The following is a 55488-nucleotide window of genomic DNA, read 5'->3' as shown; positions in this document are numbered from 1 at the left end:
GTCCGGAAAGACAACAGCTTCTAAAATGGCGATGGCTAAAACAAAGGTGCCAGTGATGACGCACCAGCCGGTCCGAGGCGTCCGTTCCCGAACGGCAGGTGCCGGCTCGCCCTGCGCGACGTCCCGCACTGGAACTCGGCCCCGCCCGTGCGCGCGGCGCGGCTCTGCGCGCCCCATGGGGGTGGTCGCCGGAACCAAACCTGAATCGGGCCGCTGCCACCTCTCGTGTCGAGCGAATGCTCGTGGGTCACTTCCCGCCGGACGAGGGGGGCGAGCGTGCCGGGCGCCGGCGTCAGCCCGCTGGTCCGGCTCGGACGGAGGACCAGGTAGATGACGACGAAAGAGTACAGGCCGGGAACTGCCTTCCCGGGTGTGATCGGGCGTACCGCCGACGAGTCGACCCCGGCCTGGCCGGAGCCGGTTCGGGCCGCTACGGGGACGCCGAACGTGTTGTTCGTCGCGCTCGACGACACCGGTTTTGGACAACTCGGCTGCTACGGCGGCCCGATGGCGACACCCAACATGGACTCACTGGCCGCGAACGGGCTGCTGTACAACAACATGCACACGACGGCTCTGTGCTCCCCGTCGCGCTCCTGCATCGTCACCGGACGCAACCACCACGCCAACGCCATGGCCCTGGTCACCGAATTCTCCACCGGATACCCGGGGTACAACGGCCGTATCCCGTTCGAGAACGGCTTCATCTCCGAGATCCTCGTGGCACAGGGCTTCAACACGTACATGATCGGCAAGTGGCACCTGGTGCCCTCGGAGTACGAGTCCGCCGCCGGACCCTACGACCGCTGGCCGCTGGGCCGGGGCTTCGACCGGTTCTACGGCTTCCTCGGCGGCGACACCAGCCAGTGGCACCCGGACCTGGTCTACGACAACCACCAGATCGAGCCGCCCGCGACGCCGGAAGAGGGCTACCATCTGACCCCCGATCTCGTGGACAAGGCCATCTCGTTCATCGCCGACGCCAAGCAGGTGGCCCCGGACAAGCCGTTCTTCCTGTACTTCTGCCCCGGTGCCACGCACGCCCCGCATCACGTGCCCAGGGAGTGGGCCGACCACTACCGCGGCCAGTTCGACGAGGGCTGGGACGCCTACCGCGAGGCGGCCTTCGCCCGGCAGAAGGAACGGGGAGTCGCACCACCCCACGCGCGGCTCTCCCGGCACGACCCCGACGTACCCGAGTGGGACTCGCTGTCGCCCGACGCCCGTCGTCTCGCGGCGCGCATGATGGAGGTGTACGCGGGTTTCCTGAGCCACACCGACCACCACATCGGGCGGCTGCTGGACTTCCTCAAGGAGTCCGGCGAGTTCGACAACACCCTGATCATGCTGGTGTCGGACAACGGCGCCAGTCCCGAGGGCGGGGTCACCGGCACGACGAACGAGTCGCAGTTCTTCAACAACGCCCCCGAGCCCATCGAGGACAGCCTCCGCTCCATCGACGAGATCGGTGGACCGACGACGTTCAACCACTACCCGTGGGGCTGGACCTGGGCGGGCAACACTCCCTTCCGCCGGTGGAAGCGGGAGACCTACCGGGGCGGCGCCAGTGATCCCTTCCTCGTCCACTGGCCCAGCGGGATCAAGGCCCGCGGTGAGATCCGCACCCAGTACGCCCACATCATCGACATGGTGCCCACTGTGCTCGATGTGATCGGCGTCGAACCCCCGGCCACGATCAAAGGCGTGGCGCAGTCGCCCATGCACGGCCTGAGTTTCGCCCACACCTTCGACGACGCCTCCGCACCGACGCGCCACCGCACCCAGTACTTCGAGATGATGGGGCACCGCGCCATCGACCACGACGGCTGGCGCGCGGTGTGCCCCTGGCCCGGCCCGTCCTTCAAGGAGGCGGGCAAGCCCTTCGGCTCCCCCATCACCTCTCGGACGCTGAGCGATCTGGACGCCGAGGGCTGGGAGTTGTACCACATCGACGAGGACTTCGCGGAGACCGAGGACCTCGCGGACGGGGAACGGGCGAAGCTGACCGAGATGGTGTCGCTCTGGTACACGGAGGCGGGGAAGTACGGCGTCCTCCCCATCGACGGCAGCGGTGTGCAGCGGCTGATGCAGGAGCGACCGCAGATCTTCGCCGCGCGCAGCAGCTACACCTTCCGCCCCGGCACCGAGACCATGCCGGCCGCGGTCGCGCCCCGCGTACTCAACCGGCCCTTCACCATCACGGCCGACGCCGAGATCCCGGCCGGCGGCGCGGAAGGTGTCTTCCTGTGCCAGGGCACGAACGTCGGCGGCTTCACCTTCTACATGAAGGACCACAAGCTGCACTACGCGCACAACTACCTGCGGCGTGCTCTGTACACCGTCTCCTCCGCCGAGAAGGTACCCACAGGCCGGCACGAACTGCGTGTGGAGTTCGAGCCCGCCGGAGAGCCCGATGTCGCCGAGGGCAAGGGCGTGCCGGGCCGCGCGCAGCTGTACATCGACCGGCGCCTCGTGGGTGAGGCCGGCATCCCGGTCACCACGGCGGTCATGTTCAACCCCGGCGGCATGACCTGTGGCGCGAATCCGGGATCCGCGGTGACTCCGGACTACGCGCCGCCCTTCCGGTTCACCGGCCTGCTGCACACCGTGATCGTCGACCTCTCCGGCAATCTGATCACCGATGCGGACAGTGAGCTGCGGATGCATCTCTCGCGCCAGTAGCGGCGCCTGGGCGTCCGGGCCTGGCCCCGGCGACCGCTCCCGGCCGTGCCGGCGGCCCTCAGAAAAGTCAGGGCCGCGGAGAGGTCAGTCGGCCATCGCGTCCAGCGGCGTCACGTCCCTGCCGAGCCGGACCTCCGGCACCAGAACGCCGCTGACCGGCCAGTCCGAGGAGCCGCCGTCCGGCAGGAAGCCGGCTCGCTCGTAGAAGCGCCGGGCCCTGGTGTTGGCGGCGAGCACCCAGAGGACGAGCCGGCGGAAGGAGCGTTCCCGGGCGGCGGCCGGCGCCTGCCGCATCAGGGCCTTGCCGATGCCGGTGCCCAGGCGGTCGGGGGAGGCGTAGAGGGCGAGGAGCTCGCCGTCCTGAGGTTCGCGGTCGTCCTCACGGGAGGGGCCCAGGGCGGCCCAGCCGACGACGGTGCCGCCCACTTCGGCGACGAGGTTCAGCACCGTGTCCGGGGCGCGCTCGAACATCTCACGCCGTTGGCGGGCGTCCTCGGCGACCGTGAGCGCGTCCAGGTGGTCCTGCGGCACCATCCCCGTGCAGGCGGCCTGCCAGCCCTTCACCCGCACCGTCGTGCTGAAGTTCCACGGGGATCATCGACGGCGGCGACAGCGCCCGCGCGTGCCGGCCGAACACGCGACGCGCACCACCTGACACCACCACGTCAGGGACGTGTCAGCCGCACATCAGGCGTCCCTGTCAGTCTTGTTCATGTGAACGGCACTCGGGACCGACGGGGAGCCGGGAGCGAGGAGAGGTGCCCGGAGTGGTTGATCGGGGACCGGCGAGCACGCCTCGAGGTCGGACCCCCAGGGGTCCACGCAGGTTCGAATCCTGCCCTCTCCGCCGTTCGGGTCGGCCCTTCTTCGTCCACCGGCCGCGTGAGACCGCCCGACCTTGACGCGAAGTCGGCGGGGAAGGGCGTGTGGGCCGATCGGCCCCCTCAGGTCCGCGGTGTCGTGTCCCGCTCGGCGTCCCGGGCCGCGCGCTCCAGGCGGCCGCGGTAGTCCTCCCACCACGCCGGGTCGTCCGAGGCCATGTTGTCGTTGCCGCGGCGCAGTCCGGCGGCGCCGTCGACGAGTTCACGGACGATGTCGGCGTGTCCGGCGTGCCGTTCCGTCTCGGCGATCACATGGACGACGGCGCGGTGCAACGTCAGCTCGTTCCTGCCGTCCGGCCACCACGGCACCCTGCCGGTCGCGTCGAGCGCCAGCGCCTCGATCGTGGCGTCCGCGTGCGCCCACGCCCGGTGGTAGAGCTCCACGACGAACGCCCGCGACTCGTCGGCGGTGGCCCACATGTCCGCGTTCGGCTCGGCTCCCTCGGCCAGCCAGGGCAGCGGCTCACCGGACGGACGTCCGAAAACATCGCCCAGATAGCCGAGTTCCATACTGGCGACATGCTTCACCAGGCCGAGGAGGTTGGTGCCGGTGGGGGTGAGCGGGCGGCGGGCGTCGTACTCCGAGAGCCCTTCGAGCTTCCACAGCAGCGCGTCCCGGGCGGACTGGAGGTAGAGACGGAGGTCGGCCTTGGCGTCTGGTCTCGTCATGGGGCCACTGTGCCGGTCCGCCCGTCGGCAGCGGTGCCATTCGGCCATCCGCCGCCCGCCGGCCTTCGCTGGACACCGACTCCGCGGAGCGCGGGGGGAGATCAGGTGCTCAGCGACCGGGGCTCGCGCCCGGGACGGTGATTCCCGCTGCGCGGGCCAGTACGTCGGCGGTCCGCGATCCCGCCTCGACGGCGTGGTCGGCGGTGCTCGGCAGGCAGCGCTGACGCCCGGGGACGAACTCGGTCATGATGACGCCGGCGTGATCGGTCGCGAGCTCGTCGAGGGATACCGGCCGGCCGTGCTCCTCCAGCGCCGTGCGCAACTCGCGTGAACGCTCGATGTCCACGACCGGGTCCGCGGTGCCGTGCACCAGCCACACCGGTACCGGCGGCAGCGCGCAGCCGTTCCGGCGGAGGTCCTCGATCGGGACGGTTCCGGTGGACGGGGCGGCCGTGGCGTACGCGCTCGCGATCCCCGCGACGGCTCGTGGCCTCCAGCCGTCGAACGCCTCCGGGTTCAGCGCGACACCCACCGCCGCCTTGCCGCCCCGGGACCAGCCGGCGAGCACGATCCGCTCGGGGTCCCCGCCGAACTCGGCCACGTTCCGCCGTACGAAGGAGGCCGACTCGATCAGGTGCGCGCGCCCCGCGTCCGGAGCGTCGGGACGCCAGTCCGGGACCAGTACGACGGCGCCCCGCTCGGCGACGGCGCGGGCGACCGGTGCGAGAACGTCCCGTTCGTCGGGGCCGCTGCCGTGCCAGAGCAGCACGGCGGGTACCGGCTCCGACGCCTGCGCGGGCTGGTACACGTCCAGGAGCTTGCCACCGGGCCCGTATCCGAGCCCCGCCCTGACGACGACCTCAGTGGCCACCGCGCCCTCCGATCGATCACATCGCGAACCACGCACGTTACCAACGGCCGGTGCGGCCGGGGCGAGGGCGGGTCCCACCCGCCGGCACGTACGTCGCCGGCTTCGCGATGTCCTGGGACCTGCCCCGCGATCCGTCGGGGCGGGGCCGGCACCCCCCGGTGCCGGCCCCGGCTCCGCTCCGGGGTCAGCCCGGCAGCAGGCTGCTGCAGGTGGAGGTCCAGTTGCCGAGTTCCACCTGGGAGGGATCGTTGGCGCGGTGGGCGGCGTAGTAGGCCTGGCTGACGGCGTTCTTGACGGCGGCGCCGGTGTTCGGGCCGACGACACCGTCCGCGCTCAGGCCGTGCTCGCTCTGGAAGTGCACGACGGCGTTGCGGGTGAGGGTGCCGAACTGACCGTCCTGGCCGAGGCCGGCGCCGTCCACGTCGTCGAGGGCGCGCTGGAGGCAGACGACGGCGGGGCCGGTGCTGCCCGTCGCGAGGTTGCCGGCGGCGCTGGCGGAACCCACGGTCAGGGCGAGGCCGGCGGCCGCGCCCAGGGTGAGGGCGGCGGTGCGGCGGGTCCAGGTGTGCGTACGCATGGTGGTTGTCTCTCCTTGGGATCGCGCGGTTGTCGGCGCCGCGGCGGAACTTCCCTCGTCCGCCGCTCGGCCGTTCTGGTTCAGCTGTCGATGACGATGCGTCGGCGAGGGCGTCCGGAGCCAGGGTTTCGTCCCTGGTCGAATCCCTTGTGGCGGGCCGGCCGCGGGCGCAGGATCGGACGGTGCTGAAGATCCGCTTCACCGGTCAGGACCTGGCGCGCACCCGGATCGCGCCGGCCGCGGACATGTCCTCGGAACTGGTGCTGAGCCTCCACATGCTGGCGACCCGCCGGTCCGACGGCGGGCTCGGGCAGTGGCGCGAGCAACTCGGCAGGCGTTGGCGGCCGCGCTCGGCGATGCTGTTCGACCTGTTCTCGGCGACGGACCTGCCGGAGTTCCTGACCGTACGGCAGGACGGCCGGGACACGGCCGAGGCCACGGCGGGCGGTCTGGACCGGACCGGCCGCGAGTATCTGAGCGGGCTGGGCCGCCTGCGCGGGCTGACTCCGTTCGCCCGGGATCTGGCAGCCGGGGACCGCAGGGCGCGGGTGCTGCTCGGCGACCTGACGGCGGAGTACCAGGCGGCGGCGATCACTCCCTACCGGGAGCGGATCGACCTGCTGGTGAGGGCTGAACTCCGCTGTCGGGCACGGCAGCTGGCCACCGGTGGCTTGGACGAGGTGCTGGCCACGCTGCACCCGGACGTCCGGTGGCGGCGGCGCGTGCTGTCCCTGCCGATGTCGCCCTGCCTCACCGAGGTCGACCTGGGCGGGCGCGGTCTGCTGCTCCAGCCGGCCGTCTTCGCGTCCGGGCGGCTGGTGATCGCCGGCTTCGAAGCCCCGAGGGAGCAGCCCGTGCTCATCTACCCGATACCCGGCGACCGGCGGCTGCTCATGGACGACAAGGTCAGCCCGCCGTCCGCGCTGACGAACCTGCTGGGCCGGACCCGGGCCGCCGCGCTCTGCACCCTGGCGGCGGACGGCCCCCTGAGCACCACCGGACTGGCGGCCGCTCTCGGTGTCTCTGCGGCCACCGCCAGCCAGCACGCCGGCATCCTGGCCGGGGCCGGGCTCACCACCAAGGAGCGGCAGGGCGGGACGGTGGTGCACCGCATCACGCTGTTGACGGGTCGCGGGAGTCGGGACCCGCGGTTCACCGTGTGTGGGGGGGACGAGCCCTCCCCCACGGCTGCCGCTGCCGCTGCTCAGCGGTAGTCCTCGGGATGGCCCTGCATCCAGGCGTTGATCTTGTCCCGTGTTCCGGTGAGCTGGTCCTGGTGCTTCTTGAGGTTGTCGAAGGAGGTGTCGTCGCCCACTTCGTGAAGCAGTTTCGCGAGCCAGGCGAGGGGTTCCTTGAAGTGCCCCGGTCCCTGGGGGTCCGCTCTCATCGCCTTGTCGAGGCGGGCTAGTTCGTCGTGGAGCCGTCCCAGGAAGTACTCGCAGTTCCCGGGGGTCGTGCAGCCGTCGTTGTACGTGGCCTGAAGTCCGGCGAAGGCGTCGCGGACCTTCTCCGGAGCCTGTGCCGGGGCCGTCGTGGTCGCGGCGGACGGCTCCCCGGCCGTGGTGGCCGGGGCCGTCGTGCGGATGCCCCGGGAGGGCGAGGACGTATCGCTCGATGCCGTGTCCGAGCCGCCGGAGCAGGAAATCAAGAGTGCCGTCAAGGACACGACGAGTGTGGAGGCTGCCAGGGTGCGCCGCGCGCGTACGTTGATCATGCCGTCTAGGACAAGCGAGTGGTCCGACTGGTTGCCCCGCCGGGCCTCCCGACCGCCGCCCGGCCCTGGAGACGAAGGGCCGGGCGGCGGTCCGGGTAGAGCCGTGCCGCGCCGAGCACCGTGCGGTGGTGCGGTCGGGGGCGGGGCCTGCGGGGCGGCGCACGGGTCGCCGTCCGCGCTGCCGGCTGCGGGGCCGACCGGGGTCAGACGCGGTCGGCGGCGATCAGGACGTACTGGAAGGAGCCGTCGCGGTAGGACTCGATGAAGGCCTCCTCGATGCCGGTGACCAGGGACGAGGTGGCCCGCAGCTCCCAGTAGGGCAGGGTGTCGGGGGTCAGGTCGGTGATCGTCTGCGGAACGAGCCGGTTGTCGGCCATGGCGCGCAGGTACTCGCGACGGGAGTGGATGTTGCACTCGAAGTGGGCGTTGATCTGCGAGACCCACTTGGACGGCTGGCCGTAACGCGGGTTCCAGCATCCGGTGATCGTCACGTAGCGGCCGCCCACCCTGAGGAAGCGGGAGTGCTCGGCGAACAGGTCGTGCAGGTCGACGTACATCGTGGACTCGTTGTTCCACGAGGCGGCGACGCTGCCCTTCTCGAAGGGGGTGTCCAGCATGTTGCAGACGTGGGAGCGGACATGGTCCTGGATACGGAGGTCCCGCGCACGACCGTTGCCGAACTCGGCCTGCGTCTCGGAGAGGGTGACGCCCTGGACCCGGCAGCCGAAGCGGCGGTGGGCCATCACCATGGAGCCGCCGCGTCCGCAGCCGGCGTCGACGAGGGTGTCCTCGCCGGTGACGGCACCGAGGTGGTCGAGGAGCAGTTCCGCCTGGGCGGACTCCAGCCGGTGCAGTTCGGCGACGAGCTTCTTCTCGTACTCGCGGTGCTCCGGGTCGCCGAGCGCGGCGTGGTCGACGGCGCCGATCCCGTAGTGGTGGTGGTAGAGGCCGTCCACGTCGCCGAGACGCAGGTTCACCGGCCTCGCCTCGTTGTTCCAGTACCGGGCGATGTCCTCCTGGTAGGGGGTCGCCGGGGCCGGGATCGTCGCGGAGAGGGCGGGGGTGGTTTCCGTGGTCACAGGAGTATCCGTTCTTTACCAGAAGTCGGGCAGGCTGTAGCGGTAGGTGTTGGTGCGGTGCCAGTCGTGGTTGCCGTCGACCCAGGTGGCCACGCCCTTGAGGAAGCGCAGCACGCTGGGCACGGGGCAGTCCGCGGCGGCGTCGGCCGCGGCGGACTCGAAGGCGTGCATGAGCTGGTTGTGGACCTCGACGGCCTTCAGGTACGCGTCGCGCTCGGAGAGCTGCTCGCGCTTCGCGAGCACGACGGGCAGGTTCAGGTGCAGGCCGGGGCTGTCGAGTTCCTTGGTGTAGGAGTAGAGGTCGTTGACGATGGTGGCCGCGTTGCCGGCGAGGGCGATGGCCCGCTGCGTCTTCGGCAGGGCGTGCAGGTCGGCCGGCAGTTCGTAGCCGCCGACGGTGTCGGTGATGGTCGGGCAGGGGCGGAAGTTGTTGAACTGGCGCATCGCCAGGTACTCCCACACCTCCGGGACGTAATCGGTCTCGGCCCAGGCGGCCTCGGCCAGGTAGCCCATGTGCAGCCGGGCCATGTCGTGCCGGTAGCGGTCGGTCTGGGAGGGTGTCGCGGCCCGGACGAAGTAGTCCATCGCGCTGCGGTAGGCGCGCCGTGGGGCGTCCGAGACGAGCGACTCCTCCCACGCCGGCGTGTACTCCGGTGTGGTGTGGAGGGGGTCGAGCGTGGTGTGCGCGAGGAGGATGCGTCCGCCGAGACCGACGGGCGAGCCGCCGTGGTCCTCGCAGTAGCAGTCGTCGACGGCGTTCTCCGCGACCATCAGCCGGGCGGCGAGCATCAGGTGGTCGACGCCGGGAGCGTCGGGGTGGCAGGCGACCATGTAGCGCCCGACGGAGAAGCCGTCGAACTGGCCCTCCCACTCCTCGGGGTAGAGCTGGACCTCCTCCTCGGCCCAGCGCTTGATCCGCCGGCTCACCTCCTCGACGCGGCCGGGATCGGGCTCCGGAACGGGGTGGTGGTAGAGACCGGGTACGACGTGGCCTTCGGCGGGCGCGAGGGGCGCCGGGTCCGCTTCCGGCACCCGGTCCGGGAACGGCGGCGTCAGCGCGCGGGCCAGGGAGAGCGAGGACGTGCCCAGGCCGGTCGGTCCGCCGAGGATCCGCCGGAGGTCCGGGCCGGCGGCGGGCGCGGCCGGTTCGGCGGCGGGAGCGGGGGCCGGGGCGGAGGCGGCCTCCGGGACGGGTGGTGTGAGCGGCTGCGGTGCGGGGACGGTTGGTCCGAGGGGCCCGGGAGCGGGCATCTGCGACTCCTTGCTGCGGCGGAGGAGGAAGAACTGGTGCTGTGTAAAGCGGGGTTGTCGGCCTCTTGCGTGAAACGGTTCTTCCAGGTCCTTCTTCGGATCAGGCCGGATCCGGCCGACGGCGCCGTGTCGCTGCCCCGCGACCCCGGCGAACTCCGGAGGGGAGGTGCTAGTGCCGCGGCAGGCAACGTTCGCCCGTCCAGGAGCGGCGTCCGGTGCGTGCTCTCGGCGTGCCGGACGGAAGCCCTCGTACTGGGCGTGCTCGGGCTTTCGGCCGGTGCGGCGAGAGTGCGTGCAGGGCGTCGCGACGGGGCGGACGTCGCCTGTTGCGGCACTAGTCCCGCCTGCGGGCGATGTGCACGTTCTCCAGTACGCCGAGCGCGTCGGGGACGAGAACCGCGGCGGAGTAGTACGTGCTGACGAGGTAGGAGGTGACCGCCTGTTCGTTGATGCCCATGAAGCGCACCGAGAGCCCCGGCTCGTGCTCCTCCGCCAGGCCCGTCCGCCACAGGCCGACGACCCCCTGGTTCTCCTCGCCCGTGCGCATCGCGATGACGGAGCTGGTCTGTTCCTCGCTGATCGGGATCTTGTCGCAGGGCAGGATAGGGACCCCGCGCCAGGCCGGGACGGTCCGGCCGCCGACGTCGACGTGGTCCGGGTAGAGACCGTGGGCGGTGAAGCCGCGGCCGATCGCGGCGATCGTCCTCGGGTGGGCGAGGAAGAACTTGGTGCCGCGGCGGCGGGTGAGCAGCTCGTCCATGTCGTCCGGGGTGGGCGGCCCGGAGTGGGGCTGGATGCGCTGCTTGAAGTCGGCGTTGTGCAGCAGCCCGAACTCACGGTTGTTGATGAGCTCGTGCTCCTGGCGCTCGCGCAACGCCTCCACGGTGAGCCGGAGTTGCTCCCCGGTCTGGTTCATCGGCCCGTTGTAGAGGTCGGCGACCCGGGTGTGGACCCGCAGGACGGTCTGCGCGACGGAGAGCTCGTACTCGCGCGGGTTCAGCTCGTAGTCGACGAAGGTGTGCGGCAGTTCGGCCTCGCCGACGTGGCCGGCCGACATCGCGATCTCGGCCTCGCCGTACTTGTTCTGCCTCTTACGGGTGGCGGAGCTGAACCGTTCGATGTGGGCGCGCAGGCTCGGGGCGGAGTCGTGTACGGCGGCGAAGTCGGCGCGGGAGAGCGTGAGGAGGGTGCCGGAGGTCTCGGCGGTGACGGTGCAGGCGTGGCGGGAGTCGCCGTCCAGGAGGGCTTCCTCACCGAAGTGCTCGCCGTCCGCGAGTACCGCGAGGGCGACCTCCGCGCCGTACTGGCCTTGGCCGGTCCGGCTGACGCGGCCGTGGGCGATCATGTGGATGCGGTCGGCGGGTGCGCCGAGCTCGACGAGCACCTCGCCGGCGGCGAAGTCGCGCTGGGCGCAGCGGTCGGCGAGGGCGGTCAGGGCGTCGAGGTCCTCGAAGCCGCGCAGCAGGGCCAGTTCACCGAGTTCCCGGGGGATCACGCGGACCGTGGCGCCCTCCTGGACGAACTCGATGCGTCCGTCGCCGAGGGTGTGACGCAGTCGTCGGTTGACCCGGTAGGCACCGCCCTCGGTCTCGACCCAGGGGAGCATCCGCAGCAGCCAGCGGGAGGTGATCTCCTGCATCTGCGGGGCGGACTTGGTGGTGGTGGCGAGATTGCGGGCGGCGGCGGTGCTCAGGGACTGCTGCGGTGTCGCCGGTACGGTCCGGGGCTCCGGGCTGCTGTCGACGGTCATCGGGTCGGGCCTCTCCTTGCGTGACAGGGCGGTCGGCGCGCACGGGGCGCCGACCGCGAAAGGGAGGAAGGATGCGGGGAGGATCTCGGGATCCGCCCACGCAGAGGACCGTAATGGCCGGTCAGGCCGTGTCCCCGGAATGCCGACGCGCTTACTTCGAAGCGGTGATAAAAAATTGAACGCGGTTTATCGGGCCGATGGTTGGCATTGCGCCACGTTCGCGGGGGCCGGGGCGGGACGGGGTGTGCCGCACAAGACGATCACCGCGTCGCACCCGTACATGATCAGGCCAAGGCGCACGAGCAGCTCGTGTTCGATTTCGTGCGGGGCCGGACCGGGGCCCTCGGAGGAGGGCTCCGGTTCCCCGCGGCGTCTGCCGGGGCGGGGCGGCCGTCCCTCCGTCACCGACGCTGTGCGGGCCGCGGATCGCGGCCCGGGGTGTTCCGCCCCGGGAGCGTGGCCCGGCTTTCGGATCTTGGCGGTGGTCCGTCATACTCCCCGGTGCCCACACCTGCCGGGGGACGAGGAGTTCGTTCCTCCCGGGGTGGCGAAACGGAGGAGGAACGTGCAGCACCACATACGCCGGGCGGCGCTCGCCGCGGTGGCCCTGGTCGTCGTGGCCGCGCTCGGAGGCTGTTCCGACGAGCCGCGGAAGGTGTCGGGACTGCTGGACACCACCCGGCGGGTCCCGGCGGCGAGCAGGCTCGCGACCCGGCCGCACATGGTCAGGCAGTGCCATTCCGGGTCCAAGCGCGTGCGGCACACGTCCGGACACGGCAGCGGCAAACGCACCTGGTACACGACCAGGTCGACGACCGTGTGCACGAAGGTGCGGCGGGGCACGGAGACCTACCGCCGCGTGATCCGCCAGGAGCGCTGGTGCGTCATGCTGGACGACGTCGACGGCAAGCGCTCCCGGGACCGTGTCTGGTATCGGGTCGCCCGGAACACCTATGCGGATGTCCGGGTGCTCAGGGCGGGCAGCAAGGTGACGATCGAGACGGAACGGGACGGCTGCTGAGCGACGGGGGACGGCGCGCGCGGCCTGACGTCCCCGCGGGCGAGGGCGGCGCCTCCTGCCGTTCCCCCTGTCCGGCGGCGCACAGGAGTTTGGGACACTCTTTGCGCGGGACGCGCAACTGAGGACCGCCTTCTCCCTGTCTGGCAGGGAGTCGGGCTCGTCAGGGCCATAGGTACGAAAGAGCGGGGTAGGCAGTGGGACGGCGCAAGGGCAGCATAGGGATCGCACTGGTCACGGGTGCCGTGCTGATGGGTGCGAGTGCCTGCGGCGGCGGGGGCGGCGGCTCCGACACGGCCGGTGGTGACGCGAAAGCGCCGGCCGAGTCGACCGCGAGTGCCTCCGCTTCGCCGACGAAGCCCGCGGGTCCGCCGATGCTGCTGGACACGATCACCCCGCAGAGCGGAACCACGGTGGGCGTGGCCATGCCCATCTCGGTGGTGTTCACCAACCCCGTGGCGGCCAAGGCACGGGCCACGGTGGAGAAGCACATGAAGGTCAGCGCCTCCACGCCGGTGGCCGGCGCCTGGCACTGGTTCGGCGACAAGCGCGCCGACTGGCGGCCGAAGACCTTCTGGCCCTCCGGCACGAAGGTGAAGATCGACGCCGACCTGGAGGGCGTCAGCAACGGCGCCGGGCGCTACGGCGTGCACGACTACACGCACACCTTCACGATCGGCGACGACGTGCGCGCGGACGTCTCGGTCACCGGCCACACCATGAAGGTGACCCGCGACGGCAAGCTGGTGCGCACCCTGTCCATCAACGCGGGCAGCCCCCAGTACCCGACGTGGAACGGCACGATGGCGGTCATCGACAAGCAGAAGAAGGTCCACATGACCTCCTGCAGCGTCGGCATCAGCTGTACCAAGGGCAGCCCCAACTACTACGACCTCACGCTGCCCTGGGACGTGCACCTGACCCAGAGCGGTACGTACGTGCACTACTCGACCGGTGACCCCTCGCCGGGCAGCGGCAGCGCCCGCGGCTCGCACGGCTGTGTCCACCTGTCCCTGTCGGACGCCAAGTGGTTCTACGGCCAGGTCAAGCAGGGCGACCCCGTCACCATCACCGGCTCGACCCGGGCCAAGGCGGACCCCGACAACGGCTACGCGGACTTCAACCTGGACTGGGACCAGTGGGTCGCGGGCAGCGCCTCCGGGGAGGCGACGACCTCGGCGCTGTGATGCACCGCCGCCCGGCGGCTCCGCCGGGCCGTGCACGCCGTGGTGGCCGGGACCGCCATGCCACCGGTTCGGCATGGCGGTCGCCGGATTCCGGATCGCCGCCCGGGTCCTGACACCCGGAGGCACTCTCGCGGGGCCGCGTGACGTCATGGCCTGCCGGTTCGCCGAGGCCGGCGGGCGCGACAGGCGCGCTGCCGGCGGCTGCCTGCCGTGCCGGAGGAGGCACGGCAGGCCGTGCCGGACCGGGGATGCCCGCGGCCGGCTCGTCGGCGGGCCGGAGACCGCCCGTGGGGAGTTCACGCCGTCCGTGCTGACCGGTGTGCCGCGCGTGCGGGGGCTCCGCGGCGTCGGATCGGCGGCGGGCCCTGCGGGCTCCGGTGCCGCCGACGACTTCCGACGACGTCCCGAGTACCGCCCCTGCCCTCACTCCCCCGGCTGCCTGCCGCCGTGCGGCTGCCGGGCCGCCCACGCGGTCAGCGTCCGGTGGCAGATCTTGCCGGTGGCGCCGAGGGGCATCTCGTCCACCAGCAGCAGGAGTTCGGGGAGTTTCCGGCGTCCCAGGCCGCGGGCCAGCAGGTGCCCGGTGAGGTCGGCGTGCGTGGGTGCGGGGGTGCCGGGGGCCGTACGGACACAGGCGCACAGGCGTTCCCCGAGATCCGGGTCGGGCACCGGGACGCACACCGCCTCGGCGACGGACGGATGGCCGCCCAGTTCGTGCTCCACCTCGGCGAGGCTGATGTTGAGCCCGCCGCGTACGACGATGCGCTTGAGCCGGCCCAGGACGTGCAGTCTGCCGTGCTCGTCCAGGCGGCCCAGGTCACCCGTGCGCACCCAGCCGTCGGGGGTGCGGTAACGGGCGTTCAGCTCCGGCGAGTTCACGTAGCACAGGGGTGTCATCGGGCCCAATGCCTCGATCTGGCCGGGCCGGCCGGCGGGCAGCGGGGCGCCGTCGGGGCCGGTGATCCGGATGCGGGCGACCTCGGGATCGGGGGTGCCGGCGCTGTCGCCCGGGTGCCGGCTCTCCCCGGCCGTATGGCAGTTGACGCCGTCCGAGGAGCCGTAGACGGTCACCACCGGGCGGCCGAAGCGCCGGCGGCAGGCCGCCGCGGTCGCGGGCGGCAGGGCGGCACCGCTGGAGACGACGGCGCGCAACGACGAGGTGTCCTCGCCCGGCCGGGCCGGCAGGTCGGCGATGCGGCGCAGCATGGTGGGCACCGCGAACAGATGGGTGGGGCGGTGGTCGGCGATCAGCCGCAGCGTGCCCGCCGGGTCGAACCGCGACGACACGATCAGGGTGCCGCCGAGGACGGCGAGGGTGACCGGTGTGCCGAGGGAGCCGAACGAGGAGGCCAGCGGGACGAGGACGAGGTGGCGGGGCGGCACCGAGGGGTCCGGGTGCAGGGCGCGGACGTAGCGGGCCCGGCCGCCCGCGAGGGCGTGATGGCTGTAGGCGACCATCTTCGGCTCGGTCTCGGAGCCGGACGACACCAGGATACGGGCGGGCCCGTAGGGGTCGACCGGGCCCGGCTGCCAGGGCTCGGGGGTGCGGGGCCGCGGCGGGTGCAGGCCGTGCGCGCTCGCGTGGTCCGGTCCGGGGACGTACACGGAGACCAGGTGGGGAAGGTCCGTCACCGCCTGGGCGTGCCGGGCCGAGGCGAGGACGGCGGCGCGGGCCCGGGAGCGGGCGAGCAGGGCCCGGGTGTCACGGTCGTCGCCGCTCGGCGGCAGCGGAAGGGCGACCGCGCCGAGCGCGTACACGGCGAGTTCGGCGGCCACGGCGTCACGCCCGTCGGGCAGCCGCAGCGCCACCACGTCCCCGGCGGCGAGGCCCGTCCGGGCGAACAGGGCCGCTGCACGGCGGACTTCGGCGCCCAGCGCCGCGTAGGTCAGCGTCCCCGCGTCGTCCACCAGGGCGGCGCGGTCCGGGTGTTCCCGGACCCGGGCGGTGAACAGCGTGTACAGGCCGGCGTCCGGGCACAGGCCCTCGTGTACCCAGGCCCGGCGCCGGGCCCGGGGCACGAGGTCGGGGAAGGCCACACCGGCGCGTGAGGTCCACGCCAGGTGTCCGCCCCGGGCCGCGGGGAGGGTGGCGGGGGCGACGGTCATGCGAACTCCCAGGGCGCGTGCGGTCGGGCGTGGCCGACGGCCGTGTCCGGTGGTGCGACGGCCGCCTCGAAGGCGGGGTCGTCCGCCAGGGCGGCCAGGTCGGTGTGTACGGGGGTCGCGGTCAGGCCCGCTTCGGCCAGGCGGTGCGTCCACTCGCCGGTGGTGAGGCGGGACCGGTCGGCGCGGTCCAGCAGGCGGCGCGCCCTCCCGGGGTCCGCGCGGGCCTCGGGGCCGAGGTACAGGTGGCCGTCCGCGGTGCGCAGGGGACGGTCCAGTGGCGTCCAGCGGACCCGCCGCGCGGGACGCGGGATCAGCGCGGCGGCGGAGACCAGACTGGAGTCGACGCGGCCGCCCCGACCGGTCCGTTCCCGGTGCGCCAGCGCGGCCAGCACACCCTGGGCGCACACCAGCCCGCCGAGCACGTCGGTGAGGGTCATCAGGGAGGGGGCCGGGGGCTCGTCGGCGGGGCGTACGGCGGCGGCGAGTCCGCTGTGCACCTGGGCGAGGTAGTCGGTGCCCAGGGGCGGGCGGTCGCCGAGGGTGTCGCCGAAGCCGGAGGCCCAGGCGTACACCAGGGCGGGGCGGTCGGCCAGCAGATCAGGGGCGTCGAGCCCGAGCCGGCCGGCCCTGCCGGGGGCCCAGTTGTGCACGAAGGCGTCGGCACCGGCGGCCAGCGCGCGTACCGTCTCCCGGCCCCGCGCGGTCGTGAGATCGGCCTCGACGACCCGCTTGCCCGCGTTCAGGGCCGTGAACCGGGCCGAGGTGTCCGCGGCCAGCGGTGGCAGCCAGCGCATCGGGTCGCCGCCCGGGGGCTCGATCCGGATCACCTCGGCGCCCAGCATCCCCAGGACGTGTCCGGCGAGGGGGCCCTGCACCCGGCGTGTGGACTCGACCACCCGCAGGCCCGTGAGCGGCAGGGGCGGGACACCGCCGGTGCGCGGCGCGGGCACACCGGTGCGCGGGTGCGCCGGTGCGGGGGTCCGCCGCCGGGGAACCGGGGGGCCGGCCGGGGCGGGGGTGAGCCGCCAGGGTTCGGGGTGGACGGCCGGGGCGGGGTCGGCGCCGAGGGTGAGCAGGCTGACGCCGGTGTGGTACGCGGCGGCCCGCAGGTCCGGCAGGGTCCGGCGGCGGGCGGCCGCGCGCAGTTCGTCGGGCAACGGGCAGACGGCGGTGGCGAATCGCTGCTGGAAGGGCAGCCAGCCGCGGCCCGCGACGGCGGACGGTACGCCGAGCCGGGTCCAGAACTCCCGCCAGGCCGACGGGTCGAGGGTCTCCAGTTCCACCCGGGCGCCGTCGGCCGTCTCCAGGGTCGCGAGCCCGCGCGCGTTCGGTTCCGCCGCCGGCGCCGGCTCGGGCGGGCCGTCCCCCGCGCGGGCCGTGGCGGCGGCCAGGTACTGGCCGGCCGCCAGCAGTGCCGCCTGCGCGACCGAGGTCCGCACCTCGCGCAGGTCCAGTCCGCGGGCGCGGGCGATCCCGGCGGCGGTGACGCCCTGGGCGGCGAGGACCCCGGCCACCACCGAGGCGTAGTCGACGGCGAGCGGGGCCGGGCCGCCGGTGGCCCGGCCGTGGATGTGCATGAGCCCGCAGGCGGCCTGGACGGCACGCTCGTCCGGCAGGTCCAGGGCGACCGGGCCGGCCCAGTCGAGGGTGGGGCGCGCCTCGGGGGCACCCGGTGCACAGTGCCGCAGCAACCGGTCGGCGACGGCGGCGGCGACCACCGGCGGCACGGCGGTGCGCGGACTCACCTGTCCCCCTCGCCGGGCCTGCGGCCCCGCACCGAGTAGAAGACGCTGGAGGCGGCACGGAACGCGGGGTCCCGCATCAACCGCCGCACCCGGTCCAGCTCTTCGTCGGTCATACCCTGCTCGACCAGCCGGTCGCGGAGGTTGCGGGTGTGGTTCGACTGGAGCCCCAGGCCGGGGTCCTGGGCGTGGCGGACGCCGATGTGCGCGTGGACGTCGATGCCGGTCAGCCCCGCCGCGCGCAGCGCCGCGGGCACGCGGCGTCCCCAGTGCGGGTCGCCGCCCGCCGCGCGCATCGCGGCCGACTTGGCCCGCAGGAAGCGGACGTACAGTGCCTCGGCCGCCGCGTCCGGGGTCAGCAGCGGGGGCTCGTAGGAGGCGTCGATCTCGTCGATCTGGAGCAGTCCGCCGGGCCGCAGGGCTCGTACGAGGCGGGGCAGGACGGCGTCGCGGGCGGGCACGTGCTGGAGCACCAGGCGCGCCACGATCAGGTCGTAGGCCGCCTCGGGCAGCGGGTCGCGGGCCACGTCGAGCGCCGCGACCTCGAGCCCCGGGCCGGGGACGAGGTCGCGGGGGTCGCGGTCGGTGGCGAGCACCGAGCCGCCCGGTGCGACCCGCTCGGCCAGCCAGCGGGCGATGCTGCCGCCGCCCGCGCCGATCTCCAGGCAGTGCCAGCCCGGCCCGACGCCGGCGGCGGCCAGGCGGGGCAGGGTCACCGGGTCGTAGGCGGCCTCCAGGCAGCGGTGCTGGTCGCGGCTGTGCGCGGTGCCGTTGCCGAATACCGCGCTGGCGGGGGCCGGCGGTGCCATGCGGGTGGCTCCTTTCGTCGCGGGGGCGGCCGGTCGCAACGCGGCCTTCGGTGGACGGAGTCGATGGTTCGGGGAACCGGTCGGTCGGGGGCGGCGGCCGTCAGGTCCAGCGTCCGGTGCCCGCCGGCCCGGTGCCGGTGAGGCGTCGCGCCAGGGCGGCCCGGCGGACCTTGCCGGTGCCGGTGCGGGGCACATCGTCCCAGGTGAGGACGGCCGGTTCACGCAGCGTCGGTAGGCCGTTCGTGGCCTCTTTCCAGGCGCCCGGGTCCAGTCGGCCGTCGGCGGTGACCACGACGGGCAGCGGATCGCCGTCGGTGCCGCCGAGGACCACGCATTCCAGGGCCTCGGGCAGCCGTTCCTCCAGCAGGTCCTCGGTCCGCAGGCAGCTCAGGCCGGGCACGCTGTCGACCTCACGGTCCAGGACGCTGACGCTGCCGTCGCGGTGGAGCACGCCGATGTCGCCGGTGGACCACCACTCGCCGACGCGTTTGGCGTCCCAGCGTTCGTCCTCGGCGAGGTAGCCGAGGGCGAGGGCGGCGGTGCGCACCAGGAGCAGGCCGGGGCGGCCGCGCCGTACCGGGCGCAGGGTTTCCGGGTCCACGGCGCGCAGCCGGGTCCGGCCCGGCACCGGGCGGCCCAGCCGGCGTGCCGTGGCCCCCGCGACCGGCGCGAGCGTGGCGCGCCGGGTGTGGAAGCGGAAGGTCAGCGGTCCGGTCTCGGTCTGGCCCCAGCCCTGCATCCACACCGGGCGGGGGTGGCGGGTCGCCGTCAGATAGGCACGCAGGGCGGGCGGATGGACGGCGTCGTAGGTGCTGATGTAGAGGCGGACCCGCCGGAAGGGGTTGTCCAGGCGGGTGGTGAGCGGCCGCAGCCTGACGTAGGTGGCGGGCAGCGCCTCGGCGACGGTGGGCGGGTGGGCCCGCAGCAGCGGGTCGGCGGTGTCGGGGTCGTCGCCGCTGAGCACGACGACCTCGGCGGGCGGCGTCGAGAGGACCACCGCCGTCCAGCAGAAGGTCCGGCCGTGGGCGTAGGCGCTGGCGTTGAGCAGGACGTCGTCGCGGCGGATGCCGATGCCCGGGTAGCGCACCGCCTCGAAGCGGGCGAGTTTGTGCACGAGGGTGCGGGTGGAGTGGACGACCAGCTTGGGCACCCCGGTCGTGCCCGAGGTGTGGTGGATGACGAGGGGGTCGCCGTCGGAGCGTCGTACCGGTGGGCAGGGCCGGGTGGCGTCCAGCGCGGCCAGGTGGACGGCTCCGGGGACCTCGGCGTCGAGGGTGACGCGGACCGGTGCAGCCCCGGCCGGGCAGTGGGCGAGCAGCGCGGAGGTGGTGACGAGCGCGGCCGGGCGCAGCCGTTCCAGCAGGGTGCGCAGGGTCTGCGGCTCCAGCCGGGCGGACAGCAGCGCGGGGACGGCGCCGACGCGGACGGCGGCGCAGGCGAGCAGGTCGTAGTCCCAGTGGTTGTCCTTGACGATCGCCACCCGGTCCCCCGCCCGTACTCCGGCGGTCGCCAGCCGGTCGGCGGTCACCCGGACGAGGTCCGCGAGTTCCGGGACGCTCCAGCGGGTTCCGGCGTCCGGGGCGATGTCGAGGGGCCGGTCCAGGTGGAACACGGTACGGGCGCCGGCCGCCGCGGCCTCGTCGAAGAGGGTGCCCATGTCATGCGGTCGCAACGGTGTTCTCCAGTCGGTCGGGGCCGGCCGGTCGGGGCCGGCCGATCCTGCTCAGGACGCGGGACGCGGCGAGCGCCCCCGCGCGGACGGCGCCTTCGGAAGCGGGGCGCAGCATCACCCAGTCGCCCGCGTACTCGACGGCGCGTACCGGCCGCTCCAGGAAGGCGGTGCGTTCGGCGAGGGCCGCCGGGGTGGCTTCGGGCAGGCCGTCGCGGAAGCCGTGCGTGAAGTGGTGGCGGCGGGCGGCGCCGATGCCGGGGACGTAGCGTTCGGCCGCGTGGACCAGCAGGCCGGCGGCCTCGTCCGGGTCGGCGTCGAGGAGTCCGGGAACCTGGCGCGGGGCGGCCACGAGGGTGACGAGGCCGCGGCCGTCGGGGGCGCGGCCTGGGTCCTTGGCGTGGTCGACGACGACGCCGGCGAGCAGTTGTTCCTCGGCGGCCGGGGTGAGCAGGATGTGCACCGGACGCCGGGCGGCCGGGGCGAGCGGGCGGTCCAGCAGGCAGCTGACCTTCAGCGTCGGGGTGAAGGCGCAGGCGGTGAGGAACGGCCTTTCGTCGGCCGGGGCCTCGGGGCGCAGGGCCGCCGCGACGGGTGCGGGTACGGCGAGCACCGCGGCCCGCGCCCTGACCTCACCGTCGTCGCAGCGCAGGACGGCGTGCCCGCCCGCGTCGACCACCTCGTGCACGGTGCGCCCGGTGACGACCTCGGTCCCGGCGGCGAGCCGGCGGGCGAGGAAGTCCATGCCCTGCCGGTAGGTGCGCCAGGTGGTCGGGGGTCCGGCCTCCAGCAGCAGGCTGACCAGGGGGGCGGCCGCCGAGCGTGCGGTGTCCCAGCCGAAGAAGCAGCCTGCGAGGGGCTGGAAGAGATAGTCGTGCAGGTCTCGGTGGTAGCGCGCGGTCGCCTCGCGGACGGTGGTGGCGCCCAGCGGGGTGCGCTCGGGGTGGTCGCCGTCGAAGCAGGCGCGCCGACGGCCGCACCAGGCGGTGAGGGCGGCCAGGTCGCGGCGGGCGCGGAGGGAGAGTCCGGCGCCGGTGAGCACGGCCGAGCGTTCTCCCACGCCCGGACGGGCGCGGCCGCCGCGCCAGACGGCCACCCCGCCGCCGGCCCGGGGCACGTCGGCGGGGGTGACGCCGAGGCGGCGCAGCAGTTCCCAGGTGGCCCGGTAGCCGTGGGAGGCGACCTGTTCGGCGCCGGTGTCCACCGTCCAGCCCTCGTGGCGCAGGCTGCGCATGCGGCCGCCCACGTCGGGGAGTCGCTCGTAGACGCGGACGGAGAGTCCGGCGCGGCGCAGTTCGTGGGCGGCGGTCAGTCCGGCGATGCCCGCGCCGACGACGGCGACGTCCAGTTCGGGTGTCATCGGGTGGCCTCCCAGCCGACGAGGAGGTTGGCCGCGGTCATCAGCACCACGGCGAGGCGGTGCACGGTGAAGCCGGTCCGGCGGGCGGTCATGATGTCGCCGCGGACGAAACCGGTCAGATACTGGCGGGCGCGCAGCGCGGTCGCGGGGAGCATCAGCAGCACGAACCACGAGGGGGCCGCGCCGGTGAGCGAGGCGAGCGCGCCGATGAGGAACTCGGTGGCCGACAGCGCCCCGATGAAGACGGCGTTGCCCCGCTCCGAGACCAGCGCGGCCACGGTGGGACGGCCCACGGCGCGGTCGCCCTCGACGTCGTTGGTGTTGGAGTACACGCCGAACATCAGCGGGCCGAACCCGAACAGCACCGCCTGCACCATCACGAAGCCGGCGAACTCGCCCGTCAGCAGGCCGTACGGGACGATCACCAGCACGGCGCCGAGGGCGACGAGGAACGCCTCCTGGAAGCCGTGGTAACTGATCTTCAGACCGTACGAGTACTGGAGGGACACCGCGAGCAGGGCGCCCGCGGCGAGGAGCGCCCACAGCGGGCGGTGCGGGGCGAGCGCGCAGGCCGCCGTCCACAGCAGCGCGCCCGCCACGGCACAGGTCCAGGCGAAGCGCAGCGCCTGGGGCACCGTCAGCGCCCCGGCGACCAGGGGTTTGCGCGCCTTGCCGCGCAGCGGGTTGTCGGGACCGTAGTTGGCGAGGTCGCTGCCGTCGCGGAATCCGGTGACGTCGTCCAGGGCGACCATCGCCATCAGTACGGCGACCTCCCCGGCCAGGAACAGCGCCAGGACCAGCGCCTTGCGGGCGGTGAAGCCGTCGAGCGGGAACAGGGCGGCGGTCAGGGCGAGGAAGATGCCGAGGTAGTAGTCGTACACGTCCAGCTTGCCGAGCCGCGCGTAGACGCGCAGCCTGCCGGGAGCGTGGGTGGCGGCCGTGGGGCGGCCGGCCACGATGCTGTCGGTCATGGGGCCTTTTCGAATCGGGTCTTCGGGGGATGGTCGGTGTCGGGGGGAGCGTGCGGGCGCGCGGGGGGTGATCTGTGGCGGGCCGGGGGTGCGGTACGCGCCGTGCCGGGCGGGTGGCGCACTCCCGGGCAGCCGGTCGCCTCGGGCCGGCGGTGCCCGGTGGCGGTCGGCCGCCCGGTGTCACCGGTGCTCGGTTGCCCGGTGACGAGCGGCTGCCCGGTCTCACCGGTGCTCGCGGCCGACCGCGCGTCGGCGTGGCGTGCCGGCGGGCGGGCGGGGCCCCGCGTACGGGAGTCCGCCGTCCGTCAGCCGAGCGCCGTGGCGAAGGCGCACACCAGGTCGGCGACCTGCCGGACCTGGACGTCGGTCAGCAAGTGGTGCACCGGCAGCGACAGGTGGCGGCGGGCGGCCTCCTCCGCGACGGGCCAGCGGGCGCCGGAGGGCGCGTAGCTGGTGAAGGCGGGGTGCGCGGGCAGCGGGCTCGGGTAGTAGACGTGGCTGGCCACCCCGTGCGCGGCCAGGTGGACGGCGAGGGCTTCCCGGGCGTCGGCGAGGACGGTGTACACGTAGTGGCAGCGGCCGTCGCGGTCGGGCGGCGGCGGGGTCACCCCGCGTCCGGCGAGCGGGGTGAAGCGCTCGGTGTAGTACGCGGCGATCTCGGCCCGCCGTGCGAGACGCGCGGGGAATCCGGCGTAGCGGTGCGTCTGGAAGGCCGCCTGGATCTCGTCGAAACGGCTGTTGACGCCGAGAGTGTGGTGGACGAACCGCCGACCGGGCCGCTGGCCGTGGTTGCGCAGCATCCGCACCCGCTCGCCGAGCGCCGGGTCCCGGGTGATCACCGCACCGCCCTCGCCGGGCATGCCGCCCGTCTTGACCTGGACGAAGGAGTAGACGCCCGCCTCGCCCCACAGCCCGGCCGGCACCCCGCGCAGCACGCCGCCCTGGGCGACCGCCGAGTCCTCCAGGAGGCGCAGTCCGTGCCGCCGGGCCAGCTCGGTGAAGCGGGGCATGTCGGCCATCACGGAGAACATGTGGGCGGGCATCACCGCCCTGGTCCGCTCGGTGACGAGGCGTTCGGCGTCGTCCGGGTCCATGGTCATGGAGTCCGGCCGGATGTCGGCGAAGACCGGGACGGCCCCCACGGCGACGACCGAGGAGGCCAGCGGCGCGCAGCCGAAGGCGGGGACGATCACCTCGTCGCCGGGGCCGACGTCCATGGCCCGCAGCACCAGTGAGAGCGCGGAGGTGCCGCTGGAGCAGGCGACCACGTCGGCGGCGCCGAGGTCGGCGCGCAGCAGTTCCTCGAAGGCGGCGGTGCGCGCGCCCAGGATGAAACGTTGCTCCGGATCGAGACCCACCTCGCGCACCAGGGCGATCAGTTCGGCGCGGTCGGCCTCGAAGAGGGCGGGCGGGAAGAAGGGGACGGCGGTGGCGGGCGTCGTGCTCATGCGGTGGTCCTCGTCGTGGCGAGGAAGGAGCCGATGGCGTCGCGGACGCGGTCCAGGTCGCCGGGGCGCAGATCGGGGTGGAAGGGCAGGGCCAGGGCGCGGCGGGCGGCGGCCTCCGCGTGCGGGAACTCGCCGGGCCGGTGGCCCAGGTGACCGAAGACGGGCTGGTGGGGCAGCGGCAGCGGGTAGTAGACCTCGGTGCCGATGCTCTGCCCGGCGAGGTGGCCGGCCAGGGCGTCGCGGTGCTCGGTCTCGATCAGGTAGACGTAGTGCACGTCGCGGTCCTCCGGCGTCCGGGGGACGGCCCGCGGCAGGCGGAGGACGCCGGGCAGGTCCCGCAGCCGGGCGGTGTAGGCGGCGGCCAGTTCGGCGCGGCGGGCGATGTGCTCCTCCAGGAGGGGCAGTTTGGCGAGCAGGACGGCCGCCTGGATGTCGTCCATCTTGCTGTTGGCGCCCGGCAGCGCGCTCTCGGTGGAGATGGCCGTGAAGTCGTTCAGCGTGCGGCCGCCCCTGCCGTGGTGGCGCAGGGCCGCGACGGTGTGCGCGATCCGCGGGTCGTCGGTGAGGACGGCTCCGGCGTCGCCGATCGCGCCGAGCGTCTTCGAGGGGAAGAACGACAGGACGCCGCCCCTGCCGTGCAGGCCCGCGTGGACCCCTCGCCGGCGCATGCCGATCGCCTCGGCGCTGTCCTCGACGACGGTCAGGCCGTGCCGCCGGGCGACGGCGTCGACGGCCGCCATGTCGGCCATGGTGTGGAACAGGTGCACCGGCATCACGAACCGGCTCCGGGGGGTGACGGCGGCGTCGAGCGCCTCGGGGTCCATCGCGTAGCTGTGCGGGTCGATGTCCACGAACTGCGGCCGCCCGCCCGCGAGCACGACGGCGGAGGCGGTGGCGAAGAACGAGTACGCCGGCACCAGGACCCCGTCCCCGGGCCGCAGTCCGCAGGCGCGCAGCAGCAGCACCAGCGCGTCGGTACCGCTGTTGACCCCGATCACATGCCGGGCGCCGGTGTAGTGCGCGAGTTCCGTCTCGAGTTGCCCGACCTGTTTCCCATGGCTGAATTTGCCGCTGTCGAAAACATCGCCCAGCGCATTTTCGATGGACGGCCACAATTGTTCGAAAGTCGCGGCCTGGGAGAAGAAGGGAATCGATTCGGCCGTCCCCGAATGGGTCGGTGCCAAGCCCCCGGCCGGCGCCGGAAGCTGTCCACTGGAAGGCAAACTCTCACCCGTCCCGTCGTTTCTGCGGAACGGCCACGGTAGTCGGATCTTCCCTCGGACCGCGAAAGGAAAGGATCATCTTCACACTTTGTGGGTAACGGCGTTCCGGATCGCTTGACCCTTTCCGCGCCCGGCGGCAATAGTCGGGCGGCGCGCCGGAGTCGCGCGCGACACCCGGCGAACCGCACGTACCGCGGCACATGTTCGCGTCCCCTTCCCCTTTCTCCCAGGAGGTCTTGTGCTGCAGCCCCTCGTGATCGGGCTCGGCCGCTCCGGATCCGGACTGCACCTGAGGACCCTCGCCCGGCTGGCCCCGCGCATCGCGGCCACCGGCGATCCGCTCGTCGCGCTGCCCGTGATCGGCTGCGATCCGCGCGCCGGCGCACCGGGGAGCGCGGGCACACCCGGCGAGCTCACGGCCGTCGGCACACTGGAGGGGGCCCTGGCCCTGATCGACCCCGCCACGACGGTGGCCCATGTGTGCACACCGCCCCGGGTGCGGTACGACGTGATCGCGCGGCTCGCCGGACACGGCGTCCGCCGGCTGATCGTGGAGAAGCCCCTCGCCGCGTCCATGGACGAACTCGACGCCCTGGTACGGCTCCGCGAGCGTGCGGACCTGGACGTGGTGGTCGTCTCGCACTGGACCGGCTCCCGGCTCGCCGGCCGACTGCGCCGGCTGGTCCGCGACGAGACGCTCGGTCCCCTCCGCCGTATCACCGTGGACCAGCACAAGCCCCGTTTCCTGCGGTCGCTGACCACCGACGGGCACCCGAGCGCGCTGGACGTGGAGATCCCGCACTCCCTGGCGCTCGCCCTCGACCTGGCCGGTCCGGCCGAACTGCGCGCCGCGCGCTGCTGGGACCTGCGCTGCGAGGACCGCGTGCTGCCCCGCCTCGGCGGTGCCCACGTCGAGCTGGCACACCGGTCGGGGGTGACGACCCTGCTGCGCTCCGATCTCGGCGCGGCGGTCCGGCAGCGCGACGTGGTCTGCGAGTTCGAGGACGGGACGGCCACGGCGCACTTCCCGCTGGGCGAGGACGACGACCACGCCCAGCTCGTCGTCCAGGGTGCGGACGACGAGGCCGGGCACCATGTCTTCCGCGACGACGCCCTGACCGGATTCCTGGAGGGTGCCTACCGGGGCTTCGCCTCGGGGACGGCCGGGGCCATGAACTTCGCGCTCGCGTCCGCGACGGCACGGCTGCTGTGTGTGGCGCGCGAGCGCTGTGCCGTCGTGGCGCGCCCCGACGCGGTGCCGCCGGCCGTCCTGGCCCCGACTCCCGTCGCCACCTCCCCTGCCGGGAGCCGCTGACATGCCCCCGCACCACCTCACCGCCCCCGGCTTCGGGCCGCTGGCCGGCATCGGGGACGAGGCCGCACCCGGCGCGGACGGTCAGCTGGCCGCGCTGCGACGCCTGGGCTGGACCGCCATCGAGCTGCGCGATGTCGACGGCACCGCGCTCGCGGACCTCGCCCCCGCCGCGTTCGGGGCGCTCGCCCGGCGGCTCGCGGACGGCGGGGTCACCGTGGCCGCCGTGGCGTCCCGGATCGGGAACTGGTCGCGTCCGGTCACCGGCGGCATCGGCCCGGACCTCGCCGAACTCGATGTGCTGGCCGAGCGGTGCGCCGTCCTCGGCTGCCGGCTGGTGCGGATCATGTCGTACCCGAACGACGGCCTGCCGGAGCGGGAATGGGCCGACCGCGCGCTGGCCCGCACCGCGGTCCTCGCGGACCGCGCCGCCCGCGCGGGGCTGGTGCTGGTGCACGAGAACTGCGCGGGCTGGGCCGGGGACCGGGCCGACCGCGCGCTGCGTCTGCTGCGCGCGGTCGACAGCCCCGCCCTGCGCCTGCTGTTCGACATCGGCAACGGCGTCCCCCACGGGTACGACGCGCCGGTCATGCTCCGCGACCTCGCGCCGTACGTCGAGCACGTGCACGTCAAGGACGCGGTACGCCTGGCGGACGGCTCCACCGCCTACACGCTGCCCGGCGAGGGCGACGCCGGGGTGGCCGAGTGCCTGCGGATCCTGGCCGCCCACGGCTACAGCGGGGCGCTCTCCCTCGAACCGCACCTCGCCGTACGGCCCCACGAGGGGCTGACCCGGGCCGGTACGGACGCCGCCGACCTCTTCGTGCGGGCCGGGCAGGCGCTGGTCGCGCTGCTGAAGGACCTTTCGGGCGGCCCGGCGTGAGCGCCCTGTTCACCGGCCGGTTCCGGGAACTGCTCCTCGACCTGCTGCGCCTGCCGAGCGTCAGCCCGCTGGAGACCGGCCCGGACGATCCGCCGTCCCGGCTGCCTCGGCTCCTGGAGCGCTACGCGGCGGCCGCCGCCGGGACCGGGTTGCGTACGGTACGGCTCGGCGAGCCGCCCGCCGGCTGCCTGGACCGGGCCGGTGTGCCGGCCACGGTGCGCGCCGCCGCCCGGGATCCGCGCTTCCTCGCCGGTCAGCCGAGTCTGCTGCTGCGCCTGGGGCCCGAACGCGCCCGCGCCGACACGGTGATGTTCAACGTGCACCTGGACACCGTCGCCGGTCACACCCCGCCGGTCTTCGACGGCTCCCGGTTCACCGGCCGGGGCGCGGTCGACGCCAAGGGGCCCGCGGTCGCCCTGCTCGCCGGGCTGACGGCCGCCGCCGCGCATCCCGCCGTCGGGCGGGAGGTCGGCGTTCTGGTCCAGGCGGTCGCCGGGGAGGAGGGCGGCGCCCTGGGCACCTACGGCACCCGTCCGCTGCTGGAGGCCGGGTACCACGGGCGGCTCAACGTGTTCTGCGAGCCGACCGGGCTGCGCGCGCTGCCCCGGGCGACCGCCGCCATGACCGCGCGGATCACCGTGGCGGGCGAGGACGCGGTGGACGACCACCCGGACGCCGGGCACAACGCCACCGTGCTGCTCGGCTTCCTCGCCCAGCATCTCGCCGCGGCGCTCGACGGGGCCGTGCCCGGTACCCGGGTGTGCGTCGCCGGACTGCACACCGGCCGCACCCACAACCGCGTCCACGGCACCGGCACGCTGCTGCTGAACCTGTCGTACGGCACCACCGCGGCCGGCGAACGGCTGCGGACGGCGGTCGCCCGGCAGCTCGCCGACGGACTCGACCGCTTCGCCGAACTGTTCGGCTCGGGACGGGAGTTCGTCCGTACCGCACGGGACGCGCGACGCATCACCCGGCTCGGCTGGGACAAGCAGGGACTGCCCGCGCTGGACAACCGCGACCCGTGGGCCGAGTCGCTCCTGACCCGCGCGGGCGCCCGGCCCCCGGCCGACGACCCGGGGTTCACCTGCGACGCCGTCTGGGCCGCGGGTCTGGAGGACGCGTTCACCGTGGTGCTGGGTCCCGGCGACCTCGCCGCCAACCGCGCCCACGCGCCGGGCGAGTTCGTGGACCTCGCCGACCTGGAGGACTTCGCCCGGGTGGTCCACCGGCTCGTCACGTCCTTCGCGGACGGGGAGCGGCCGGCGGTGGAGCGGCCGGCGACGGAGCGGGCCGGGCGCCCGGCAGCCGGTCCGCGGTGAACCGCCGGGAAGAGCCCCGCCCCACAGCCCCACCCGCAGAGAACCGACCCCCATCCCGTAAGGAATCCGGATGACGGCACCCCCCGCCCACCGAGCGGCGGCCGAGCACACCCCTGTCCCGGCCGAACCTGTCCTGGTCGACCACGCGGAGCTGCATGCGGCGCTCACCGGTCTGTTCGCCGGGCACGGCATCCCGGCCGCGCGGGCCCGGCTCGCCGCGGACGCGCTCTGCCACGGCGATCTGACCGGGCTCGACTCCCACGGCGTGTTCAACCTCGGCCGCCTGTACCTGCCGTTGCTCGCCGGCGGCCGCTGCGATCCCCGCGCCGAACCGGAGACCGTCACGGACCTCGGTGCCTGCGCGGTCGTCGACGCCCACCGGGCGCTCGGCCTGTGGGCGGCGGCCGAGGCCATGGACGACGCCGTGGCACGGGCCGCCCGGCACGGGATCGGCCTGGTGTCGGTCCGTGGCGCGACCCATTTCGGGTGCGCCGGGTTCCACGCGGCGCGCGCCGCGCACGCCGGGATGATCGGCCTGGTCGCGAGCAACTGCGGCGGCCAGCGCATCGCCCGGCCCCCGGGCGGCGCGGTCGCGATGCTCGGCACCAATCCGCTCAGTGTCGCCGCGCCCGCCCTAGACGGGCATCCGTTCCTGCTGGACATGAGCACCACGGTCGCGCCCACCGGCAAGGTGCGGGTGGCCGCCCGGCGCGGCGAGCCGGTGCCCGCGGGCTGGCTGGAGGACGCGGCGGGCCGGCCGGTGACCGACCCGGCCGCCTTCGACCGCGGCGAGGCGTTCCTGCGCTGGCTCGGCGGGAGCGCGCGGACCGGCGTCCACAAGGGCTTCGGGCTCGGCATCGCCGTGGAGTTGCTGGCCGCCGTGGTCTCCGGCGCGGCCGTGGGGCCCGCGCCCGCGGCGCTGGAGGGGGACGGCCGGCCGCACGGCAGCGACGACGACATCGGCTTCTTCCTGCTCGCCGTCGCCCCGGCGGTGCTGCGCCCCGACGCGGACCTCGCGGCGGCGACCCGGTCGCTGTTCGGCGCGCTCACCGACTGCCCGCCGGTGCACGACGGCGAACCGGTGCGCTATCCGGGCTGGTGGGAGGCGGAACTCGCGGCCGAGCGGCGCCGGGACGGCATCCCGCTGCCGCCGCACCTGTACGCGGAACTGACCGGTCTCGGGCTGCTCGGGGGCCGCCGGTGAACCGGCCGCTGCGCCTCGGGGTCATCGGCCTCGGCGCCATCTCCCCCTACTATCTGGCCGCCGTGGAACGGCTCCCCGAGTGGGAGCTGACCGCGGTGTGCGACGCCCGCGCTGAACCCCTGGAGCGCTTCCCCGGCCCGGTGGCGCGTTTCTCCGGCCACCGCACGCTGCTGGCGCGGGCCAGGCCGGACGCCCTGGTGGTGGCCGTCCCCAACGATGTCCATCTGCCCGTGTGCCGGGACGCGTTGAGCGCCGGCGTCCCGGTGTGCGTGGAGAAGCCGCTGGCCCTGACCGCGGCCGAGGGGCGCGTGCTGGTGGATCTGGCACACCGTGGCGGGGTACCGCTGATGACGGCGTTCCACCGCCGCTACAACACCGCCGTCCGCGATCTGGCGCACCAGGTCGCGGGCCGGGAGGTGCGTTCGGTCCGGGTGCGGTACCTGGAGCGCATCGAGGAGCATCTCGGCGGCGAGGAGTGGTACTTGGACCCCGACCGCTGCGGCGGGGGCTGTCTGGCCGACAACGGTCCCAACGCCTTCGACGTGGTACGGCTGCTGCTCGGTGACCTCACCGTCACCGGTCGCGCGATCGAACGCGACGGCCACGGCGTCGACCGCAGGGCGGTGATCCGCCTGCGCGGCCGTACCGGGGCGGTGGCATCGGTGGAGCTGGACTGGTCGTACCCGGGTGAACTCAAGGACGTCGAGGTAAAGTTGGCCGACGGGGAGGTGCTGGGTGCCGACATGCTGGCCGGGCACACCACCTTCAAGGGGTCGCTGTGGCACGAGTACGAGGCGGTTCTCCGCGAGTTCGCGGAGCTCGCGGACGGGCGCCGGCCGGCCGGTCCGGGGGCGCACGGGGGTCTGCCCGCACTGGAGTTGGTGGAGGCGGCCTACGGCCGCGCCCTGCCCGCCGGGCAGGGGGTGGGCCGGTGAATCCCGCCGAGGACGGCTCGAAGCGTGTGGTGCGCGGCACCCTGGTGAAGGTGCTGGTGCACCGGCGCACCGACCGGGGCATGCGGGTGGAGGAGCACGCGGCGCGCTGTGTGCGACGCGGTGAGGTGCACGAGCTGGTCACCACCGACCAGTGGGAGCCGCGCCCCGGCACCCGGATCGACCGGGTGGGTTTCCTGGGCTTCGTGGAGCTGGAGTGCGGCGGGGTGATCGACCGGGGCGACCTGGTGCGTGTCGGGGACACGGTGGTCGGCACGGTGCTCGGGTTCGACGCCTGCCATCTGCCGAACCACTACAACGTCCTGATCCATGCCGGGCGTCCGGTCAGCGGCCGTGACCTGGAACTGCTGCCGGAGCAGACGGTCACCTTCACGCAGGGCGGTGCCGGGCCGCCCGGCACCGTCCTGCGGGGGCGGTCCGGGGAGGAGGGCGGCGCACCCCAGGGCTCCTGAGCGCAGGCGTGGGCCCCTGTGCCCCCGGATTCGGATCCGGGGGCACGGGTGTGGCCGGACCCGTGCGGGTCCGGCCTCGGCCCCTCACCGGTGTCGTCGCGCACGCGGTGGCGCCGGCCGCTGAGCCCGGCGGCGCCACCCCGTGTCACCGGAGGTGGTCCGACGGGTCAGCCGAGCAGCTCGACTTCCAGCCGGCCGAAGTGGAAGTCGCGTACGACCTCCAGGAGTTCGTCCTCGGACAGCCGCCCGTCGCCGTTCGTGTCGACCTTCTGGAAGGCCAGGTCGGCCTCGGACAGCGGCACGCCGACACCGGACAGCCACGCCTGGAACTCGCGGGCGTCGATCTGGCCGTCGTGGTCCTCGTCGCACAGGCGGATGAGCGCCTTCACGATGGGCGACAGGGCACGGTTGAAGCTGGCCTCGCCCTCCTTGAACAGCATGTCGCCGGTGGCGTCGAGGAACTGCTGGCGGTTGATGACGCCACCGGCCCCGACACCCGCCTTGTCGGCGAGGTACTCGTACAGCCCGATGAAGGCGCTGTGGAGTTCCCGTACCTCCGGCGAGTCGGCGTCCTTGCCCAGGTTCTGGGCGATACGCGCGGCCTCGCTCTGGAAGTCGGCGGCGTCGAGGACCCCGTTGCCGTCGGTGTCCCACTTGTCGAAACGCTTCACCAGACGCTCGTTGGCGGCAGCGGTGCTCATGGGTCTCTCCTTGTTTACGATGGTGTCACGTCGGTACTGAACTGCGGCGCCTGGGCAGGGCCGCAACCACGCACGGCGGTGCCGTGCGCGGGCTGTGGGTGCCGGTTACGGACCGGCCGGGGGCGCCGGACGTGGCCGGCGGGGGTGCGGGATCAGAGAAGGGTGACTCTGCTGCCCACGGCCTTGCCTCGGGTGTCCAGCAGGGCGCAGCGGGCCTGGCCCAGCGTCTCTCTCGCGTAGCAGGCGTGGTCCTGGAGCAGGATGGCCACGTCGGCCCTGTCCAGGGCGTCCCGCAGGTTCTCGGTCCGGGGCAACGGCGCCCCGCCGACGGTGAACTCCGGGACGTAGGGGTCGTGGTACGAAACCTCGACGCCGGCGGCGAGCAGCCCGGCGGCGACCTGGCGGGCCGGTGTCTCGCGGATGTCCGCCACGTCGGGTTTGTAGGTGACGCCGAGGAGCAGGGCCGTCGCCCCTTCGGGACGTCCCGCCGTCCCGGTGAGGATGGTCAGCGCGCGCTCCACGACATGGTCCGGCATGCGGCTCAGTACGTCCTGTGCCGCGGCGAGGGTGCGGAAGGCGAAGCCCTGGGACTCCGCGCGGGCGGCGAGGTAGCGGGGGTCGACGGGGATGCAGTGGCCGCCGACGCCGGGGCCGGGGCTGAACGGCGCGAAGCCGAACGGCTTCGACGCCGCGCAGTGCAGGACGTCCCAGATGTCGATGCCCGTCTCGTGGCAGAACAGCGCCACCTCGTCGACCAGGGCGATGTTGACGTAGCGGTAGGTGTTCTCCAGGAGTTTGGCCATCTCCGCCTCGCGGGTGCCGCGGGCGACGACGAGCTGGTCCACGAACCGGGAGTAGAACGCCACGGCGTGTTTGGCGCACAGCGCGGTGCGGCCGCTCACGATCTTGGGGGTGTTGCGGACGTCCCAGGTGGGATTGCCGGGATCGATGCGCTGCGGGGAGTACGCGAGGTGGAAGTCCTCGCCGGCCCGCAGTCCGCTGCCGCGCTCCAGCAGGGGGCGTACGACGTCCTCGGTGGTGCCCGGATAGCTGGTGGACTCCAGGACGACGAGCATGCCGGGGTGCAGGCGGGCGGCGACGGCCGTGGCCGCGTCCTCGACCGCGGAGAGGTCGGGCAGGCCTGCGCCCGTGAGCCCGGTGGGCACGCAGATCACCACGGTCTGCGCGCCTTCGAGGACCGCGGGGTCGTCCGTGGCGTGGAAGCCCGCGCGGAGCATGGCCGCGACGTCGGTGTCGCCGACGCCGCCGACGTGTGAGCGGCCGCCGGTGAGGCCGTCGACCACCGGGCGGGACACGTCGTATCCCGCGGTCGCCAGACCGGCCGAGACCGCGGCTCGGGAGAGCGGCAGCCCGACGTGCCCCAGCCCCATGACGACGAGTTCGGCGGCCATGTGCGCAGGTTCTCCAAAGTGTGGAAGCGGGTGTGGCGGAAGCGGAGGGCCGCGGCTCAGGCGGCGCCGGCACCGCTGCCGGGCGCCGGCTGCGCGCGGTGTCCGGGGTACGCGGTCAAGGGCGCCCGTTCCGTCCTCGACACCACGACGTCGCCCCTGCCCGCCGCGAGGGCGGTGCCGGTGGAGGCGCTCGCCGCGGGCGGCGCGCCCGCAGCGGCGAGCGGGGCGATACGGGTACGGCGCATGTATTGCTCCAGTTCGATGGCGTCGTTGAGTTGATTATTTTCTGCCGGAACACCGGATAAGCGCAGGAGCTCACGCAAGCACCTGAACCGGCGATGCGGTTCGACGGGGTTGACGCGGAATCCGGCCACCCACTTCTGGCGTTCGCCAACTCCCGTGGCATTGCCCGGCCTTCGGCATCCGCCCGCTTTCCCGGCGCGACGGCTTCGGAGCGGCAGCGGTATCGAGGGACTGCCGCGTGAGCCGCCGAGCCTTTCGGTGGCCGGAAACGACGATGACCGCCGTCCCCTGCCGGACGGCGGTCATCGTCGTGGCGCTCCCGATCGGTTCGGGAACCCCGGGAATTCAGTGCTGGACCGGCGGGCAGTAGCCGGTGTCCTCGCCGATGGAGTTGATCTCGGCGTTGGAGCGGGGGTCGCCCGCGTAGTCGATCTGGTCGGTGCAGCTGACGCCGGGCTTCCTCGGGGTACCGGCGGGCTTGCCGCCCTTCTCCGGGGCAGGGCAGTGACCCGTCTGCTCACCGATGCTGTTGATCTCCGCGTTCGACCGCGGGTCACCGGCGTAGTCGATCTGGTTCGTGCAGCTCACCCCGGACTTCTTCGGGGTCCCCGAGGACTTGCCGCCCTTCTCCGGGGCAGGGCAGTGACCCGTCTGCTCACCGATGCTGTTGATCTCCGCGTTCGACCGCGGGTCACCGGCGTAGTCGATCTGGTTCGTGCAGCTCACCCCGGACTTCTTCGCGGTGCCCGCGGGCGTGGTGCGGGTGGCGCCCTGACCGGAGGAGGAAGCGGAGGCGGAGGAACCGGGCTGTGCGGTGCTGGTGGCGGTGGACGACGCCGTCGAGGAGGGCGAGGCGCTGTCGGAGCCACTGCCGCCGCAGGCCGTGAGCGACAGGCCGAGAGCAACACCGGCGACAGCGAGCATCGAGATCTTCCGGACGCGCATCATTTCCCCCTGGGGACGGGCCCCGCTCCCGGTGAGCGGGCCTTGCGCCTATCGAGACAGAGCCTCCGCCGCCCCGGTTGCCCGGCACCTGCCCCTGAGACAGTCCTGTGACACTCGTGGCTTATACACATATCAACTGGTCGCAATACAGGCGAAGGAGAGGCCCCGTCAGACCGGGGTCAGCGCCGCGTCAGTGCCGCCTGCCAGTCTCTTCCATGTGAACGGCGAGGGGCACCGCCCCGGAGCCGGGAACGAGGAGAGGTGCCCGGAGCGGCTTATCGGGGACCACTGAGCTTGTCTCAAGGTCGGACCTCCAGGGGTCCACGCAGGTTCAAATCCTGCCCTCTCCGCCACTCCTACTCGTACCGGTACTTCAGCGAATCCGCCTCCGCCCGCTCGATGTCGGCGATCGTCAGCTCCGGCATCCGCAGCTGGGCCAGCGTCACCTCGGCCGAGGTCGGCTGGGCGTCCGCCGGCAGCCACTGCTCCGGCTTCCAGGCGCCGCTGCGCAGAAGCGACTTGGGGCAGTGCGGGTAGACCTCCTCGATCCCCAGCACCAGCGCGCTGGCCGGCGGCCTGCCCACGGCGGTCAGCTGGGACAGCAGATCCGGGCGGGTGGACACGCAGGCCCGGCCGTTGACCCGGAGCGTGGTGGCGCGCCCCGGGATGACGAACAGCAGCCCGGCCCGTCCGGTGGCGATGACGTTCTGAAGGGTGTCCAGACGCTTGTTTCCGGTCGCGTCCGGTATCGCCACCGTCCGCGCGTCCAGGACGGAGACGAACCCGGCGGGGCCACCACGCGGAGAGACGTCGCAGTTGCCCTCGGCGTCCGCGCTGGCGACCAGCACCAGCCCGGAGCACTCGATCAACTCCCTTGTCTGGTCAGTGAGTTCGGTCATCTGCTTGCGCACGGCGGCGGCATGGGGAAGCTCGTAGACCCGGCGCAGCGCCTCCTGGTCGGTCACGGCGTCGAGGCGGAGGGAGTCGAAGGCGCTGCCCCCGAGGCTTGGTGTCATGTCCCCGACCTTAATGGGCGGCCAGGGATCCATCCCCGCCGGTCCGTCCGCGATCCGGGAGGTCCGCGCGCGGCTGGCTCAAACCCGTCGGGACCGTCGGGGATTCGAGTCTCGGCGAGGTCAACTTGGTCTGCACACGGAGTGATCAACAAGGAGTGCCATGAACACCGCGTCGACCGATGACGCCGAACTCGCACGTCAACTCGATTCGCTCGCCAAGTACTTCCGGCCCCTGGAGGTACCCGAACCCGGAGAGCTGCCGCGGGTCCAGGAGTTGTGCGACGTCTCCGACCCCTTTCGCGCCGACGAGGCCGCCGACGAGCTGTTCGTCGCGGCCATGCGGGAGATCAACGCCTGGCACGCGCTGCGCAACCCGCTGTACGGGGCCCTGTGGAAGGAGGCGGGGGCACCGGATACGGACCGTGTCGGGCGGATCGCCGAACTGCCGTACATACATGTCAACTTGTTCAAGAGACACGCCCTGACCTCGATCGCCGACGATGCCGTGGCGCTGCGGCTGACGTCGTCGGGGACCGGTGGCGAGAAGACGGAGATCGGGTTCGACGCCTGGTCCATCGGAGCCGCGCAGCGGATGGACGCGTGGACGATGAAGGCGCTGGGGCTGATCGACGTCGAGCGTCCCGCCAACTATCTCGTCCTCGGGTACGAGCCGGATCCGCGGCTCACCATGGGCGCCGCCCACGGACTGAACGAGCTGTGCGACTTCGCGCCCGTCGCCGCCGTCCGGCATGCGCTGCGCAACACCGGTGACGGCCATGAGTTCGACCCCATGGGCTGTGTCGACGCCCTGCTGGAGTTCGCGGCGCGCGAGGAGCCGGTACGGATCGTCGGGTTCCCCGCACTGCTGCACACCGTGCTGGAGCGGATGGGGACGATGGGGGTCCCCCCGCTGCACCTCCCGGAGGGCTCAGTGGTGTTGACCGGCGGCGGCTGGAAGAGCCACGCCGACCGGGCCATCGGGCGCGTGGAGTTCCGGGAGGGGATCGAACGGCGGCTCGGCATCCCGGGTGAACGGATCCGGGACTGTTACGGCTCGGTCGAGCACTGCCTCCCGTACATCGAGTGCGCGGCGCATCACTTCCATGTGCCGGTGTGGGCGCGGTGCGTCGTGCGGGACGTGCGCGACCTGGAGCCGGTGGGGTACGGCGACGTGGGCTACCTCCAGTTCGTGTCGCCGTTCATCACGGCCCTGCCCGCCCACAGCGTGCTGATGGCCGACCTCGGCACGCTGCGTCCGCCGGGTGACTGCGGGATCGCCACACCGTGGTTCGAGGTCCACGGGCGCGCGGGTGTGCGCCGCAACCGTACGTGTGCCGTCGCCGCGGCGGAGCTTCTGGAGGTTCGATGACGACCGTCGCGCAGACCACGACCACGCCCTACTACTGGCAGGGGGAATGGGTCGACGAGGAGGAGGCCGGACGCCGCCTCGGTGGGCTCGGCACCATCCTTCCCGCGCTGTCCGGGCCGCTGGACGCCGAGCGGGTCCTGGGCGCGTGCGAGCGGTTCGCCGAGGTGCTCGGCGACCGGCAGGGCGCGGAGTACGAGCGGCTGTTCGCCGATCTGACGGATCCCGCCACGACGGCGCTTCCCGCCGGCGACGCGGAGTCCGCCCTCGCGGGGCTGGCCTCGGCCCTCGACCGTGGTCTGCTGGCCGCCCAGTTGACGGCCGAGCTCGGCGGCACGGCCGCGCACCGGCCCGTGCCGGCGGCGTTCGCGGACGACGCGGCGGAACTGTGGCAGCCGGTGGGCACGTTGGTGCACATCGCCCCGCGGAACGTGGCCGTCGCCGGCGTGCTCAGCGCCGTCGAGGGTCTGCTCGCGGGGAATGTCAACGTTGTCAAGACCAGCGGCGGGGAGAGCCTGTTCACCCAGCACGCGCTGGCGGCGCTCGCCGATGCCGATCCTTCGGGGCAGGTGCGCGAGAGGCTCGTGGTCCTGCGGTTCTCCTCCCGTGACACCGAGTGGCTGCGCCAGTTGTGCCGGCCGGCCGACGCGGTGGCGGTCTGGGGGACCGAGGAGGCGGTCGAAGGGGTCGCGCGGTTCCTGCCGTCGGGGTGCCGGCTGGTCGACTGGGGGCCGAAGATATCGCTCGCCTACCTCGACCGCACGGGCGAGCGCCGGGACGGGGCCGCGCTGCGGGCGCTGGCGCGGGACATCCTGCGCAACGGCCAGCGCACGTGCACCAGCCCCCAGGTCGTCTACGTCGACACCGACGACACGGAGGTGCTGTTCACGGAGGCCCGCGCCCTCGCGGACGCGTTGTCCGCCGAGGCGGAGGCGTTCCCCGAGCTCCCGAGGGAGACGGCCGAGCAGGCGGAGGTCACGAACGTCGTCACCGTCGCACGCCTCGAGGAACACCTGGGCCTCACGCGGACGTTCAGCGGTCTGGGCGGCCGCTGGCACGTCCTCGCGGACAAGCGTCCCGGCCTCACCGCCTCCCCCCTGTTCGGGACCGTCTGGGTCAAGCCCCTGCCGCGCGAGGACATCGTGCGGGTCCTGCACCCGATGCGCCGCTACCTCCAGACCGTCGGCCTGCACGCCTCGGCGGACCACACCGTGCCCCTCGCCACCGAGTTCTTCCGGGCCGGCGCCCTGCGGGTGACCCGACCGGGCTCCATGCTGGACAGCTACCCGGGCGAGCCCCATGACGGCCAGCTGGCGCTCCAGCGGTACAGCCGCAGGGTCAGCATCGCCATGGCGGGAATCCCGGGGGTCGCCGGGGGGCGGTGAGCGCTGACATGGGGAATCAACGATCGAATGACTAGCCGAAAACGATCGTTGACAGTGCGTGTCCGCCCATAGCACGATCATGCGGCAGGGGCGGCGGCTACGGGGGTGCCGTCGCCCCTGCCGTCACTCCCTGTCGCTCCCCCGGCGCGGCTCTCTCAGCCCGGGTACGGAGGGGTCCGTGCCGGCGGCCAGGACCGGCCGGCCGTACGAGGACCACTCTCCCGGACAGGCGCTGCCCGAACCGCGGCCGGCGGCGCGTCTCCTCCCACTCCCCTGTGCCGGTCATCCGGGCATTCTCCCGTCACCGGCGCTCACGGCGTCTCTTCCCGTCCCCGCGGATGCGCCCGGACGGCCGGGCGGCGGCGCGGGGAGAACACCGGCTGTGGCGCCGGTGCGGGCGAAGCGCAGTTCGGGATCGGTGACGCTGTCGGACCGCAGCAGCTTGACGTCGTCGCCGTAGCCGCTGGACGTCAGCCAGGGCATGCGGTCGCCCTGCCGGGGCAGTTGGCCGACGGCGCGCTGGATGTAGCCGGCCCCGAAGTCGAGGAACGGCCGGGTCGGCATGGCGGGGTCGGCCGGTTCGGGGCGGCAGATGTCGTAGCCGTGCGTGGTCATGTGGGCCAGTAGCCGGCAGAAGTGCTCGCAGAGCAGGCCGACCTTCAGGGTCCAGGAGGAGTTGGTGTAGCCGATGGCGTAGGCGAGGTTGGGGACGCCGGAGAGCATCATGCCCTTGTAGGCGATGGTGTCCGGGAGACGGACGGCGGTGCCGTCGACGGTGATCGGGATGCCGCCCAGCGCCCGCACGTTCAGTCCGGTGGCGGTGACGATGATGTCGGCCTCGATCTCGCGGCCCGACCGCAGCAGGACGCCCTTCTCGGTGAAGGTGCTGATCCGGTCGGTCACGATCGAGGCGCTGCCGTTCGCGATGGCCTCGAAGAGGTCTCCGTCCGGGACCGCGCACAGCCGCTGGTCCCAGGGGTCGTACGGCGGCTTGAAGTGTTCGTCGACAGGGTAGCCCGCGGGCAGCCGCCGGGTGTTGACCCAGCGGATGATCCGGCGCGCCGCCTTCGGGTGCCGCTTGCAGAAGGACCAGACGGCGCGCTGCCGGGCGATGTTCTTGCGCCGGGCGAGCGCGTACCCCCACCGGTCCCCGAGGAGCCGGCGCAGCGCGTTGGCGACGGGGTCCCTGCGGGGCACCGGCATGACGTACGACGGGGTGCGCTGGACCATCGTCACCCCGGCGGCGGCGCGGGCCATCGACGGTACGAGGGTGACCGCCGTGGCGCCGCTGCCGATCACCACGACCCGCTTGCCCGCGTAGTCGAGGTCCTCGGGCCACCGCTGGGGGTGCACGACCGTCCCGCGGAAACGTTCCCGCCCCTCGAAGTGCGGGGTGAAGCCGGCGTCGTAGCGGTAGTAGCCCATCGCGCAGAAGAACCAGCCGCAGGTCAGCGTCGTCCGCTCGCCGGTGTCGGTGCGCTCGATCTCGACCGTCCAGCGCGCCTGTTCGCTCGACCAGGAGGCGCCGAGCACCTTGTGGTGGTAGCGGATGCGGGACTCCAGCCGGTTCTCGCGCACGGTCTCCCGCAGATAGGCGAGGATCCGCGGCGCGTCGGCTATCGACTCCGCGTCCCGCCACGGCTTGAACTCGTAGCCGAAGGTGTGCAGATCGGAGTCCGACCGGATGCCGGGGTAGCGGAACAGGTCCCAGGTGCCGCCGAGGTCGGCGCGTGCCTCCAGGATCGCGAAGCTCTTGTCCGGCAGTCCGGTCGTCAGGTAGTGGCCGGCGCCGATGCCGGACATCCCGGCGCCGACGATCAGGACGTCCAGGTGCTCGGCGGCGGGTGCGTCGGCTTCGCGGGACATGGGCGGCTCCCTCACAGCGGCGGTGGATCGCTCCATGGTGGGAAACGGACACGGCCCACGCCTAGAGGCAGTTCGCACAAGATTTTCGCTCGATCGGTGCACTCTGCACTGCTAGGTTGCCCGTCATGTCGTGGAGTCCGCCGTCGCCCCGGATCCGGAAGCTGATCCGGCGGGGCGCCGAGATCGCCCTCACCCCCCGTCCCGAGTGGCTGGCCGAGCTCGACGCGGCCACCCTGGCCGGCGAGACGCGCAGGCCGATCGCCGACGACCCGGTGCTCTCGGCCGGTATCCGGCGGGCCAACCGGGCCAACCTGCTGCACTGGGCCGCCGCCAACATCAACGCCCCGGGCGCCTCCGTACCCGCCCACGAGAGCGAGGTCACCCGCGCCATCGCCCGGGACATCGTGCGCCGCGGGCTGGCCGAGCCCGCGCTCGACTCCTACCGCGCGGGCGAGAGCGTGGCCGTGCGGGTGTGGACGCGCATCGCCTGCTCGCTCACCGGCGACCACGATGAACTCGCCGAGCTGCTCGACGTGTCCCTGCGCTCCATCTCCGAGTACGTCGACCGGACCGTGGCGGCCATGTCCGCGCTGATGAGCGCCGAGCTGACCGAGCTCACCAGCGGCACCCACGCCGAGCGCCGCGAGACCGTCACGCTGCTCCTGGACGGCGCGCCCATGACCCGTCAGCGCGCCGAGGCCCGCCTCGGCTATCCGCTGGACGCCACCCATACCGCGGCCGTCGTCTGGACCGACACCCCCGAGGCGGAGCTGCGCCAACTCGACCGCGCAGCCGACCTGCTGGCCGCCGCCGCGGGCCCCGCGCAGCTGCTCAGCGTCATGGCGAGCGACGCCACCCGCTGGGTGTGGCTCACCGGGCGGCCCGACACCGAACGGGTACGGGCCGGGCTCGGCCGGCTCCCCGCGGTGCGGGTCGCGCTCGGCTCACCGGACCCGGGCGTGGACGGATTTCGCCGCAGCCACCTCGACGCCCTCACCACCCAGCGGATGCTCGCCCGGCTCGCCTCGGCGCAGCGCCTCGCCTCGCACGACGAGGTCGAACTGGTCGCCCTGCTCTCCCAGGACCTGGAACGCGCCGACCGCTTCGTCAAGCGCACCCTCGGCGATCTGGAGCACGCCCCGGACGACCTCACCGACGCGGTCCGCGCCTTCCTGGCCGAACAGTGCAACGCCTCGCGGGCCGCCGGCCGGCTGTTCACCCACCGCAACACCCTGTTGCGCCGCCTCAGGCGCGCCGACCGGCTGCTCCCCCGCCCCCCTCGCCGAGCACCCGCTCGACGTCGCCGCCGCGCTGGAGATCCGGCACTGGCGCGGCTTCGCCGGATAGCGCGTGTGTGACTTCCTGATCACATCAGGTAGCGCTCTGGCGTCACTCTCCGCGACCTCGGCCGGGCCGTGGCGTGGAGCCGGCGGTCCAGCCTGGACGCCGAGGCCGTACACGGCGCCGTCGCGTCGTACCGGCTGAAGGACGCCGATTTCCACGACGTGGTCGTGACCGGCATGCACGGCCGGTTCAGGGACACCGCGGCAGTCCGCGCCCGGCTGCTCGCCGGGAACAGCTCCAGGACCACCACCGTGAAGGCGGTCCTCCCGGAAGGACGCCGCCGGGCAAACCCTCCGGATCCGCTCCGAGATGCGGCGGCCGGTCCGCTGACCGGCCTGGTGGGGCGTTCGCGCGGCGCGGGCCCGCTGGGCGCGGCCTCCGCCGTCACCCGCGCCCGGAGCCGGGGGCCTGGACGCGAGGTCCGGTCCGCCGCCCCGGCCGGGGCTCCGTCGCCTTGTCGCCTCGCGGCCGCCGATCCCCATGGATGGCTTGTTTTCGGTACGGGGAGCGCTATTTCACCAAAAACCGCGTGACCGTACCTTCGGGTCGGCAGGATGGGCGCATGGACCTTGGGGATGTCAGGCCGGACGGGGTACGGCCGCTGGTCGTGCGCGTTCCGGTGGAACCGGTCGAGGCCGCCATGGAGGCCGACGCCCTCGACGCGGTGCTGAGCGCCGGCGAAGTGGCCGTGCGCGGACCGCTGTTCGGGGTGGTCTCGCAGCGCGCCGAGGACGGGCAGCGCTGGCGGGCGGTGACCCCGATCACGGCTCCCTGCCCGCAGATGTCCCGCGACAGCCTCAACTCCCGGCTGTGGTTCCGCGCGAAGGACGAGGCCGCGGACGGGGCGGAGCGCCGTGCCCTGCTCGCGGCGGTGGCCCGCCTGGAGACCGAGCCCGTCGACGAACTCACCGTGCTGGGCACGCGCTACCGGATCGCGCGCGCCGAGGAATGGGCCGGCTCCGGCGCCGGTGGCATCGAACTGCCGCGCCCGACCGACCCGGAGCCCCTCTCCCCCGACTGGAGTCCCGGCAGCCGGGAGCCGGAGGTCGACGCCGGTCTGGTCCTGGACCCGGACGCACCTCTCACCCCCGCGCAGGCCACCGAGCGGCTGGCGCTGCGTGACTTCGCCTACGCCGGCTCCCGCTTCCCCGACTCCGTGATCCGTGAGTCCCGCCGGGCCCGGACGACCCACCCGGACGTCGTACTGCTGCCGACCACGTTCACGGTCGCGGAACGCGACGGCAGGGGCTGGGAACCGGCGAGCCGTCCGCACACCACCGTGCTCGGCGCCCGCAAGTCGCTGGACTTCTTCCTGACGTGGCTCGAACCGCGTACCCGGGGCCTGATCCCCGTGGAGGCCGACCGACTGGTCGACGCCCGCACCGTGACGGCCGGCGATCCCGGCGCCGATCCGGTGCTGTTCGCGTACGCCGAGGCCTCCGAGCGGCTGCGCTCCGGTCGCGTCAACCAGTTGGAGGTCCTCGGCACCACGTACCGGGTCATCCGCACCCGCCGCATGCTGCGCTGGGGACCCGACGGCCCCGAGGGCCCGCGCCCGTCCGACACCAGCGAGCACGGCCCCGAACGCATCCACCCCCGGCAGGACGAGGACGGCGTCGTGCACTACGACGAGGAGGAGGACGGCGCCTGACGGCCGCGGACCGTTCGAGGACCGGCGCCCCACCGCCCCGGCGGCGCCGAGAAGTCGGAGCGGGCGGGACGTCCGGACCGGGTCGGGGGCAGCAGAGGGCCGGCGCGCGCCGCGGTGGGACGAACGCCGGGAACGGGGCGGCGAACGCGGGCGGCCGGGCCCGGGCGCGCGAGGAGAGCGCTCCGCGTCGGGCCCGCAACCATCGGTGTGCCCCCCTGGCGAAGGGCTCCGGGCCCCCGGGAGATAGCCTGCGTCACCATGAAGCGCCCTTGGACCCTGCCGATTCTGCTGGTGCTCTGGGGCCTCGTCGTGGCGGCGGGGCTGTTCCGGGAGGGCGGCTCAGCCACGGGCGTGGCCGTCGTGGCCGTGTTCGTCCTGCTCGCCGCCCTGAACTCGCCCCTGGTCTTCCCGAGTTCGATCAGCGACTCGGAGGCCCGCCGCCGCAGCGAGACCGACGGCCGGCCCATCGTCTACTGGCGGCCCGGCTGCGCGTACTGCCTCCGTCTGCGCATGCGGCTGGGCCGCGCCACCCGCCGGTTCCACTGGGTCGACATCTGGCGCGACCCCGACGGCGCGGCGGCGGTGCGGGCGGTCAACGACGGCGACGAGACCGTGCCGACCGTGATCGTGGCGGGCCGGCCGTACGTCAACCCCGACCCCGCGTGGGTGCGCGAGCAGGTCTTCCCCTCCGACTGACAGAAGGGCCCCGCACGGGCCTCGTACGGTCGGCCGGCCGAGCCCGCGGGCCTGCGCGACTCAGTCCCGCCGCCCCCTCAGGACGAGGACCGGGCAGTGGGCGTGCTGGACGCAGTGCTGGGCGACCGAGCCGAGGAGCAGGCCCTTGAAGCCGCCGAGGCCGCGGCTGCCGACCACGAGCAGCGCGGCGTCACGGGATGCCTCGAGGAGGACGCTCGCGGGTGAGCCGTAGCCCGCCACCGCGCTGACCTGCACCGTGGGGTGCGCGGCGACGGCTCCCTCCACCGCGGAGGTCACCTCGCTCCGTGCCCGCTCCTCCAGGGCGGCCTCGTCCGAGCTGGAGGGCGGCATCCAGCCGAGTCCGCCGTGGAACTGCGGGACGTCCCAGGCGATCACCGCCTCCACCCAGCCGCCGGTGAGTTCGGCCTGGCGCACCGCCCAGTCGAGGGCCTGCTTGGACCCCTCCGAGCCGTCCACCCCGACCACGATGCGCTCTCTCTCGCTCTGTCGCTCGGCCATCCTCTTCCCTCGGTCCCTTCCCTCGTGCTCGTGCTCGTGCTCGTGCTCGTGCGAAGTGCCCCGCGGCGTGCCCTCAGCCGAAGGCGACGCTGCCGGCGGCGGGTACGGGCAGTGATCCGGCGGGTCTGGGGACACCCGTCGCGGTGTCGAGGTCGAGCCAGGTCACCTCGCCCGAACGCTCGTTGGCCGCGTACAGATGCCGGCCCGCCGGATCGAGCGCCAGCTCGCGCGGCCACCGGCCGCCGCACGGCACGGACGTCAGCAGTTCCGCCCCGTCCCCGGACGCGCCGAGGGCGAGTACGGCCACGGTGTCGGTGCCGCGCACGGCGGCCCACAGGAACCGGCCGTCCGGTGCCACCACCGGAGCCGAGGGCCGCACCGGGACGTCCGTGCCGTCCGGGAAGAGCGAGGTCTCGGCGACCGTGCGCAGCACTCCGGCGGCGCCGTCCCAGCGGCACACGGTCACCGTCGGCCGGAGTTCCCCGAGGACATAGGCGTGGTCCCCGGAAGGGTGGAAGGCGAGGTGCCGGGGGCCGGTGCCCGGGGGCAGGGCGGTCGCGCCGTGCGGGCGCAGTTCGCCGGTGTGCTCGTCCAGCGCGCAGATCCGCACGGAGTCGGTGCCGAGGTCCACCGCGAGCACCCAGCGCCCCGTCGGATCGGGGACGACCTGGTGGGCGTGCGGGGACCGCTGGCGTTCCGGGTCCGGCCCCGAGCCCTCGTGACGGAGCACCGCGCTCGGCGGCAGCGGCAGGCCCTCGGACGTCAGCGGCAGCACGCTGACGCTGCCCGAGCCGTAGTTGGCGGTCAGCAGATGCCCCTGGGCCAGGGCGAGATGGGTCGGTTCGTCGCCGCCGACCCGCACCGGCTCGCCGAGCGGACGGGGCGGCGTCGCGGTCACGTCGTAGGCGGCCACCGCGCCCGCCACCGTCTCCGACACGGCGTAGAGGACGGGGCCCGCCTCCCCGTGCCCGACGGCGAGGTACGAGGGGTCGGCGACGGACCTCACGACGCCCGCCCAGGTCAGCGCCCCCGTGCGTGGATCGATGTCGGCCACGACGATCCCCGGCCCACCCGCCGATGTGAACGACCCGATGAAGGCGCGCCCTGCGGCACTGCCGGCCATGAACCCTCCGCCCTCCGCCCCGCGCACAGCACGACTTAAGTCACCACGATGCGCGCGCCCCGCCGGAGCACCGCGGATTCGCCGTGCGACATGGCCCCGCGTTCACCGGAACGCATCAACGCCCCCGGCGGCCACCGCGCGCTCCCCCGGGACCACGTGAGACGGTGATCACGATGTGCGAGGCCGGCCGCCGGTGGCGCGAGGCCGGTTCCGGCAGGAGGGCGGAAGCCGGTGCGGGCATGCGTGACGAAGGAGATCGGGAGCGTCGGCTTCACGGTCCGGCGCCGGAGAAGCGAGGTCGCATGTACGATCCCGATCCGCCCTTCCGTCCCGTCCGCGGCCGGGACGGCTACCTCCCGCTGGAGGACCTCGGCCTGATCGGCGACGGCACCACGGCGGCGCTGGTCGGCCTGGACGGTTCCATCCCGTGGATGTGCCTGCCCCGCTTCGACTCGGAGGCGGTCTTCTGCGGTCTGCTCGACCATGCACGCGGCGGCCACTTCACGGTGGCGCCCGAGGATCTGACGGAGGCCCGGCAGCACTACCGGTCCGACACCGGGGTGCTGGTCACCGAACTGCGTTCGCGCACCGGTCTGGTGCGCCTCACCGACGCGCTCGCCCTCAGGTCCGGCGCCGACCTCACCGAGGACATGCCGGCCGGGCGGGCGGAGCTCGTGCGCTCGGCGGTGGTCCTGGACGGGCGGGTACGGCTGCGGGCCGAACTGGAGCCGCGCGGCGGCGGGCAGGCGCGGGCGCTGTTCAGCGGGCTGGAGGTACGGCCCCACCGGCGGCCGGGCCTGCGCCTGCATCTGCGTTCCAACCGCCCCCTCGCCGGTCTGCGCGGCACCCACGACCTCCGGCAGGGCGACCGCCTCGACCTGGTGCTGTCCTGGGGGCGCTTCCACCGGCACCACCCCTTCGACACCGACGCCATGCTCAAGGGCACCGCCGACGCCTGGCACCGCTGGATGCGGCACTGCGACTACGCCGGACCGCAGGCGGCCCTGGTCAGGCGGTCCGCGCTCACGCTGAAGATGTGCGACGACTGGGCCAGCGGCTCCCTGGTGGCCGCCCCCACCTCCTCGCTGCCCGCGCCGATCGGCGGCATCCGCAACTGGGACTACCGCTACGCCTGGATCCGGGACGCGGCGTACGCCGTGTTCGCGCTGCGCCGCATCGGCTTCGACGGCGAGGCGGACTCGTTCCTCGGCTGGGTCCTCGACGCCTTCGAGCACAGCCGCCGGCCGCGCATCATGTACACCCTCCAGGGCACCACGGTGCCGGACGAGGTGGAGGACGGCGAACTGGAGGGCTACCGCGGCTCCGCCCCGGTGCGCTGGGGCAACGGCGCCACCGACCAGCGCCAGCACGACGTCTACGGCGAGATCCTCGACTGCGCCGACCAGTGGCTGCTGTCGGGCGGGGAGATCCAGCCGCCGCTGTGGGCGGGCCTGGCCAAACTCGCCGACGCGGCGGAACGCGCCTGGCGCCATCCCGATCAGGGGATCTGGGAAGTGCGCAGCGAGGGGCGGGCGTTCACCTACTCGGCCGCGATGTGCCAGGTGGCCCTGGACCGGGCGGTGCGCATCGGGGAGCGGCACGGTCTGCCCGGCCGCGTCGACCAGTGGCGGGCGGCGGCCCAGAAGGTGCGCCAGGTCATCCTGGAGGAGTCCTGGGACGAGAGGTCGCGCACCCTCAGCGCCCACCTGTCCGGCGGCGGCGTCCTCGACGCGAGCCTGCTGGCGCTGCCGACGCGTGCGGTCGTACCGGCCGATCACCCGCGGATGGTGGCCACGGCGGCGGCCGTCGCACGGCGGCTCTCGGCCGGGAACGGGCTGCTGTACCGCTATCTGCACGACGAGACGCCGGACGGACTGGCCGGTGACGAGGGCGCGTTCGTGCTGTGCAGCTTCTGGCTGGTCGACAACCTGGTAGGGCAGGGCCGCCTGGAGGAGGCCGGGGAGCTGTACGCGTCGCTGTGCGGGCGGGCCAGCACGGTCGGGCTGCTGTCGGAGCAGATCCACCCCACCACAGGAGAGTTCATGGGCAACTTCCCCCAGGCGTTCAGCCACATCGGCGTCATCGCGAGCGGCGTGAACCTCCAGCGGGCGAGGGCGGCGAGCCCGCGGTGATCGGGCATCTGGTCGTCCTGGGCGCGACAGGCGATCTCAGCGGGCGCTTCCTCATGCCGGCCCTCGCCGCCCTGCACGCCGCGGGGCACCTCGGCGACGGGTTCCGGCTGACCGGGGCGAGCCGCGAGGAGCTGACCACGGAGCGGTTCCGGGAATGGATCACCGACTGGCTCGACCGGCAGGGCGCCGGCATCCCGGCGGAGGCCCGGCGGGCGGTCGTGGAGTCGGCGCACTACCGACGGGCCGATGTCACCGACCAGGAGGACGTCCGGGCACTGGTCGACGGCGCCGAGCCGGTGGCGCTGTACCTGGCGCTGCCGCCCTCGCTCTTCCCCCAGGTGGTCTCCGCGCTGCGCTCGGCGGGCCTGCCGGCCGGCAGCAGGATCGTCCTGGAGAAGCCGTTCGGCGAAGACCTGGACAGCGCACGCGAGTTGAACGCCCGCCTGGCCGAACTGGTGCCGGAGCAGGCGGTGTTCCGGGTGGACCACTTCCTGGCCATGACCACGGTGCAGAACGTACTGGGCAGCAGGCTCGCCAACCGGGTGCTGGAGCCGCTGTGGAACAGCACCCACATCGCCGAGGTGGAGATCGTCTGGGACGAGAGCCTCGCGCTGGAGGGCCGGGCCGGCTACTACGACCGGGTCGGGGCCCTGAAGGACATGGTGCAGAACCATCTCCTCCAGGTGCTCTGCCTCGTCGCCATGGAACCGCCGGTCACCCTGGGTGAACGGGATCTGCGGGACCGCAAGGTCGACGTGCTGCGCTCCGTGCGGCCGCTGACCGAGTACGACGTGCTGCACCGCACCCGCCGCGCCCGCTACACCGCGGGCCGGATCGAGGACCGCGACGTGCCCTCGTACACCGGCGAGGAGGGCGTGGACCCCGGCCGCGGCACCGAGACCTTCGCCGAGGTGGAGCTGGAGCTGGACAACTGGCGGTGGGCGGGCACCACGTTCCGGCTGCGCAGCGGCAAGGGGCTGCGGGTGGACCGCAAGGAGGTCGCGGTGCGGTTCCGGCCCGTGCCGCATCTGCCGTTCGGGCACACCGGGGAGGTGGAGCCCAACGTGCTGCGCTTCGGCCTCGAACCGGAGGGCCTGGCCCTGGAGCTGATGGGCACGGGCGCGCGGGCCGGGCAGCTCACCGAACTGCAGCTGTCCGCCGAGCCGGAGCCCGCCGAACTCCCGCCTTACGGAAGGCTGTTGCTGGACGTTCTGCGGGGTGATCCGGCCCTGTCGATCCGCGGTGACGAGGCGGAGCAGGCCTGGCGGGTGCTCACCCCGGTGCTCACGGCGTGGGAGCAGGACCTCGTGCCCCTGGAGGAGTACCCGGCGGGCTCGGACGGCCCGGCGCCCCGGCACACGTACGGGCCCGGCCCGGTGACCAGGGAGGCACTGCTGCACGAGGAGACGGTGACGGGTACGGCGGCCGGCGAAGGCCGGCCGTGAACGGGCGGGGGCGGTCCGGTGCGCGGTGACCCTGGACGGTGTCCGCCGTGCGTCGTCGTGATCGGGGTGTCCGGGGTGGGCAAGAGCACCGTGGCCCGGCTGCTGGCGCGACGACTGGGTGTTCCGTTCGCGGAGGCGGACGACTTCCACTCCCCCGAGAGCGTCGCCAAGATGTCGGCGGGCGTGCCGCTGACGGATGCCGACCGGGGGGCCTGGCTGGAGGCGATCGGCCGCTGGCTGCGCGAACGCGACCGCGCGGCGACCGGCGGTGTGGTGCCCTGCTCGGCGCTGCGCCGCCGCTACCGGGACGTGCTGCGGGCGGCCTGCCCGGACGCCTTCTTCGTGCATCTGACGGCCCGGCACGAGGAGGTGGGGCGGCGGATGAGCGAGCGCTCCGGTCACTTCATGCCGCGCGCCCTGCTGGAGTCGCAGGAGGCGACGCTGGAACCGCTGGAGGCCGACGAGCGGGGCGGCGCCGTGGACGCGGGTCCGGCTCCCGGGGTCGTCGTCGAGGCGGTCCTGGACCTCATGGCCGAGGCGGCGGACGACGCCGGCGGGCGCTGAACGGGCCGGGCCGGGAGGGTCGGGCGGACCCGGGCGACGGCGGTCGCCCGGACACCGGCCGGTGTCTGTGTCAGCAGCCGCCGCAGCTGTAGTACAGGGCGTCCCAGTGGGTGCCCTCGTCGGCGTAGACGTTGCCGGAGGCAGCCGTCCACATCGGGTATCCGTCGCCGCGCAGGCCGGAGTAGGTGAAGCTGTTCTTGATGTAGCTGGTGATGCAGGTGTTCTTCCCGTAGTCGAGCTTGTAGCCGTTCCAGTGGGAGTACGTGCCGGAGGCGTGCCCGGTCTCGGTGCCGCCGGTGATGTTCAGGGCGCAGCCGCTGGCGTGCTTGAGGGTCACGGCGCCCTGGGCGGTGGCCAGGTTGAGCTGGTCGAACGACGTACAGGTCGAGTTGTTGCGGTCGGAGCAGCCACCGGAGGAGGACCAGGTGATGCCCGCGTCGCGGAACATCTGGGTCGCGGTGGCATTGCTGATCTTGGTGACCGCGAAGGCGTCGGTCGCGGTGCCGAGGACGGCGACACCGGGAGCGACGACCAGCGCGAGAGCGGTCAGGGCCGAGCGGACCTTCATGGGGGAGCCTCCTGCGAATGGCCGGACGACTTGTGGGGCGACTGTGCAGGTGGTGCGTGGGGATGATGCCAGAGGCGCCCGCGCGTCCGCCAGGGATCGCGGGCGGCGTCCGCACCATCCCCCGCCCCCGTGGGGCGACTTGCCCTCATAAACCCCTACGGGTGTGCGCCCTCGCCCGGCTGTGCCCCCTCGCCGGCTCGCCCGCGGGCCGCTGGATCACCGGAGCGCACGCCGCTCACCGATCCTCCGGTACGACGGCACGACGGCGCCCTTCGCGACGGCACGCCGGGCCGAGACCTTCTGCGCCAGCCCGTACACCAGGGCGACCAGCAGCGCGTGCGGCTGCCCCGGCAGCGCCTGTACGACGACGACCGCGCTGACGCTGACATTGCTCATGCCGCACGCCAGGGTGACCGTGGCCCGCGCGGCGGACGGCAGGCGCAGCGCGCGGGCGGTGAGCGAACCCGCGAGGAAGGCCAGCCGGCACACCCCCCACCCCACGACGGCGCAGAGCCCGACGACCGTCCAGGGTTCCTGGCGCAGCACGGGAACCGCGGCGGTGGCGTTGACGTAGGTCAGGGCGAGCATCGCCGCGATCGCCACCAGCGGGGCCCCGGCGAGCAGGCGCCCGGCGACGGCGGCGGGGAGGAGCCTTCGGGTGAGCAGTCCGAGCGCGCAGGGCAGGGCGACGGCACCGGTGAGCAGCGCCCGCGCCTGACCGGCCGCGGTGTCGACCAGCGCCGCCGTGTGGTCCGCCGACGGCAGGACGTGTCCGAGCAGGCCCAGCGTCGTGGGCATGGTCAGCGGGCTGAGCAGGGCGGAGAGCAGCACGACGGCCAGCAGGGCGGTGACATCGCCGTCGCGGCCGATCCAGACCGTCGCGGCGGCGGCCACGGGCGCCGCCGCGACCAGCGCCACGGCGGCGGACAGACCGTCGGCCGGTCCCCGCAGCCCGGCGCCGTACAGCACCAGGGCGGTGGCCGGCGCCAGGGCGAAGGCGGTCAGCAGATGCGCGGCAAGGCCCGCGAGCACGGCTTTCGGCTGCCGGACGGCGGCCAGGGCGCGTCCCGGCGGTACCTGGAAGGCGGCGGCGAAGAGGATGGCGAACAGCGCGGCGGCGGACACGTCGAGGCGCAGGCCGAAGAGGCCGAGCGCGGTCTCGCGCAGCCGGGTGCCGGGTCCGGGGACGAGCAGGGCGAGCAGATAGCAGACGAGGACGGCCGGGCCGAGACGCCGGTGGATCCCACCGGACAGTCGGCCGCCGCGGGCAAAGCGAGCGGGCATGGGAAGTTCCTTGGTGTGCCGCAGGGGATTTCGGGGGAAGCACGGCGGCCTGGCGGGCGCCCCGGGGACGCGCGCGGCCGGGGACTCCCTAGACCCTGAGCGGCGGTTCCGGACGGCCGTCGGGCAGCCGCCGGGGCGACGGCGGCTCCGGGGCCGGCGGCGGGGCGCTCGCGCGCGGTCCCCGGTGCGTGCCGTTCGAGACGTACGCGTGGGCGCGCGGACCGGGGACAGGTGCCGGGGTCACCGCGATGGCCGGGCCGTCGCCATGGCAGCGAGGGCCCGCCGTCTCCCGCGTCCGCGCGGTCACGGCCCGGAGCGCGGCCGCGTTCCGGGCTCCGGCCACGACCCGGGGCCCGGCCGCGGCGAGGGGCCGGTGGGAGGCGTCGACGGCGGACCCGGCGAGGGCCCGCATGCGCGGGCAGCCGCCGAGCGCGGCGGTGAGGACGGCGCAGACGAGCGCGGCGACGAGGAGACCCGTCCAGGCAGGACGGGCGCTCGTCGGCGGCCTCGGTTCCTCGCCCCGCACACGCACGCCCCGGACGCTACGACGCCCGTGCGGCCAGGGGGCGTTCGCCTCGCGCGGCGCGCCGCCGCAGCCCCTCGCACGGGCCTACGGAGGGGCCCGCGCGGACCCGGACTTACCTCTCAGGCAAATACCCGTTGGGGTATTTGACCGTCCCGGCGGGACCGTCATAGCTTCGGTCACGGACACCCCCCGGGGTATTTGAGGAGACAACCAAACGGGGTGTGCGGACGGCCCCGCACACCGGCACAGCCCTCGACCCGACGGCCTCCGGGCCGGCACAGGAAGGAATCCAGCCATGGTCGCAAGCCCCACACCCGGCACCGAGACGATCACCGGCCGGCATCGCGTGGCCATCGTCGGCGGCGGCAGCGCGGGAATCAGCGTCGCCGCCCGGCTGCGCCGCGCGGGCGTCACCGACATCACGCTCGTCGAACCGTCCGACAGCCACTGGTACCAACCCCTGTGGACCCTGGTCGGCGGCGGACAGGCAGCCCTGCGCAGCACTCGCCGCGCCGAGGCCTCCGTGATACCGGACGGGGTGCGCTGGATACGCCGGCACGCCCTCGCCGTCGACCCCGACACACGGACGATCACCCTCACCGGCGGCGCCGAACTCACCTACGAGTACCTGGTCATGGCCCCCGGCCTGCAACTGGACTGGGACGCCGTGCCGGGCCTCGCCGAGGCGGTGGGGCACGACCGGGTGGCCAGCAACTACGCGCCCGAGTACGCCCCGCGCACCTGGGAGCTGATCAGGAACATGCGCTCCGGCACGGCCGTCTTCACCCACCCGGCCACGCCGCTGAAGTGCGGCGGGGCGCCGCAGAAGATCGCCTACCTGGCCGCCGACCACTGGCGCAGGCGGCGGGTGCTGGACCGCATCCGGATCATCCTCGTGATCCCCGACGCCACCCTGTTCAAGGTGCCCGAGTGGGGCCGCGTCCTGGAGCGGGTGGCCGAGCGGTACGGCATCGAGGTGCGGCTGCGGTCGGAGATGACCGCCGTCGACGGCGACCGCCGCGAGATCACCGTCACCGACCACGCGAGCGGCCGCGAGGAGATCATCGGATACGACCTCCTGCACGCCGTACCCCCGCAGAGCGCGCCCGACTGGGTGAAGCGGAGCCCGCTCGCCGACCCCGCCACCCCGCTGGGCTTCGTCGCCGCCGACAAGCACACGCTGCGGCACCCCCGGTATCCGGAGGTGTTCGCGCTCGGCGACGTGGCCGCCCTGCCGACCTCGAAGACCGGTGCGGCGGTGCGCAAGCAGGCCCCTGTGGTGGCCGCCAACCTGCTCGACGCGATGAGCGGCCGGACACCGGCGCACCGGTACGACGGCTACACGTCCTGCCCGCTGGTGACCGCCCGCGACCGGATGCTGCTCGCCGAGTTCGACTACGACCTGACGCCCCGGCCGACCTTCCCGCTGATCGACACCTTCAAGGAACGGCGGGACATGTGGGTCTTCAAGCGGTATCTGCTGCCGCAGATCTACTGGCACGGCATGCTCACCGGCCGCCTCTGAGGCCCGGGGCCGGGCCCCGTCACCAGCAAAAACGGCCCGGCCCGGGTCCCGTCCGCACGGCACCCACACGCGTACGGAATACCCCCGGGGGTACTCGTGTTATGGTCCACATATACCCCGGGGGGTAATCATCGAAGGGAACGTCTCCGTGTTCTTCATCGACACCATCGAGCTCGAAGGTCTCGGCAACCGCAGCTACCTGGCCGGTGGCCGGCGGACCGCCGTGGCGGTCGACCCGCCGCGCGACGTCGACCAGGTGCTGGCGGCGGCGGTGCGACGTGGCGTGCGGATCACCCACGTGGTGGAGACCCACATCCACAACGACTACGTCACCGGCGGCCTGGAGCTGGCCCGGATGACGGGCGCCGCCTACCTGGTACCGGCCGGTGCGCGGGTGTCGTTCGCACGGGTACCGGTGGCCGACGGCGACACGGTCACCGTGGACGACGGGCTCGGCCTGCGCGCGGTCGCCACCCCCGGGCACACCCCGCACCACACCTCCTACGTCCTGCTGGAGCAGGACCGTCCGGTGGCCGCGTTCACCGGCGGTTCCCTGCTGATCGGCACCGTGGGCCGGCCCGATCTGGTCGAGCCCCGGCTGACCGAGCAGCTGGCCCGCGCCCAGCACGCCTCCGCCCACCGCCTGGCCGCCGAGCTGCCGGACGAGACGTCGGTACTGCCCACGCACGGCTTCGGCAGCTTCTGCTCCTCCGCGCAGGCCGAGGGCGACACCACCACCATCGGCAAGGAGAAGTCGGCCAACACCGCGCTCACCACGGACGTCGACTCCTTCGTCGCCCGGCTGCTCGCGGAGCTCGACGACATCCCCGCCTACTACACCCACATGGGACCGGCCAACGCGGCGGGCCCCGCGCCGGTGGACCTCACGGCGCCGGCCGTCGCCGACGCCCGGGAGATCGCGTCCCGGCTCGCGGCCGGCGAGTGGGTCGTGGACCTGCGCAACCGGGTCGCGTTCGCCGAGGGCCATGTCGCCGGATCCTTCAACTTCGAGGCCGAGGGCAAGATCGCCACGTATCTGGCGTGGCTGATCCCGTGGGGCAAGCCGGTCACGCTGCTCGCGGAGTCCCCCGAGCAACTGGCCGCCGCCCAGCGCGAGCTGGTCCGGGTGGGCATCGACCGGCCGGCCGCCGCGGCCACCGGCGCGCCCGAGGAGTGGGTACCCGAGGGCGAGGATCTCGTCTCCTTCCCCCGCTCCACGTTCGCCGGCCTTGCCGAGCGCGGCACGGACGGCGTCGTCGTCCTGGACGTGCGCCGCGATTCCGAGCGCGCGGCCGGGCACATCGAGGGCTCCGTCCACATCCCGGTCCACCAGTTGCACAAGCGGCTCGGCGAGGTACCGGCGGGCACCGTCTGGGTGCACTGCGCGGGCGGCATGCGGGCCGGCATCGCCGCCTCCCTGCTGCACGCGTCGGGCCGGGACGTGGTGGCCGTGGACGACGGTTTCGACTCCGCCACCGCGGCCGGACTGACCGTGGTCACCGAGTGACCCGCTCCCTCACCAGTGCCGATCCATCCGTTTTCCCGAGAGGTCGTGTGATGTCCCCCTTGCCCAGCGGCGCGTACCGTGCCGCCGTCGCCGAGTCCGTCCGGCGCACGCGCTCCCGGCGGGCCGCGGCGCTGCCGGCCGGGCGTGGGGCGGTGGTGGCGGATGTCGAGGGTGGCATGCGGGCGTGGGCCGCCGCCGGGCACCCGGTCGTGGACGTGCGCGGGAACAGCGGTTCCATAGCATGACCACTCTGATCCTCGCGCTCGTCGCCGGCGCCGTCGTGGGCCTGGCCCTGGGCGGTCTCGGCGGGGGCGGCAGCGTCCTCGCCGTCCCCGCCCTGATCTACCTCCTCGGATTCACCACGGCCCAGGCGACGACGGCCAGCCTGGTCATCGTCACCCTCACCTCCGTCACCGCGCTGACCGGACACGCCCGGGACGGCAACGTCGCCTGGCGCACCGGCCTGCTGTTCGCCGCCGCGGGCATCGTGCCCGCGATGCTCGCCGGAGCCGTCGCCGGCCATATCCCCCAGGCCCT

Annotated in this window: 48 protein-coding genes and 3 pseudogenes; 24 read left to right on the top strand and 27 right to left on the bottom strand. The window is 73.6% G+C overall.

Annotation, left to right across the window (positions count from 1 at the left end; translation table 11 throughout):
• Nucleotides 1-447 precede the first annotated feature (447 nt).
• Entirely contained in the window at nt 448-2682 is a 2235-nt protein-coding gene (locus VT52_RS18820; RefSeq protein WP_240509809.1) for an arylsulfatase, read from the top strand.
• A gap of 84 nt (nt 2683-2766) precedes the next feature.
• Here the strand turns inward: VT52_RS18820 and VT52_RS18815 are convergent, their stop codons facing one another.
• Complete coding sequence (locus tag VT52_RS18815) at nt 2767-3246, bottom strand: GNAT family N-acetyltransferase (protein WP_240509808.1); 480 nt, start codon at nt 3244-3246, stop codon at nt 2767-2769.
• 188 nt (nt 3247-3434) lie between these two features.
• Between VT52_RS18815 and VT52_RS38020 the strand changes: the two are divergent.
• Nucleotides 3435-3529 (top strand): annotated as a pseudogene (locus tag VT52_RS38020).
• A 97-nt stretch (nt 3530-3626) separates the two neighbouring features.
• On the opposite strand, the gene VT52_RS18810 reads toward VT52_RS38020, so the two are convergent.
• From VT52_RS18810 to VT52_RS18800, 3 genes are all read right to left on the bottom strand, one after another.
• Entirely contained in the window at nt 3627-4232 is a 606-nt protein-coding gene (locus tag VT52_RS18810) for a DinB family protein (protein WP_046428751.1), read from the bottom strand.
• Between the two features lie 109 nt (nt 4233-4341).
• Entirely contained in the window at nt 4342-5103 is a 762-nt protein-coding gene (locus tag VT52_RS18805; RefSeq protein ID WP_046428754.1) for an alpha/beta hydrolase, read from the bottom strand.
• A gap of 184 nt (nt 5104-5287) precedes the next feature.
• The gene (locus VT52_RS18800) at nt 5288-5680 is read right to left on the bottom strand and encodes a peptidoglycan-binding domain-containing protein (protein ID WP_053055749.1); all 393 of its coding nucleotides are present in this window, start codon (nt 5678-5680) and stop codon (nt 5288-5290) included.
• Nucleotides 5681-5862: 182 nt separating this feature from the next.
• On the opposite strand from VT52_RS18800, the gene VT52_RS18795 reads away from it, so the two are divergent.
• Nucleotides 5863-6894 carry an ArsR/SmtB family transcription factor gene (locus tag VT52_RS18795; RefSeq protein WP_053055750.1) on the top strand — a complete coding sequence of 344 codons (1032 nt, stop codon included), beginning with the start codon at nt 5863-5865 and terminating at the stop codon, nt 6892-6894.
• On the opposite strand, the gene VT52_RS18790 is transcribed toward VT52_RS18795, so the two are convergent.
• From VT52_RS18790 to VT52_RS18775, 4 genes are all read right to left on the bottom strand, one after another.
• Entirely contained in the window at nt 6885-7394 is a 510-nt protein-coding gene (locus tag VT52_RS18790; protein ID WP_046428756.1) for a hypothetical protein, read from the bottom strand. The genes VT52_RS18795 and VT52_RS18790 overlap by 10 nt on opposite strands.
• 203 nt (nt 7395-7597) lie before the next feature.
• Complete coding sequence (locus tag VT52_RS18785) at nt 7598-8473, bottom strand: geranyl diphosphate 2-C-methyltransferase (RefSeq protein WP_046428759.1); 876 nt, start codon at nt 8471-8473, stop codon at nt 7598-7600.
• Nucleotides 8474-8488: 15 nt separating this feature from the next.
• Nucleotides 8489-9724, bottom strand: coding sequence for a family 2 encapsulin nanocompartment cargo protein terpene cyclase (locus VT52_RS18780; protein WP_046428761.1), 1236 nt, complete (start codon nt 9722-9724; stop codon nt 8489-8491).
• A 334-nt stretch (nt 9725-10058) separates the two neighbouring features.
• The gene (locus tag VT52_RS18775; RefSeq protein ID WP_046427510.1) at nt 10059-11474 is read right to left on the bottom strand and encodes a family 2B encapsulin nanocompartment shell protein; all 1416 of its coding nucleotides are present in this window, start codon (nt 11472-11474) and stop codon (nt 10059-10061) included.
• Between the two features lie 565 nt (nt 11475-12039).
• Between VT52_RS18775 and VT52_RS18770 the strand changes: the two genes are divergently transcribed.
• Both VT52_RS18770 and VT52_RS18765 read left to right on the top strand, forming a co-directional pair.
• Complete coding sequence (locus VT52_RS18770; protein ID WP_053055711.1) at nt 12040-12495, top strand: hypothetical protein; 456 nt, start codon at nt 12040-12042, stop codon at nt 12493-12495.
• Nucleotides 12496-12743: 248 nt separating this feature from the next.
• Nucleotides 12744-13679: a L,D-transpeptidase gene (locus tag VT52_RS18765; protein WP_079175120.1), complete on the top strand. Its 936-nt coding sequence runs from the start codon at nt 12744-12746 to the stop codon at nt 13677-13679.
• Between the two features lie 423 nt (nt 13680-14102).
• Here the strand turns inward: VT52_RS18765 and VT52_RS18760 are convergent, their stop codons facing one another.
• From VT52_RS18760 to VT52_RS18725, 8 genes are all read right to left on the bottom strand, one after another.
• Nucleotides 14103-15785, bottom strand: coding sequence for a class I adenylate-forming enzyme family protein (locus tag VT52_RS18760; RefSeq protein ID WP_046427506.1), 1683 nt, complete (start codon nt 15783-15785; stop codon nt 14103-14105).
• Entirely contained in the window at nt 15782-17530 is a 1749-nt protein-coding gene (locus VT52_RS18755) for a CoA transferase (RefSeq protein WP_046427503.1), read from the bottom strand. The genes VT52_RS18760 and VT52_RS18755 overlap by 4 nt, the downstream gene beginning before the upstream one ends.
• Nucleotides 17527-18336, bottom strand: coding sequence for a class I SAM-dependent methyltransferase (locus VT52_RS18750; protein ID WP_046427502.1), 810 nt, complete (start codon nt 18334-18336; stop codon nt 17527-17529). The genes VT52_RS18755 and VT52_RS18750 overlap by 4 nt, the downstream gene beginning before the upstream one ends.
• 100 nt (nt 18337-18436) lie before the next feature.
• Nucleotides 18437-20008, bottom strand: a complete 1572-nt coding sequence (locus tag VT52_RS18745) for a class I adenylate-forming enzyme family protein (protein ID WP_240509807.1) — start codon at nt 20006-20008, stop codon at nt 18437-18439.
• A complete protein-coding gene (locus tag VT52_RS18740; RefSeq protein WP_046427497.1) occupies nt 19995-21365 on the bottom strand; it encodes an FAD-dependent oxidoreductase in 1371 nt (456 codons plus the stop codon). Before VT52_RS18740 ends, VT52_RS18745 begins: the two co-directional genes overlap by 14 nt.
• The gene (locus VT52_RS18735; RefSeq protein WP_046427496.1) at nt 21362-22336 is read right to left on the bottom strand and encodes a UbiA family prenyltransferase; all 975 of its coding nucleotides are present in this window, start codon (nt 22334-22336) and stop codon (nt 21362-21364) included. The genes VT52_RS18740 and VT52_RS18735 overlap by 4 nt, the downstream gene beginning before the upstream one ends.
• 305 nt (nt 22337-22641) lie before the next feature.
• Nucleotides 22642-23784 carry a DegT/DnrJ/EryC1/StrS family aminotransferase gene (locus VT52_RS18730; RefSeq protein WP_046425785.1) on the bottom strand — a complete coding sequence of 381 codons (1143 nt, stop codon included), beginning with the start codon at nt 23782-23784 and terminating at the stop codon, nt 22642-22644.
• Complete coding sequence (locus VT52_RS18725; protein WP_240509806.1) at nt 23781-24899, bottom strand: DegT/DnrJ/EryC1/StrS family aminotransferase; 1119 nt, start codon at nt 24897-24899, stop codon at nt 23781-23783. The genes VT52_RS18730 and VT52_RS18725 overlap by 4 nt, the downstream gene beginning before the upstream one ends.
• Nucleotides 24900-25245: 346 nt before the next feature.
• Between VT52_RS18725 and VT52_RS18720 the strand changes: the two genes are divergently transcribed.
• The 6 genes from VT52_RS18720 (at nt 25246) to VT52_RS18695 (ending at nt 31133) form a co-directional block, all read left to right on the top strand.
• On the top strand, nt 25246-26322 hold the full coding sequence (locus VT52_RS18720) for a Gfo/Idh/MocA family oxidoreductase (RefSeq protein WP_063888369.1): 1077 nt from the start codon (nt 25246-25248) through the stop codon (nt 26320-26322).
• Between the two features lies 1 nt (nt 26323).
• Entirely contained in the window at nt 26324-27202 is an 879-nt protein-coding gene (locus VT52_RS18715) for a sugar phosphate isomerase/epimerase family protein (protein ID WP_046425790.1), read from the top strand.
• Nucleotides 27199-28524: a M20/M25/M40 family metallo-hydrolase gene (locus tag VT52_RS18710; RefSeq protein WP_046425793.1), complete on the top strand. Its 1326-nt coding sequence runs from the start codon at nt 27199-27201 to the stop codon at nt 28522-28524. The genes VT52_RS18715 and VT52_RS18710 overlap by 4 nt, the downstream gene beginning before the upstream one ends.
• Before the next feature lie 70 nt (nt 28525-28594).
• Entirely contained in the window at nt 28595-29728 is a 1134-nt protein-coding gene (locus tag VT52_RS18705; protein ID WP_046425794.1) for an Ldh family oxidoreductase, read from the top strand.
• Nucleotides 29725-30663, top strand: a complete 939-nt coding sequence (locus VT52_RS18700) for a Gfo/Idh/MocA family protein (protein ID WP_079175117.1) — start codon at nt 29725-29727, stop codon at nt 30661-30663. The genes VT52_RS18705 and VT52_RS18700 overlap by 4 nt, the downstream gene beginning before the upstream one ends.
• A complete protein-coding gene (locus VT52_RS18695; RefSeq protein ID WP_046425796.1) occupies nt 30660-31133 on the top strand; it encodes a DUF6917 domain-containing protein in 474 nt (157 codons plus the stop codon). The genes VT52_RS18700 and VT52_RS18695 overlap by 4 nt, the downstream gene beginning before the upstream one ends.
• A gap of 167 nt (nt 31134-31300) precedes the next feature.
• Here the strand turns inward: VT52_RS18695 and VT52_RS18690 are convergent, their stop codons facing one another.
• The 4 genes from VT52_RS18690 to VT52_RS38450 all read right to left on the bottom strand — a co-directional run bounded on the left by VT52_RS18690 (nt 31301) and on the right by VT52_RS38450 (nt 34413).
• Nucleotides 31301-31834 carry an EF-hand domain-containing protein gene (locus VT52_RS18690; RefSeq protein ID WP_046425798.1) on the bottom strand — a complete coding sequence of 178 codons (534 nt, stop codon included), beginning with the start codon at nt 31832-31834 and terminating at the stop codon, nt 31301-31303.
• 152 nt (nt 31835-31986) lie between these two features.
• A complete protein-coding gene (locus VT52_RS18685) occupies nt 31987-33246 on the bottom strand; it encodes a nucleotide sugar dehydrogenase (protein ID WP_046425800.1) in 1260 nt (419 codons plus the stop codon).
• Nucleotides 33247-33302: 56 nt separating this feature from the next.
• Complete coding sequence (locus tag VT52_RS18680) at nt 33303-33491, bottom strand: hypothetical protein (protein WP_046425802.1); 189 nt, start codon at nt 33489-33491, stop codon at nt 33303-33305.
• A gap of 343 nt (nt 33492-33834) precedes the next feature.
• The gene (locus VT52_RS38450; protein ID WP_206306556.1) at nt 33835-34413 is read right to left on the bottom strand and encodes a hypothetical protein; all 579 of its coding nucleotides are present in this window, start codon (nt 34411-34413) and stop codon (nt 33835-33837) included.
• 276 nt (nt 34414-34689) lie between these two features.
• Between VT52_RS38450 and VT52_RS38015 the strand changes: the two are divergent.
• Nucleotides 34690-34787, top strand: a pseudogene (locus VT52_RS38015).
• A 3-nt stretch (nt 34788-34790) separates the two neighbouring features.
• Here the strand turns inward: VT52_RS38015 and VT52_RS18670 are convergent.
• On the bottom strand, nt 34791-35450 hold the full coding sequence (locus VT52_RS18670; RefSeq protein WP_046425805.1) for an MSMEG_1061 family FMN-dependent PPOX-type flavoprotein: 660 nt from the start codon (nt 35448-35450) through the stop codon (nt 34791-34793).
• A 160-nt stretch (nt 35451-35610) separates the two neighbouring features.
• Here VT52_RS18670 and VT52_RS18665 point away from each other — a divergent pair, with 160 nt between their 5' ends.
• Nucleotides 35611-36819, top strand: a complete 1209-nt coding sequence (locus VT52_RS18665; RefSeq protein WP_079175116.1) for a LuxE/PaaK family acyltransferase — start codon at nt 35611-35613, stop codon at nt 36817-36819.
• Nucleotides 36816-38201: an acyl-CoA reductase gene (locus VT52_RS18660; RefSeq protein ID WP_053055662.1), complete on the top strand. Its 1386-nt coding sequence runs from the start codon at nt 36816-36818 to the stop codon at nt 38199-38201. The genes VT52_RS18665 and VT52_RS18660 overlap by 4 nt, the downstream gene beginning before the upstream one ends.
• A gap of 282 nt (nt 38202-38483) precedes the next feature.
• Here VT52_RS18660 and VT52_RS18655 read toward each other — a convergent pair whose 3' ends face one another.
• On the bottom strand, nt 38484-40067 hold the full coding sequence (locus VT52_RS18655) for a flavin-containing monooxygenase (protein WP_079175115.1): 1584 nt from the start codon (nt 40065-40067) through the stop codon (nt 38484-38486).
• Nucleotides 40068-40192: 125 nt separating this feature from the next.
• On the opposite strand from VT52_RS18655, the gene VT52_RS18650 reads away from it, so the two are divergent.
• From VT52_RS18650 to VT52_RS18635, 3 genes are all read left to right on the top strand, one after another.
• Nucleotides 40193-41425 carry a helix-turn-helix domain-containing protein gene (locus VT52_RS18650; RefSeq protein ID WP_079175114.1) on the top strand — a complete coding sequence of 411 codons (1233 nt, stop codon included), beginning with the start codon at nt 40193-40195 and terminating at the stop codon, nt 41423-41425.
• A gap of 548 nt (nt 41426-41973) precedes the next feature.
• Complete coding sequence (locus VT52_RS18640; protein WP_046425809.1) at nt 41974-43062, top strand: DUF5954 family protein; 1089 nt, start codon at nt 41974-41976, stop codon at nt 43060-43062.
• 258 nt (nt 43063-43320) lie between these two features.
• The gene (locus VT52_RS18635) at nt 43321-43758 is read left to right on the top strand and encodes a glutaredoxin domain-containing protein (RefSeq protein WP_046425811.1); all 438 of its coding nucleotides are present in this window, start codon (nt 43321-43323) and stop codon (nt 43756-43758) included.
• A 60-nt stretch (nt 43759-43818) separates the two neighbouring features.
• Here the strand turns inward: VT52_RS18635 and VT52_RS18630 are convergent, their stop codons facing one another.
• Nucleotides 43819-44277 carry a universal stress protein gene (locus VT52_RS18630; RefSeq protein WP_046425813.1) on the bottom strand — a complete coding sequence of 153 codons (459 nt, stop codon included), beginning with the start codon at nt 44275-44277 and terminating at the stop codon, nt 43819-43821.
• A 73-nt stretch (nt 44278-44350) separates the two neighbouring features.
• Nucleotides 44351-45400, bottom strand: a complete 1050-nt coding sequence (locus VT52_RS18625) for a lactonase family protein (RefSeq protein WP_046425816.1) — start codon at nt 45398-45400, stop codon at nt 44351-44353.
• Nucleotides 45401-45702: 302 nt separating this feature from the next.
• Between VT52_RS18625 and VT52_RS18620 the strand changes: the two genes are divergently transcribed.
• Genes VT52_RS18620 through VT52_RS18610 form a run of 3 tightly spaced genes read left to right on the top strand, consistent with a single transcriptional unit; the run spans nt 45703 to nt 49541 of the window.
• Nucleotides 45703-47532 (top strand): glycoside hydrolase family 15 protein, encoded by a 1830-nt coding sequence (locus tag VT52_RS18620; RefSeq protein ID WP_046425818.1) that lies wholly within the window; start codon nt 45703-45705, stop codon nt 47530-47532.
• On the top strand, nt 47529-48977 hold the full coding sequence (locus VT52_RS18615; RefSeq protein ID WP_046425821.1) for a glucose-6-phosphate dehydrogenase: 1449 nt from the start codon (nt 47529-47531) through the stop codon (nt 48975-48977). The genes VT52_RS18620 and VT52_RS18615 overlap by 4 nt, the downstream gene beginning before the upstream one ends.
• A 57-nt stretch (nt 48978-49034) precedes the next feature.
• On the top strand, nt 49035-49541 hold the full coding sequence (locus VT52_RS18610) for a gluconokinase (protein ID WP_276207951.1): 507 nt from the start codon (nt 49035-49037) through the stop codon (nt 49539-49541).
• A 70-nt stretch (nt 49542-49611) separates the two neighbouring features.
• On the opposite strand, the gene VT52_RS18605 is transcribed toward VT52_RS18610, so the two are convergent.
• The 3 genes from VT52_RS18605 to VT52_RS18595 form a co-directional block, all read right to left on the bottom strand.
• Nucleotides 49612-50109, bottom strand: a complete 498-nt coding sequence (locus VT52_RS18605; protein WP_046425822.1) for a hypothetical protein — start codon at nt 50107-50109, stop codon at nt 49612-49614.
• Between the two features lie 216 nt (nt 50110-50325).
• The gene (locus VT52_RS18600) at nt 50326-51393 is read right to left on the bottom strand and encodes a bile acid:sodium symporter family protein (protein WP_046425823.1); all 1068 of its coding nucleotides are present in this window, start codon (nt 51391-51393) and stop codon (nt 50326-50328) included.
• An 88-nt stretch (nt 51394-51481) separates the two neighbouring features.
• Nucleotides 51482-51925: a hypothetical protein gene (locus VT52_RS18595; protein ID WP_046425824.1), complete on the bottom strand. Its 444-nt coding sequence runs from the start codon at nt 51923-51925 to the stop codon at nt 51482-51484.
• A 289-nt stretch (nt 51926-52214) separates the two neighbouring features.
• Between VT52_RS18595 and VT52_RS18590 the strand changes: the two genes are divergently transcribed.
• The 4 genes and pseudogenes from VT52_RS18590 to VT52_RS18575 all read left to right on the top strand — a co-directional run.
• Nucleotides 52215-53444, top strand: coding sequence for an NAD(P)/FAD-dependent oxidoreductase (locus VT52_RS18590; protein WP_046425825.1), 1230 nt, complete (start codon nt 52215-52217; stop codon nt 53442-53444).
• 148 nt (nt 53445-53592) lie between these two features.
• Nucleotides 53593-54951: an MBL fold metallo-hydrolase gene (locus tag VT52_RS18585; RefSeq protein ID WP_046425827.1), complete on the top strand. Its 1359-nt coding sequence runs from the start codon at nt 53593-53595 to the stop codon at nt 54949-54951.
• Nucleotides 54952-55061: 110 nt separating this feature from the next.
• Nucleotides 55062-55196, top strand: a pseudogene (locus tag VT52_RS18580) (rhodanese-like domain-containing protein); the annotation flags it as partial.
• Nucleotides 55193-55488: TSUP family transporter (locus VT52_RS18575; RefSeq protein WP_167377710.1), on the top strand; the 296-nt coding region annotated here is incomplete at its 3' end. The pseudogene VT52_RS18580 and the gene VT52_RS18575, both read left to right, overlap by 4 nt.

Source organism: Streptomyces malaysiense, from assembly GCF_000980885.2.
GTDB classification, from domain to species: domain Bacteria; phylum Actinomycetota; class Actinomycetes; order Streptomycetales; family Streptomycetaceae; genus Streptomyces; species Streptomyces malaysiense.
This window is presented reverse-complemented; position numbering and strand designations above follow the sequence as displayed.

What these genes read in the sequence shown, in the direction of transcription:
- VT52_RS18810 (WP_046428751.1), bottom strand. Translation starts at nt 4,232, where the DNA reads ATGACGAGACCAGACGCCAAGGCCGACCTCCGTCTCTACCTCCAGTCC.
- VT52_RS18800 (WP_053055749.1), bottom strand. Translation starts at nt 5,680, where the DNA reads ATGCGTACGCACACCTGGACCCGCCGCACCGCCGCCCTCACCCTGGGC.
- VT52_RS18790 (WP_046428756.1), bottom strand. Translation starts at nt 7,394, where the DNA reads ATGATCAACGTACGCGCGCGGCGCACCCTGGCAGCCTCCACACTCGTC.
- VT52_RS18780 (WP_046428761.1), bottom strand. Translation starts at nt 9,724, where the DNA reads ATGCCCGCTCCCGGGCCCCTCGGACCAACCGTCCCCGCACCGCAGCCG.
- VT52_RS18775 (WP_046427510.1), bottom strand. Translation starts at nt 11,474, where the DNA reads ATGACCGTCGACAGCAGCCCGGAGCCCCGGACCGTACCGGCGACACCG.
- VT52_RS18765 (WP_079175120.1), top strand. Translation starts at nt 12,744, where the DNA reads ATGGGTGCGAGTGCCTGCGGCGGCGGGGGCGGCGGCTCCGACACGGCC.
- VT52_RS18760 (WP_046427506.1), bottom strand. Translation starts at nt 15,785, where the DNA reads ATGACCGTCGCCCCCGCCACCCTCCCCGCGGCCCGGGGCGGACACCTG.
- VT52_RS18750 (WP_046427502.1), bottom strand. Translation starts at nt 18,336, where the DNA reads ATGGCACCGCCGGCCCCCGCCAGCGCGGTATTCGGCAACGGCACCGCG.
- VT52_RS18740 (WP_046427497.1), bottom strand. Translation starts at nt 21,365, where the DNA reads ATGACACCCGAACTGGACGTCGCCGTCGTCGGCGCGGGCATCGCCGGA.
- VT52_RS18735 (WP_046427496.1), bottom strand. Translation starts at nt 22,336, where the DNA reads ATGACCGACAGCATCGTGGCCGGCCGCCCCACGGCCGCCACCCACGCT.
- VT52_RS18730 (WP_046425785.1), bottom strand. Translation starts at nt 23,784, where the DNA reads ATGAGCACGACGCCCGCCACCGCCGTCCCCTTCTTCCCGCCCGCCCTC.
- VT52_RS18715 (WP_046425790.1), top strand. Translation starts at nt 26,324, where the DNA reads ATGCCCCCGCACCACCTCACCGCCCCCGGCTTCGGGCCGCTGGCCGGC.
- VT52_RS18705 (WP_046425794.1), top strand. Translation starts at nt 28,595, where the DNA reads ATGACGGCACCCCCCGCCCACCGAGCGGCGGCCGAGCACACCCCTGTC.
- VT52_RS18690 (WP_046425798.1), bottom strand. Translation starts at nt 31,834, where the DNA reads ATGAGCACCGCTGCCGCCAACGAGCGTCTGGTGAAGCGTTTCGACAAG.
- VT52_RS18685 (WP_046425800.1), bottom strand. Translation starts at nt 33,246, where the DNA reads ATGGCCGCCGAACTCGTCGTCATGGGGCTGGGGCACGTCGGGCTGCCG.
- VT52_RS18680 (WP_046425802.1), bottom strand. Translation starts at nt 33,491, where the DNA reads ATGCGCCGTACCCGTATCGCCCCGCTCGCCGCTGCGGGCGCGCCGCCC.
- VT52_RS38450 (WP_206306556.1), bottom strand. Translation starts at nt 34,413, where the DNA reads ATGCTCGCTGTCGCCGGTGTTGCTCTCGGCCTGTCGCTCACGGCCTGC.
- VT52_RS18670 (WP_046425805.1), bottom strand. Translation starts at nt 35,450, where the DNA reads ATGACACCAAGCCTCGGGGGCAGCGCCTTCGACTCCCTCCGCCTCGAC.
- VT52_RS18665 (WP_079175116.1), top strand. Translation starts at nt 35,611, where the DNA reads ATGAACACCGCGTCGACCGATGACGCCGAACTCGCACGTCAACTCGAT.
- VT52_RS18660 (WP_053055662.1), top strand. Translation starts at nt 36,816, where the DNA reads ATGACGACCGTCGCGCAGACCACGACCACGCCCTACTACTGGCAGGGG.
- VT52_RS18655 (WP_079175115.1), bottom strand. Translation starts at nt 40,067, where the DNA reads ATGTCCCGCGAAGCCGACGCACCCGCCGCCGAGCACCTGGACGTCCTG.
- VT52_RS18650 (WP_079175114.1), top strand. Translation starts at nt 40,193, where the DNA reads ATGTCGTGGAGTCCGCCGTCGCCCCGGATCCGGAAGCTGATCCGGCGG.
- VT52_RS18640 (WP_046425809.1), top strand. Translation starts at nt 41,974, where the DNA reads ATGGACCTTGGGGATGTCAGGCCGGACGGGGTACGGCCGCTGGTCGTG.
- VT52_RS18635 (WP_046425811.1), top strand. Translation starts at nt 43,321, where the DNA reads ATGAAGCGCCCTTGGACCCTGCCGATTCTGCTGGTGCTCTGGGGCCTC.
- VT52_RS18630 (WP_046425813.1), bottom strand. Translation starts at nt 44,277, where the DNA reads ATGGCCGAGCGACAGAGCGAGAGAGAGCGCATCGTGGTCGGGGTGGAC.
- VT52_RS18625 (WP_046425816.1), bottom strand. Translation starts at nt 45,400, where the DNA reads ATGGCCGGCAGTGCCGCAGGGCGCGCCTTCATCGGGTCGTTCACATCG.
- VT52_RS18620 (WP_046425818.1), top strand. Translation starts at nt 45,703, where the DNA reads ATGTACGATCCCGATCCGCCCTTCCGTCCCGTCCGCGGCCGGGACGGC.
- VT52_RS18605 (WP_046425822.1), bottom strand. Translation starts at nt 50,109, where the DNA reads ATGAAGGTCCGCTCGGCCCTGACCGCTCTCGCGCTGGTCGTCGCTCCC.
- VT52_RS18600 (WP_046425823.1), bottom strand. Translation starts at nt 51,393, where the DNA reads ATGCCCGCTCGCTTTGCCCGCGGCGGCCGACTGTCCGGTGGGATCCAC.
- VT52_RS18590 (WP_046425825.1), top strand. Translation starts at nt 52,215, where the DNA reads ATGGTCGCAAGCCCCACACCCGGCACCGAGACGATCACCGGCCGGCAT.